The organism is Rossellomorea aquimaris (assembly GCF_008180865.1).
Taxonomy (GTDB): domain Bacteria; phylum Bacillota; class Bacilli; order Bacillales; family Bacillaceae_B; genus Rossellomorea; species Rossellomorea yichunensis.
Map to the genome: position 1 here is coordinate 1 of NZ_VTEX01000005.1, position 57,671 is coordinate 57,671.

Here is a 57,671-nt window from a genome sequence, read left to right on the forward strand (position 1 = left end):
CTGGACTCCCAAGTTTCTTCATCAACTTCTTTACAGCTTCCTGGGTGTGAGAAATCATCCCCCAGTATCTTGGTTCTAATCGTCCTTCTTCCGCAATAGCGACAGCAATTTTTTCTTTTGATACGTCTAAACCAACGTATTTTATGGTATCCTTCATAGTAACTAGCTCCTTCCGTAATGTAGCTCTGATTTGGTTTTTGTTTTTACTTCAGAAACAGTCTAACCAAATTAACCTACGATGTTACGAGTAAGGAGCTAGTTTTCGTTCATGATAACTCGGGCTTTGCCCTGTGGGGTCACGACCTTTCCTCTATTTCCCGCAGGAGTCAAGTGCCTTCCGCTACAATCCACTCTGTGCTTCTATTCCAACTGCCTAATGACAGAGATAAACAAAGAAACTCTTTTTTGTAGATAGGTTGAGGGGTTATTCCAATACCATCTACAAAGGAGCAGCAAACAACCTCATTATGATAGCTCTCCTGCTTCTATATTAAATTTCAATGCAAGGACAGAGGGTCTCCTGTACAGCTGTTCACGAATTAAAAAAGCCAAGAATGAATAATCATTCTTGGCTTTACTTTAAGTTGTTAAGCTGATGTTTTTTCTTCGTTCGGGTCGATCATGGTTCCATCTTCGAGCATTAGATGTGGAGCCGCATCTTCAAGGATCGTTTCTTTCGTAATGATACATTTTTTAATATCATCACGGGAAGGAAGATCGAACATTACATCCAGCATCATGGTTTCGATGATTGAACGTAGTCCGCGGGCACCCGTTTTACGTTCGATTGCTTTTTTAGAGATTTCAAGCAGAGCATCTTCAGTGAACTCAAGCTCTACATCATCTAATTCAAGCATTTTTTGATATTGTTTTACTAACGCATTTTTTGGTTTTGTCAGGATTTCAACAAGCGCTTCTTCATCTAGAGGCTCAAGGCTTGAAATCACAGGTAAACGACCGATGAATTCTGGAATTAATCCAAACTTCAATAAATCTTCAGGAACAACTTTAGAAAGAAGGGATTTGTCTTCTTTTACTTCAGCGTTTTTAGGATCAGAACCGAAGCCAATCACCTTTTGACCTAAACGGCGTTTAATGATTTGTTCGATTCCATCAAATGCTCCACCACAAATGAATAGTACATTGGACGTATCGATTTGGATGAATTCCTGATGAGGGTGCTTACGACCACCTTGTGGAGGAACGCTTGCTACCGTACCTTCAAGAATTTTCAGAAGTGCCTGCTGAACACCTTCACCTGAAACGTCTCTAGTGATTGATGGATTTTCAGATTTACGTGCTACTTTATCGATTTCATCGATGTAGATGATTCCTTTTTCAGCTTTTTCAACATCGTAATCAGCTGCCTGAATTAATTTCAATAGAATATTCTCTACGTCTTCCCCTACGTAACCAGCTTCAGTCAGTGAAGTGGCGTCAGCAATGGCGAAAGGAACGTTAAGAATACGGGCAAGTGTTTGAGCCAGTAATGTTTTACCGCTACCTGTCGGCCCGATCATCGCAATATTACTCTTGGACAATTCAACGTCATCGACTTTACTGCTTGAGTTGATACGCTTGTAGTGGTTGTATACGGCTACAGCCAGAGATTTCTTTGCCTGATCCTGACCAATTACGTATTCGTCCAGGATTTCCCGGATTTCACGAGGTTTCGGGACGTCTTTAAATTCTACTTCTTCTTCCGTTCCAAGCTCTTCTTCTACGATTTCTGTGCAAAGTTCGATACATTCATCACAGATATAAACACCTGGTCCAGCGACTAGTTTACGAACTTGGTCTTGTGTTTTTCCGCAAAAAGAACATTTCAGTTGTCCTTTTTCATCATTAAATTTAAACAATGATTTTCACCCCTTAGTTAAAACTTCATAAAATCGTGCTATTTTCAATAAACGAACGATTTCTTACATCCCATTACCTAAAGTTATGTACTGCATTTTATCATATTATATGTTCGTAAAGAAATTGATACGATTCTTAAGAATCATCTTATTATGTAACACGCATTTTAGCAAATATTTTACATTGCTAGTTAGTATCTTGTCCAATTGAAGTCAGGTAATGTAAGAAATCTAATTATGTATGTTCCTGGTGAAAAATAATGCAACCCCGTTAAATAAGCTTTTTCCAAAAATAGTGGTTCTTATTCTTGTTTGATGGATAAAGTTTCTTATTAGATAGAGTATAGTATTTTGGCTCATTTTGCCACAGAAACAAAAAACGCCTGGAGCAAACTCGTTTGCTCATACGTTTTTTGTTTCTGTGGCAACTTTTCAGCTCTGCTGAAAAGCGTGTGAAACGTTCGTTTCACACGAATGAGCCAAAATACGGTGTAATATGACCGTTCATTGTACAAAACAAGGCACGAAGAAATCGCGCCTTGTTTGCTATTTTTATTATGCTACAGTTTTGCTGTTTTCAACAAGGAATTCTACTGCTTTACGTACTTTAAGGTCAGCTTTAAGTGTGTCAAGGCCGCCTAGAGCTTGTTTGATGTTATCAGCAGACATGTTGTATTGTTCAGCCATTTTGTTAACTTCTTCTTCTGCTTCTTCGTCAGTTACTTCAAGGTTTTCAGCTGCAGCGATTGCTTCAAGTGTTAGGTTTGTGCGAACGCGTTTACCAGCATCTTCTGTCATTTGACCGCGAAGATCTTCTTCTGATTGACCAGAGAATTGGAAGTAAAGGTCAAGGTTCATACCTTGCATTTGTAGGCGTTGTTCGAACTCCTGCATCATGCGGTCTACTTCAGCCTTTACCATTACTTCTGGAATTTCAACTTCAGCGTTGTCAGAAGCTTTATTTACAAGAGTTTCACGAACGGCTGTTTCAGCTTCGTTCTTTTTAGACTCTTGAAGACGTTTTTCGATTTTTTCTTTAAGTTCAGCAAGCGTTTCAACTTCTTCGTCTGCGTCTTTAGCGAACTCGTCATCTAATGCCGGAAGTTCTTTCGCTTTGATTTCGTGGACTTTCACTTTGAATGTAGCAGGCTTACCGGCAAGTTCAGCTGCATGGTATTCTTCAGGGAAGTTAACTTCTACTTCTTTCTCTTCTCCAGATGCAACCCCGATTAATTGCTCTTCGAAACCTGGGATGAATTGACCTGAACCTAATTCAAGAGAATAGTTCTCAGCTTGGCCGCCTTCGAATGCTTCTCCGTCAACGAATCCTTCGAAATCCATTGTTACAGTGTCGCCTTCTTCAGCTTTGCCTTCTTCTTTTACAGCTAGCTCAGCTTGTTTTTCTTGAAGTGAAGTAAGTTCAGCTTCTACATCTTCAGCTGTTACTTCTGTTTCCATTTTTTCTACTTCAAGACCTTTGTATTCTCCAAGCTTCACTTCTGGTTTCACTTGTACTTTAGCAGTGAAGATAAGCTCTTTGCCTTTTTCCATTTGCTCAACATCGATTTCCGGACGGTCGATTGGATCGATTCCAGTTTCTTCGATTGCTTTCGCATACGCTTCAGGTAAGATGAAATCTAAAGCATCTTGGTAAAGTGATTCAACACCAAAACGTTTTTCGAACATTCCGCGAGGCATTTTCCCTTTACGGAATCCTGGTACGTTAACTTGTTTTACAACTTTTTTGAATGCTGCGTCCAAACCTTCGTTTACTTTTGCAGCTTCAACTTCAATTGTAAGTACTCCTTGGTTTCCTTCTTGCTTTTCCCATTTTGCAGACATACTGTTCCCTCCAACAATCTATAATTGATCTTGTATTTTTACGCATAGTAGTAGATAGTCCCGTATGAATCTAGCACTATCATCGTAAATATATGAAAAACTTTTACATTACAACCATTACATTATAACATACAGCCACTGTCTTTCAACAGAGAGCATTTAAATATTAGGAGAGGAAATTTCCTCTAGTTCCTTAAGTCTTGTTAGAATCCACTGAGACTGTGTGTTTTCAACCTGGTCTTTTAACTCTTCTTCAAGGATGGCATCGGCAAACATCCCTGCCGTGTAGTATGCATACACCGAAGCGATTGCTTTCGGTTCCTCCTCAATTGTAAAAGGATAGAGAAGAAAGGTATGCCTTTTCAGTAATTCTTGAGCGTGCTGAAATAGGGTAGGATTCGTTTGTGCCAGCAGATCGTCCAAAGCGTCTGTGACCAACCTAAAGAAATCAGACTCGAACACATCTTCCAATGCGGACGGAGACACCTGCTCCTTCACCCCAAACTTCGCTACATCTACTTCTTTATCCATTCCATGCTCCCTTAAAACATTTAAGATCATCGTTTGAAGAAATGGGTGGGCGGCTGGTTCCTTTAAAACTGATAACAACTCCCCAATGAACGGTTGAATGTTCCGATGAACCAGTTGTGCCACGATCAATGTCTGTTCCTCCAGGCTCTTCCCGGATAAGATAGACGATTGATCCTCTTCTGATGCTTCTTCAGGAATTTGCGCTTTTCCGTTCACTACTTTTTCACTGAATTGGAGTAGTTTCCTGAAATGTTCTTCCTTTTCAAAGGGCACTTCTTTTTCATCAAACAGTGCATTGATCGTGTCGACCACTTCCCTGTGCTGATGAAGCTGGATGAGAATCATCAAATACATATCTACGACTTCGAAATAGTCCCCGATCCCTTCAAGGAGCATCTCCTTACATATGTATCTGGCTTTGTCGTACTGCTTGCTTTCATAAAGAGAAAGCACGAGTGCAGTATTAATATCAGGATTATCAGGCTCTAATTCATAGGCTTGCGTGAGCAACTGAGAGGATTCATGAACCTCTCCTTTCTCAAGTGCCTGCACACCCTTTTCCAGCAGCCGATCCTTCAATCCTGGAAATTGGACGATTTTTCCTTTTCCTTCATGGTTTCCATTAGTCATAAAACGTACCTGCCTATACTTTATAGTTGCCTTTAGTTTAGCACGATATCTTTTGGATAACAAAAAAAGCCTACCCTTTTCAGGTAAGCTTTGTGTATGTAGGATTTATGGCGTCCCAGGAGAGATTCGAACTCCCGACCGACGGCTTAGAAGGCCGTTGCTCTATCCTGCTGAGCTACTGGGACGTGATTTGTTTTTCAAGGACAATATTTATTATATTCACATAGCATCAATAAGTCAACAGATTTTCAAAAAAAGTTTTATTTATTGTTTTATTTATTTTTCCGGAACCGTTTTTTCTAACTGAACTATTGGAAGAGAACCCGCCGTGGCAGGTTCCCACAATGATTTTACAATTGAAAGGATTGAGTCAAATCGTCCAGAACTACATGATCATTCGTTAAGAATGTTACCTTTATTTCCTGATCGTTTGCTTCTACCAATGCGTAGGTGTGTTCTCTCCTGCCTCTTGGCAAAAGAATGCTTCCCGGATTCAAGAACAAAGTGCCACTATTCAATTCTGCACCGAGTGTGTGTGAATGGCCAAAGAAAACAAATTGCGCTCCCACTTCTTCTGCTCTATAACGCAGCTTCATCAGTGACATTTTAATTCCATACACATGACCGTGTGTCACCATGATTGAACTGCCCTCTACCTTTTCAATAAGGTCGTCGGGTAGCCTGGCATCCATATCACAGTTCCCCCTCACTACAAGGTAGGGGGATAATGCGGGATCATCTGCACTTAATTCAGAATCTCCGCAGTGTACCATGGCATCTACGGTAGAATGATATTTCTCCGATAGCTCCAATAGCTCTTCTCTTGAACCGTGACTATCACTTACAACCAATAGTTTCATTCCGCTCACCCTTTAAATAAAGTCTGAGATTATGTTCTTAAGTTTTTTTAATGCGTTTCCACGATGGCTGATTTGACTCTTCTCTTCTTGAGTTAGTTCAGCCATGGATTTTCCAAGAGCAGGAACGTAGAAAATCGGATCGTACCCAAACCCATTCGTTCCTCTCTTTTCTTGTAAAATCGTGCCTTCGCATGTTCCTGTAACGGTTCTGGTTTCCCTATTTGGTCCGGCAATCGCTAAAACACAGTGAAAACGTGCGGTGCGGTCGGATTCTCCAACAGATTCCAGCTCTCCTAATACCTTCTCCATGTTCGCCTCATCACTCTTTTCTTCACCGGCATAGCGTGCAGAATACACTCCCGGACGGCCTTCCAAGGCATCGATGGCCAAACCGGAATCATCTGCGATCACCAGTTCACCTAATATTTCCGCAACCGTTTCAGCTTTCAGAATGGCATTTTCCTCAAACGTTTCACCGGTTTCTTCAACATCCTCAATATGAGGAAGGTCTAGTAATGTTTGTACCTCATATCCGTATGGAGCAAACATATGTTGAAATTCTTTTGCTTTTCCCCTGTTTTTAGTGGCTATGATCACTCGTTTTGTCATCTACAATCTCATCCCTTTATTGAAATCTCTTTACTATTTCACCTAATGATTGCTGCTGAATTTGGAATAGCTCGTGGATTCCTTCTTGTCCGAGTTTTAACAGTTGATGCAATTGATCCATCGTAAAGGTTGCTTCTTCCCCTGTTCCCTGCAGCTCTACAAATTCGCCTTCACCCGTCATGATGATGTTCATATCCACTAATGCGCTGCTGTCTTCAATATAATTCAAATCTAGAACCGCCCCGTGCTCTTCAACAATACCCACACTTGTGGCTGCCAAGAAACTTTTCAGTGGAAAAGATGAGATTTTTTTGCTGTCTTGAAGCTTAGCCACTGCGATTGCCGTAGCAACGAAAGCTCCCGTGATCGAAGCCGTTCTCGTCCCGCCATCTGCTTGAATGACATCACAATCAATCCAGATTGTACGTTCTCCTAAAGCATCTAAATCGACTACAGACCTTAATGCCCTTCCAATAAGACGTTGAATTTCCATTGTTCTTCCTGAAACCTTCCCTTTAGAAGATTCACGAATGTTTCTCGTTTCCGTTGCTCTTGGCAACATGGAATATTCAGCCGTGATCCACCCTTTTCCACTGTTTCTCATAAAAGGAGGCACTCGTTCTTCGATGCTGGCATTACAAATGACCTTCGTTTCTCCAACCGTTATAAGGACGGAACCTTCCGGATGTTTCACATAATCTGTCTCGATCTCAATATTCCGCAATTGATTCTTTTCTCTACCATCTGTTCTCATATCATTACCTCCTGTATTTTCTTACGTTATGTAAAAACGGTCTAATCAAAAATAGAAGAGGCGGCAATATGCCAACCTCTTTTCGGATGCTTCTATAATAGTATATCAAAAAATTGTTATTTAAAAACTAATTGCATTCACATTTTCTGGTCTTGTCACTGGTTCTGTGATGGTTTCGCCGTCTTTAGACACTACCGTTGCTTCACCATTCACTAAAACAGAGACTCCTTTAATTCCTTTTTGCTCCGTTAAAGAGAGAACGAGAGAATTCAACATATGTTCCGAAACCATTTTTTCTTCAAGGCTTCCATAAACTGCTTCGTTAAAATTCAATGTAACGGTCCCATCCTCAAGTTTCGGTTCGTCTAATAGTTTCGCACCTGTAAAATCACTTGCAAGCGAAGAGGAATACCCCGGACCGTCAATCAATTCATTCACAACTGCCGTTACTTCATCCACTGAATTTGAGCTCACGCGCTTGGTAACAGGTACGTAATACGATTTATCATCGGTTTGTGACACATAATACACCGTTAACGGTTTTGTACTGGTAGGATCCACTACACCTGAAGTATCCACGTTAATACCGACTTTTCTCGTCAATCCTTTTTCATCAATCGGCGTTCCGTTAACAGGCATTTCAGTCAGTGGATATCCGTTCACTCTAAGCTCTACTTTTTCAACAGATTCAAATTGAGTAAGCGTCCACGTGACGGATTGAAGAATTTTCTGCTCATCTTCCGGCTGGTAGTTATTGAATTCCGGAGAGAAATCGGCAATGGCCGTTCCGTCTTTAATATCGACTGTCACTTGCGTATCTGCCGGAAGAACGGCTCTAAAACCATTCGGCAGTACATTTTGAACCGGGCCATTTACGACCAGATACTCAAGAGCTTGTTTAGCCACACTATCTTCACCTGGGAGCGGCAGTGATTGTGAGACAACATATCCATTTTTATCGATCAAATAAAGCTCTGTCATGACCGTTTCTGCTTTCGCTTCTTCCTTGCTCACCTCTTTTTCTGCGTCTTCTCCTTTAGCCGTATCCACTTTCTCCCCTTCTTTTAAGTAGGATAGGTCTTGAGGAGGATCGATTTTCTCTTTATCATCACCGAAACTAAGTAATCCACAACCTGAAAGATATACAGAAGAAGCTAAAACCGTTACAGCAATTGACACCTTTGCTTTTTTTGCCATTGGGAAACCTCCTAAAAGACAGTTTGTACTAACATATATACGAGCCCGCTCTATAAAATAGACCGAAACTTTAATAAAAATAGTACAACCTAATGCGGAGGTGCCTTGGCCCTGAACTTAAACGGCGGTGTGTCTAATTTTGTAGAACGGTTGATATGTTGGAAAAACGGTTGATATATTGAAATGACGGTCGATAAATCAGAATAACGGTTGATAAATTAAAATGACGGTCGATACCCCTGCCACCGCACTCGCTTCATTCCCCCGAAGTAGTTAAATCCCTCCACCATAGCGGATTTCACCAACTTTCAGCCCATTCATACCCCGATTGCCCATAAAAAATAAAAGAACCATCCGATCACAAGATACTAATCCTGTAATCGAATGGTTTCTGCTTTCACTTCTCCAACTGTCAGCCAATCCGAGGCAATGCGTGAAAAGATGGCCGAGGACCCTGTGTTGAAAAAGCGGTGTTCAGGCTTTTGTACTCCCCTGTATAGGAGATTGTAATAATCAAGAATCGTACTTACTTCCCGTGCCGTTTCATCTCCAGAGCTTATCACACTGATCCCCTGACCCATGTAGGCTTTGATCTTAGGCTGTAATAGAGGGTAGTGGGTGCACCCCAGAATCAACGTATCAATATCCGTATCTTTAATAGGGCGGAGAGTCTCTTCTACGATTTCGTCCGCCATGGAGCTATTGTATTCTCCACTCTCTACTAAAGGGACAAATTTTGGACAGGCCAGTGACGTAACATCCAAGCTGCCATGCAGGGAGTGGAGCGCTTCTACATAGGCACCGCTATTAATCGTCCCCACTGTTCCAAGGACACCGATTCTCTTATTATGAGTATGCTTGATTGCCGCCCTGGCCCCAGGGTGAATGACGCCTATAACCGGGATGTCCAAATGGGTCTGAATTTCATCCAGCACAACCGCAGTGGCGGTATTACATGCGATGATCAGCATTTTCATGTCATATTGCATTAGATAATGGGTCATTTCCCATGTGAATGTTTTCACTTCTTGAGCTGTTCTGGGTCCGTAGGGACAACGGGCTGTGTCACCAAGATAGTAGATGGTCTCTTTCGGTAACTGACGCATCACTTCTCTGGCAACGGTAAGCCCCCCAACCCCAGAATCAATGATGCCAATTGGTTGAATCACGTTATTCCCTCATTCTGGTTTCATTTCTTGATGAAGCTTTGCTAAATTATCTTTTAATAGTAACACTTCTTGTTCGGAGAAATCCGTCAGGACACTCTGTAAATAATTTTGCCTTTTATTGATGACTTCTTCAATAATCCTTTCGCCCTCTTTTAGCATATGAATCCGGACGACCCTGCGATCATTTTCATCCTTCACACGTTCCACCAACTGATTTTTCTCCATTCTATCAACGAGATCGGTTGTGGTACTGCAGGCAAGGTACATTTTATTTGAAAGATCACCAATGGTCATGTCACCATACTCAAATAACCACTGCAACGCGATGAACTGCGGCGGAGTGATGGTGTACTGACTTAATATTTCCCTTCCTTTTTGTTTAATGATCGATGATATGTATCGCAGGTCTTTTTCTATATCTGCAACAACTTGTAGTTCTCCAATGATTTCTTTAGAATTCGTCATGATTACTCTCCTTTTAAAATCAGAAACTGGACATGTACTCCTTATTGAAAACGGGAATCGATCACATAAGACCTTCCTGCTTTAGCTTCTATTATATTATGGGACAAAAGCGGCCTTTCTTTCAGCCTAGACTTCCCCTATTAGCATTTTCGCCTTTTTCGGGTAAAAATTCAAGACAAGTTCGCAAATGGGACAGAACTAAAAGAGACTGACTCTCATTCAAACATTAATAGGCATCCGCGGAAGACCCGTTAATTGTTTGCCATTAGAATCAGTCCCTTACATTTAAAGCTTGAGTTCCCCCATGCGAAGAAGCTCTACAACAGCTTGAGATCGCCCCTTCACTCCAAGCTTTTGCATGGCGTTGGAAATATGATTTCGAACTGTTTTCTCGCTAATAAATAGATCACTAGCAATTTCTTTAGTTGTTTTGTCTTGAACTAACAGTTCGAATACTTCTTTTTCTCTTTTGGTGAGCAACGGTTTGTGTGTAAAATCATTGTCCTTCAATTATGGTAACCCTCCTTGCCTTCGCCAGCTTTAAACCGCGGGGATGGGTATTGTTGGTCGTCAGAATATCATATGTGAAGGGAGGGTTTAGAGTGACATAGAGGAGGAAGTTAAATGAAAAATAGGCAACGGTTTTTCACATACTACACTGGGCTAAGAAACCGCCATTTTGCAGTCAAGCTTTGCCTTCATTTCTTCCGTCCAAGGGACACCTTTTCCAGTCTGTTTTGATATTTGGACCATGGTTCCTCTACCTGTAAAGCAAACCTCTTCTTTCTCATTCAGACCCATATAGTGTAAATCCACTGAAGATTTCCCCACACTATTCGCCTTTACACACACCTTGAGCTGTTCGTCGAAGAATACTTGTTTGACAAAATCACATTGTAGATCCGCAACGACAGGAATCGTATCGTGTTCAGGTTTTACCCAGTCTTGCATAAACCCTTTGTGTTTAAGAAATTCGATTCTAGCTTCTTCGAAATAAGTGAATGGAATTGTATTGTTCATATGTCCAAACATATCAGTCTCGGAAAACCGAACCTTTATATGGATTGAAAACGAAAATTCTTTTTGCCATGTTACTATATCTTCAATGTATGTAAAATGTTTCAAATTGGCTCCTCCTTTTGGGAAATGAATATAGAATAAGAAAATGAATGGTCATTCATTATTATAAGCTTTTTCTGAAAAATAAGAAACCTTAAAAGCAAAAAAAAAGCACTCCCCCAAAGGAAAGTGCTTTTTGTTTAACTGTTAATCAACCATATGGTCGCTTCCGAAGAAGTTTTTAAACATTTGGAAAGTCGTCTCTCTGTTCAGTGCTGCAATCGAAGTCGTTAGAGGAATCCCCTTTGGACATGATTGAACACAGTTCTGAGAGTTCCCGCAGTTTGCAAGGCCTCCGTCACCCATGATCGACTCAAGACGCTCATCCTGATTCATCGCACCCGTTGGATGGGCATTGAACAAACGGACCTGTGATAATGGAGCAGGACCGATGAAGTCCGATTTACTGTTTACGTTCGGACATGCTTCCAAACAAACTCCACATGTCATACACTTCGACAATTCATATGCCCACTGACGTTTCTTCTCAGGCATACGAGGTCCGGGACCAAGATCGTATGTTCCATCAATCGGAATCCATGCTTTTACTTTCTTTAAGCTGTCGAACATGCGGCTGCGGTCTACCTGCAGGTCACGAACAACCGGGAAAGTGCGCATAGGCTCCAAGCGGATCGGTTGTTCCAATTGATCAACTAAAGCGGTACAAGACTGTCTTGGCTTCCCGTTGATCACCATTGAACAAGCTCCACATACTTCTTCCAAACAGTTCATATCCCAGTTAATCGGAGTAGTATGTTCCCCTTTTGCATTGACCGGATTACGACGGATTTCCATCAGTGCAGAAATAACGTTCATATTCGGACGGTAATCAAGCTCGAACTCTTCTTGGAAAGGGGCTGTTTCCGGGCCATCTTGACGAGTAATGATAAAACGGACTCTTTTGTTTTCACTCATCATTTATTTCCCCCTTTTTTCTTAGAATAGTCACGCTTCCGTGGTGCAATCAGTGAAGTATCTACTTCCTCGTAATGGAATTCAGGTGAATTCGTTGCAGCATTGTATTTAGCCATCGTCGTTTTCAGGAATTCTTCATCATTACGTTCAGGGAAGTCAGGTTTATAGTGAGCTCCGCGGCTCTCGTTACGATTTAAAGCACCGATTGTAATAACACGGGCAAGTTGCAGCATGTTCCACAATTGACGTGTGAATGTTGCCCCCTGGTTGCTCCATTTAGCAGTGTCATTGATATTGATGTTTTGGTAACGTTCCATTAATTCCTGGATCTTTTCATCTGTCTGTTTCAGCTTATCGTTATGACGAACAACAGTCACGTTATCCGTCATCCACTCACCAAGTTCTTTATGAATGACATAGGCATTCTCAGTACCATTCATGGACATGATGTTGTTCCATTTTTCTTCTTCCTGTTTTACATAGCGGTCAAATAAAGAAGAAGGTACGGATTCAACAGTTTTCTCAAGTCCTGCAATATATTTAATAGCATTAGGACCCGCAACCATACCACCATATATAGCGGATAGTAATGAGTTCGCTCCTAAGCGGTTACCTCCGTGCTGAGAATAATCACACTCACCAGCAGCGAATAAACCAGGGATATTGGTCATTTGATCATAATCCACCCATAGTCCACCCATTGAATAGTGAACCGCAGGGAAAATTTTCATTGGTACTTTACGTGGGTCATCACCCATGAACTTCTCATAGATTTCGATGATTCCTCCAAGCTTAATATCAAGCTCTTTCGAATCTTTATGAGAAAGATCCAGGTAGACCATATTTTCACCGTTAATACCAAGCTTTTGGTTTACGCACACATCAAAGATTTCACGTGTTGCGATATCACGTGGTACAAGGTTTCCATATGCAGGATACTTCTCTTCAAGGAAGTACCAAGGCTTACCGTCTTTATACGTCCAGACTCGTCCCCCTTCACCACGGGCCGATTCACTCATGAGGCGAAGCTTATCGTCCCCAGGGATGGCTGTCGGGTGAATTTGAATGAACTCACCATTTGCATAATATGCACCTTGTTGATATACGATCGATGCGGCTGAACCTGTATTAATGACAGAGTTCGTGGATTTACCGAAGATAATTCCAGGGCCACCGGTTGCCATGATCACGGCATCAGCTGCAAACGATTTAATTTCCATCGTTTGCAGGTTTTGAGCAACGATTCCTCTTGCCACTCCTTCGTCATCCACAACGACTCCAAGGAATTCCCAACCTTCGAACTTATTCACTAGCCCGGCTACTTCATGACGTCGAACCTGCTCGTCCAAGGCATACAATAATTGTTGCCCGGTCGTAGCACCCGCGAAAGCTGTTCTATGATGCTGCGTTCCACCGAAACGACGGAAATCCAGTAATCCTTCCGGTGTACGATTAAACATTACTCCCATACGATCGAGTAAATGAATAATTCCCGGTGCCGCTTCAGTCATTGCTTTAACGGGCGGTTGATTCGCTAAGAAATCCCCACCATACACTGTATCATCAAAATGTTCCCAAGGAGAGTCTCCTTCTCCCTTGGTATTAACGGCTCCGTTAATACCACCTTGTGCACATACAGAGTGAGAACGCTTAACGGGTACCAGTGAGAATAAATCTACTTGCGTTCCTTTTTCTGCTGCTTTAATTGTGGCCATCAGGCCGGCTAAACCGCCACCGACAACGATGATTTTGCCTTTACTCATCGTGACTCACTCCTTTTCCTACCATACTTCGAGAGCACTTATTTAATCTATTAGACTCGTATCTATTTCTTCTTATACGAAGGCAAAAATTGCACGCATACCGACAACCGATAACGCTACAAAGATTCCGATCGTAACATATGTAGCAATTAATTGAGAACGAGGTGAAACTGTAATTCCCCAGCTCACGCAGAATGACCATAAACCATTCGCAAAGTGGAAGATCGTTGAAAGAACACCCAGCACATAAAATCCTAGCATAAATGGATTAGATAAGATGTTTTCCATCATTTGAAAGTTCACTTCAGCCCCAAATGCTGCTGCTACCCTTGTTTCCCATACATGCCAAGTAACAAAAATAAATGTGATTACTCCAGACACACGTTGAAGTAAAAACATCCAGTTACGGAAATAACCAAACTTACTTGCATTGTTCTTAGACGTGAATGCAATGTAAATTCCGTAGATTGCATGGAAATACAATGGAAGGAAGATGATAAAAATTTCAAGGATATAACGGAAAGGTAAACTTTCCATGAAGTGTGCCGCCTGGTTAAATGATTCTTCCCCGCCAGTGGCAAAATGGTTCACGACTAAATGTTGTGTTAAAAATAATCCAACTGGAATAACACCTAGCAATGAATGAAGCCTGCGATAATTAAATTCTCGATTTCCAGCCATGATTTACCCCCCTTAATGATAAAATATGAATTCGTTTTCTAATGAATTTTCAAGAATGATTAGACGACGATACATATTTTATATTGTAACAATAATGTGACATGTCCATTTTACTCCCAAGGAGTGGAAGCGTCAAGAAAACGTATACATAATTTCGACAATACCGCAAAAATATTTTCAATTTATTGATAACAGAAAAGATGAGGTATTGCCACGTTAAATGTTCGAAAATTCAAATAAATATCAAATAAAAATTATATCACCAAAATATCCCAAGGTCATTTTTCAAGGTATGGGATGATAAATCCACTTTTCATGTATATAATAGTTTTATAGAAAGAGGGGATTTACTTGGAACAGAAAAAAGAAGAAGTACATCAACCGTCCGTTCCAATCTTCGGATATGAAATGTTACGTGACATATTGATTCCAGAAATTTTAGGAAAGCATACACCCGATATATTATACTGGGGTGGAAAACAGCTCTCTCGGAAATTCCCCCTTCAGTCATCAGAGGAACTGATATCGTTTTTCGCTGAAGCCGGCTGGGGAACTCTTACACTGCTGGAACAAAAAAAGAATGAGATGACCTTTGAAATAAGCGGACCGGTGTTAGAACGACGCCTTGCCTTAAAGTCGGATGTAACATTCAAACTGGAAACGGGCTTTCTAGCCGAACAAGTACAGTTACAAAAGAAATGTGTGGCAGAGGCTGCCGACGAACTACATAAACGGAGTCATTCAGTGAAAGTGATTGTAAGATGGGACGAGAAAGATAAAGTAGAGTAGTCCTTACCGACATCCTTTTCCTACTCTAATAAAGGGTTGCCCATGACAGGCAACCCTTTTTCACTTGTTCCGCTTTCTGCTCCTTTAGTATTATAACGTGATTTCTTCCATCTTCACCGCATCCAGGTTAAATGCAGTATGTAGGACACCTGCTGCTTTTTGCATATTTTCCTCGTCTACGACAGCAGATACTTTGATTTCAGACGTGCTGACCATTTTCACCACAATGTCGTTTTGAGCTAACACTTCGAACATTTCCGCTGCCACACCTGGATTTGAGATCATACCGGAGCCAACGATCGATACTTTTGCAAGCTCACTTTCATGCTCAACATGGGTAAAGCCTAATTGCTCTTTGTTTCGTTCCAGAACAGCAAGGGTTTCCACCAGGTCCTGTTCTTTAATAGAGAATGATAAATTGGTCGTATTCTGATCGGTTTGGCTTTGAATGATAATATCTACATTCAAGTGATTTTTGGCTAAGGTGGTAAACACTGAAGATAGTCCCGTTAATGCGTTTCCTAGTCCAAATACAGTTACACGTGTGATTTCACCTTCAAATGCTACGCCTCTCACGATCAGGTTTTGTTCCATGCTTGCTTCCTCCTCAATATACGTTCCTTCAATTTTCTCAATACTGGATCTGACTTCTAATGGAATTTGATAATTCTTGGCAAATTCCACTGCCCGTGGATGCAGGACTCCAGCCCCTAAATTAGCGAGTTCCAACATTTCATCATATGAAATGGACGGTAATTTCCTTGCTCCTTTAATATAACGAGGGTCCGTTGTGTATACCCCGTCTACATCTGTATAAATATCACAGCGCTCTGCTTTCAGGGCAGCCGCGATCGCCACGGCGGTTGTATCCGATCCCCCACGACCGAGAGTTGTAATTTCCCCAGATTCAGTCATCCCTTGGAATCCCGCTACGATCACCACTCTTCCCGATTCAAGGTGACTCAACATCTTTTCAGTATGGATATTGGTGATCCTCGCATTACTGTGAACGGACTCCGTCTCGATCCCGGCCTGCCAGCCGGTGAATGAGATGGCATCGTGTCCGGATTGAATCAGGGCCATCGTCAGGAGCGAAATGGTGACTTGCTCCCCTGTAGAAAGAAGCATATCCATCTCTCTCTTACTAGGTTGCGATGTAATTTCCCTTGCCAATCCAACAAGTGTATCCGTCGTTTTCCCCATGGCGGATACCACGACCACAACATCATTTCCTCTTTCTTTTTCTTCTGCGATTCTTGACGCAACATTTTGAATTCTTTCCACAGAACCTACTGAAGTCCCACCGAATTTTTGAACAATAATACTCACTGCTTCTCCCTCTTTCTCACTCGAGTGCTTGGTTAAGACTCATTCTTTGATGGTGAAGAGTACAATCACAATCATCCTAAACGTTCATGGAACAGGTTCATCACCTGCGCTGGATAATAAAAAAAGCAATGAGAATAATATCTCATTGCTTTATGAACATACAGCAGAACATACTAAATAGGTTCATGGGCATTGTGAGATAGCTCTCCAAGATTGAATCATCTTGACAATCCTACATTTCTTAAACGTAGAACCAGCGGAATCAGCATGAGACCGAAACCACTTCGGCGACTCTCCCCTTTCCAGGCATCTCAACAGAGCTCATACTCCTCTTTACCTGTACTTTTGAAGTTCGCACCTCTATCACCACTTTAAAAAGTGATAATGTTATAAATTTTCGTTAATTATAGCATACAAAAAATTATGATTCAATGCACAATTCAAAATAAAATTCATTTTTTGTTTCACGTCGTAAACCTTTTTGATAGTTAATAGGAGCGAGAGTGGTTGATTTCCGCTACAGGTGCTCGCTTTCCGCGGGGGGCGTGAGTTGAGCACCTTCCGCTCCAATCAACTATCATAGTCAACCAGTTACTTCGAAACAATACCATTATAAAAACAACACTCTTTTAAATATAAGCCCAATTAAAAGAAAACACATTCTTACTTGTTTTACTATTACCTACTTCAACTTCTCAGCCAATACAATAGCCACGGCTTCCGGAATCCCTATCTCAATAAACTCATCCACCGTTGCTTCTTTCATCTTCTTCATGGAGCCAAAATGTTTGAGGAGCTGCTTCTTCCGTTTCGGTCCTATGCCGTCAATGTCGTCGAGGGTAGACTGGAATGCGCTTTTTCCTCTGAGCTGTCTGTGGAAGGTGATGGCAAATCGGTGGACTTCATCCTGGATCCTCTGTAGTAAGTAGAATTCCTGGCTTCTCTTTTCAAGAGGAACGATTTGCAATGGATTCCCATACAGCAGTTCCGATGTCTGATGCTTATCGTCTTTTGCAAGGCCGCCAAGTGGGATATCCAACCCCAATTCATTCTCAATGACATCCCTCGCCGCTTCAATCTGCCCTTTCCCCCCATCGATGATAATGAGATCGGGTAAAGGAAGACCATCTTTTAAAACTCTTGAATACCGTCTGCGTACGACCTCCCGCATGGATTCATAATCATCAGGCCCCTTCACGGTTTTAATCTTATACTTTCGATACTCTTTCTTCGCAGGTTTCCCGTCGAGGAATACGATCATTGCAGACACAGGATCCGAACCCTGGATATTCGAGTTATCAAATGCTTCGATCCGGAAAGGAGTATAAATGCCCATATGCTCCCCGAGACGTTCGATCGCCTTAATCGTCCGTTCTTCATCTCTTTCAATCAAGGCGAACTTTTCTTCAAGTGCCTGTTTCGCATTCTTTTCGGCAAGCTTGACCAACTCTTTCTTCTTTCCCCGTTTAGGCTTGGTGATTTTCACCTCGATCAGCTTAGCCGCCAATTCTTCATCAATCTCCTCAGGCAAGAAAAGTTCCTTTGGCTTAAAATGATTGGACTTCGAATAAAACTGACCTAAGAAAGTCAGAAATTCGTCCTCGGGTTCATTATAGAGTGGGAAGAGTGACACATCCCGCTCAATGAGCTTACCTTGACGCACAAAGAATACCTGAACACACATCCAGCCTTTATCAACGGAATATCCGAACACATCCCGATCAGTGAAATCGGTCATGGTCATCTTTTGCTTCTCCATTGTCGCTTCAATGTGAAGGATTTGATCGCGGAATTCCTTCGCTCTCTCAAATTCCAGATTCTCTGCTGCTTCATTCATTTTCACCGTTAATTGATTCTTGATATCTTTATATCCGCCATTCAGGAACCTGGAAATTTCGTCAGTCATTTCTCTATAAGTGTCTTTACTTACTTCTTTGATACAAGGAGCAAGACATTGACCCATATGATAGTAAAGACATGCCCGATCAGGAAGGGTCGTGCATTTTCGTAACGGATACAGACGATCCAGAAGCTTTTTCGTTTCATTAGCGGCTCCTGCGTTGGGATACGGTCCAAAGTAACGCCCTTTCCCCCTTTGGACTTTGCGGGTCGTAATAAGTCTTGGGTGTCTCTCGTTCGTTAACTTGATAAACGGATAGCTTTTATCATCCTTTAACATGACATTGTATTTAGGATCATATTTTTTGATCAGGTTCATTTCAAGCACCAGGGCTTCAAGATCAGATGAAGTCATGATGTATTCGAAGTCCTCGATTTCACCTACCAGCCGTTGAGTCTTGGCATCATGAGAACCGGTGAAATAAGAGCGCACACGATTCTTCAATACTTTCGCTTTCCCCACATAAATAATCGTACCTTGTCTGTCTTTCATCAAATAACAACCGGGTTGATCCGGTAATAGAGCTAATTTATTCGTAATGGTAGGGTTCATCGACTCTCTCCCTTCTTGTCTGCCCTGTTATAGACGGTGTTTGTTGAATAAACAGGATCGAGTTGTTCCTGTGAATATTTTTTCACTTTGGTATCCCGGAGAATAGAGTGAAGTAAAAGGAAGTTCATTTTTATTGTTTGTCACTTTTTATTTTTTTCGTTTCTCTTCATATAAAAACCAACTCAGTCTGGAATTCCTTCTTAGCCTATTGTAAGGCTTTCAATGAATGGATTCCAATTTAAAGTTGGTTTAAGGTTTAACATTTATCTGATTTTTTTGATTCCCTTAAAACGAGGCGGCTTGGTCAAAGGCAACAAGTATCAGGGCTGCATGCTCAGGATCCAACTGTCTGATAGATAGTTTAATACAATAAAACACCGGGGCTCACAAATCGAGGCCCGGTGTATCAAAGATTATCTTATACGTGTTTGTTTAATAGTTCAGCAAGTGCTTCCTTAGGTTGGAAACCGATTACTTTGTCTACAACTTCGCCATCTTTAAGGACAACTAAAGTCGGGATACTCATAACCCCGTATTTACCTGCTGTTTCCTGATTTTCATCAACGTCAACTTTGACGATTTTCACTTTGTCGCCCATTTCTCCATCTAACTCTTCCAGTACTGGAGCGATCATTTTACAAGGTCCACACCAAGGTGCCCAGAAATCCGCTAATACCAGTCCGGAATTTGTTTCAGTTGAGAATGATTGATCAGTAGCATGTGTAATTGCCATTTATATGCGCCTCCTAAATCTTTGAATGTAACGTTAGTATATCACCGTTTTTTTTGTGATGCTATTAATCTGCTCGTAGGTAATATTCCCTTCAGATAACGGAATATACAGGGAAGAAAAATAAGGAGCAGCCATCCGGCTGCATCCTTATTTTCACTACATAATATGCTTATACCCTTTAGTCGCTACTTGAAACGTGAATTGAATTAAGAAGAAGATACTTTAAGCTTTTTAAACTCTTCAGTCAGCATCGGTACCACTTCGAACAGGTCACCCACGATTCCATAATCCGCTACGTTAAAGATGTTCGCTTCAGGATCTTTATTGATCGCAACGATGACTTTAGAATTCGACATACCCGCTAAATGCTGGATTGCTCCAGAAATACCACATGCAATATATAGGTCAGGCGTTACGACCTTACCTGTTTGACCAATTTGCAGGGAATAGTCACAATAGTCGGCATCACATGCTCCACGTGATGCTCCTACAGCTCCACCAAGAACATCCGCCAGTTCTTTAAGAGGGTTGAATCCGTCTTCACTTTTCACTCCGCGTCCTCCGGCGATGATGACTTTCGCTTCAGATAAGTCTACACCTTCGCTCGCTTTACGAACGACTTCTTTAATAATTGTACGTAAGTCCTTGATGTCGACGGAAAGGGAAGTGACTTCTCCTGTGCGTGACTCATCTTTCGCTAATGGCTCGATGTTATTAGGGCGGATCGTCGCAAAAATCAATCCGTCAGTCACGATTTTCTTTTCAAATGCTTTTCCTGAATAAATCGGTCTTGTGAAAACAAGGTTTCCGCCAGCTTCCTCAAGATCTGTCGCATCCGAGATCAATCCTGAACTTAATTTGCTTGCCACTTTAGGAGATAAGTCTTTCCCAAGGGCAGTATGTCCAAAGATGATCCCTTCTGGTTTCTCTTCCTCAATCACAGAAAGAATCGCTTGTGAATAACCGTCCGAAGTATATTGTTCCAGCTTATCGTTTTCGACAACCACTACTTTGTCTGCTCCATACTGAATCATTTCTTCCCCTAAAGCGCTTACACTTTTACCAATCAAAACGGCTACCACTTCTCCGCCTTCAGCTACTATTTTACCTGCCGCAATTGCTTCAAAGGAAACATTACGTAATGATCCGTCCCGAACTTCTCCAAGTACCAATACTTTTCTCGCCATGTTAAATACCCCCTGAATGTTAGTTATTCCTGTGACCTTGCCTTATATAACTTTCGCTTCATTACGAAGAAGTGAAACAAGCTCTGATACTTGAGCATCCAATTCGCCTTCTAACACTTTACCTGCTTCCTTCTTCGGTGGAAGGTAGATTTCAATTGTTTTTGTTTTCGCTTCTACTTCATCTTCATCTAAATCCAAATCATCCAATTCCACTTCATCAAGAGGCTTTTTCTTTGCCTTCATGATTCCTGGCAGTGATGGATAACGAGGCTCGTTCAAACCTTGTTGTGCCGTTACCAGTAAAGGCAGGGATGTTTCAATTACTTCTGAATCCCCTTCTACGTCACGTGTGACCGTTACCGTTCCGCCATCAATTTCTAATTTCGTAATCGTAGTTACATAAGGAATATCAAGCTGTTCTGCCACACGTGGTCCAACTTGTCCAGATCCACCGTCAATGGCGACATTACCTGGCAGGATTAAATCTACTTCCTGTTCTTTCAAATAGTGGGCAAGGATTTTGGCTGTAGTGAATTGATCACCATGATCAAGGTCATCCTCTGTGTTGATCAGGACTGCTTTATCTGCACCCATTGCCAGTGCTGTTCTCAGTTGCTTTTCACTTTCTTCTCCGCCAACTGTCACAACCGTCACTTCTCCACCATGTGCATCGCGAACTTGAATAGCTTCTTCCACTGCATATTCATCGTAAGGATTTATGATAAATTCAGCTCCATCTTCAGCAATTTGACCGTTTTGGATCGAAATTTTCTCCTCGGTATCAAACGTTCTTTTCAAAAGTACATAGATGTTCATGCGTAAGTCCCTCCTAATAATGTAAACATTCTTTCCCTTAAAAAGATTTTGACAATTTAACCCCTTTGAATGGGCAGCTTGAACATTCAAGACTGCCCCTCAATAAGAGTTTACTATATTACAAGAATGTATTCTAGCCTTTAAAGTGTGGTTCTCTCTTTTCAACAAAAGCTGAAATACCCTCTTTGGCATCAGCGGATACAAAAATTTCACCGAAAAGATCCGATTCTCTCATTACACCTTCATAGAAACGATCATCTTTAGTATAACTTAACAACTCAATGGCTGCTTTCATCGCCCCTGGGCTTTTCTTCGCTATCTTATCGGCCATTTCCTTCGCTTTATCGAAGAGCTGATCCTCAGGATATGCTTTATTGGCAAGTCCCCACTGTACAGCTTCTGTTCCACTGATTGGCTCACTCGTTAATAGCATTTCTGCCGCTTTTGCTCTTCCAACCAATTTCGGCAAGCGCTGAGAGCCTGCAAATCCGGGTACAAGTCCTAATTGAAGCTCCGGTAGACCGAGCTTTGCATTCTCGCTTACCAATCGGATGTGACATCCCATTGCAAGCTCCAAACCACCGCCTAGAGCTGCGCCATGGATTGCTGCAATGATCGGCTTTGAAAAGTTCTCCATCCGTTCAAAAACGTCCTGGCCTTTTTTCGCCAATTTAGAGAATTCTTCACCCGTTTCAATCGTTGTGAATTCTTTAATGTCAGCTCCTGCAGAGAAGAATCGACCCTCACCCTTCAGTAAGATCACCCGGACTTCAGCGTTTTCTTCAAGCTCATCCAGAACTGAATCGATTTCTTTAATAAGTCCACTGGCTAAAGCATTAGCAGGAGGTCTTTGAATCAGAACCGTTGCTACCTTTCCCTCTAATGACCATGATAAACTTTCCATCTCTCATCCCCCTAAACTAATTTAGTTCCTGCCGCCACACCCATGAAGTAATAGTTTGTGAATAGCAGGGACTTGAGCTACTAAGTCATATTTCTGTTCGTTCATCACCCACGTTGTCACCATTTCATCCAGAGTACCGAAGATCATTTGACGAGCCAGCCTGACATCCAGATCACTTGAAAATTCACCGGATTCTATTCCGCTAATCAGAATTTTATCGACTAATTGCAGATATCCTTTTAATACATCGTTGATCTTTAAGCGGATATCTTTATTGGACTGCCTGAGCTCCAGTTGTGTCACAATCGCCAGATGGTGATCATCCGACAGAATTTTACAATGATTTTCAATCATCACTAATAATTTCTCTGAAACTGTCTGTTTTCCTGCTATAACTTCCTCAATTTTTTCCACAAAGAGTACCATTTTTTCTTTAAACAACGAAATCAGGATATCTTCTTTATTTTTAAAATAGAGATAAATCGTTCCATCAGCGACTCCAGCCTGCTTCGCAATCTTGGATACTTGTGCCTGATGATAACCATTTTCTGCTATAACTATAACAGCAGCATCGATAATTTGCTTGTATTTAGGTTTATTTCGTTTCATGAGTTCTTGACCTGCCTTAAGAAAATATGAATGACTGTTCATTCATATTTTTATAATAAAAGGTTTCTCTTTACTTGTCAAGAAGAGATGCCTTGTCCCATTTTACAACAAAAAGAAAAAGCCCAATGGTATTCATTTAACTTGTTTTCTGTTCTTCCTCTATTTTTTGGCGTTCTTCTTCTACAAGTGCTCTGCGTAATATTTTTCCAACAGCCGTTTTGGGAAGCTCTTTTCTAAATTCATAGATCCGGGGCACCTTGTAGGCAGCCAGGTATTTACGGGCAAATTCATTGAGTTCTTCCTCTGTCAGGACTTCCCCTTCTTTCAGGACCACATACGCCTTTACGGTTTCTCCTCTGTATTCATCCGGAACACCTGCAGCTACAACCTCTTGAATCGCAGGATGTTCATAAAGGACCTCTTCGATTTCACGAGGGTAAATATTAAATCCTCCCGCAATGATCATATCCTTTTTGCGATCCACAACATAGAAGTAACCTCTCTCATCCATATACCCCAAATCTCCGGTCAATAGCCAGCCATCCCTTAAAGTTTGTTCGGTTTCCTCTGGACGATTCCAGTAACCCTTCATCACTTGAGGACCTTTCACGACAATTTCACCCATTTCATTCGGTGGAAGCGGTTCTCCTGTTTCCAGTGAGAAGATGGCTGCATCCGTACTTGGCCAAGGAACTCCGACGCTTCCCTTTATTCTTTCTTTATCCCAAAGGAAATTGGAATGTGTGACAGGTGAAGATTCAGTCAATCCATACCCTTCAACCAGTTTCCCGCCGGTGACGTCTTCGAATTGCTGCTGCACTTCAACAGGCAATGGGGCACTACCACTAAGGCATGAATCGATGGAGGATAAGTCATAATTCTTCAGTTCAGGATGATTCAGCAGGCCGATATAGATGGTAGGTGCACCAGGAAACAGGGTCGGTTTCTGCTTTTGAATGGTTTTCAAAGTTGTTTCCGGATCAAATTTAGGGAGTAAGATCATTTTATATCCCTGCATGACGGATAATATCATAACGGCTGTCATACCGTACACATGAAAGAATGGAAGAATTCCAAGGACACGCTCTTCTCCTTTTTTACATTTATAAAGCCACGCATCACACATGGAGGCATTGGCGACAAGGTTCTTATGGGTAAGCATAACCCCTTTTGGGAAACCTGTCGTTCCGCCTGTGTACTGAAGAAGAGCCACATCGTTTTCAAAGTCAAATTCATGATCGGTACTTTCCGGTTTGGCTGTTTTCATGATCTCCGTAAATAAATGATTCTGTCCTGAATGGTCGATTTTCACAACAATGCCGTATTGTTTCTTCTGGATGAATGGGTAGATGAGATTTTTAGGAAATGGAAGGTAGTCTTTGATAGCGGTTACAATAATGTGCTCAAGTCCGGTATTCTTCATTACTTTTGACACTCTTGGATATAAAATATCCAATGTCAGCATCACTTTGGCACCTGAGTCCTTCATTTGGTATTCAATTTCCCTTTCCATATATAAAGGATTGGTCTGTACGACAATTCCACCTGCATAGAGAATGCCATAGTACGCGATTACGGATTGAGGAGTATTCGGCAGCATGATCGCAACCCGATCGTCTTTCTTAATTCCAAGGGTCTTAAGGTAATGAGCGAACTTGAGTGCGGATTCATGTAATTCTGTGTAGGTCATTTCCTTGCCCATAAATTGAATGGCAACCTTACTGCTATAAAGGGTCGCTGCTTCAGTTAAATAGGACTGCAGTGGTTTTTCGATTAAATTTAACTCCGTGGGAATCTCTGCTGGATATTCAGCAAACCATGGTTTATTCATTGTAATCCCTCCTTGTGAATTTTTAGAAAATTTCTTCTATTCACTATTATAATATAAGGGGACTTCAGTTACAATTTGAAATCAATCCACTCGATACTTTTTTCCTATTTCTCAGGCTTGACCTTCCTTACAGATGATTTTAATAAAGAAAAAAGACTGCCTATTCAACCATATGACAGTCTGCTCGTACATTATTATTATTTTAGCATTGTTTCAATCTCCAAGCTCTCTTCACAGAGTGCATCGATTGTTTTGTATCTCGTTATTCAAACGTTACGTAAAGAACAGCATATAAATGATCCCAACGAGTAAAAAGCCCCCACATAAAGTGAGCAATACCTTTGCCAATGTTTCCATATTCCCTCTCCTTACGATATACCGGCTCCTATGACATAGGATAAACCAACTGAAATAACTAATGAAATGAAGCCAACCGCCCTGTTATCATTAGCGATTTCTTCATCGATTTTAAATTTGGGTGTGAGGAATTCATAAATGAAATAGCCGATCAGTAATAGAAAAAAGCCAAACACACCCCATCCGATTGTTGTCAGGATGGTATCATTGTGGCTGATGGAGTGGCGGAAAATATTCGCAATCCCAAATATTTTCCCACCAGTTGCCATCGCCACGGCCAAGTTGCCTTTTTTTATTTCTTCCCAATTCTTATACTTTGTGACCAGTTCGAAGATAGCTAAGAACAGGACCAAACATAGTATGACCACGCTATAATTCCCAGCCGTTTGAACAAATTCATTTTCCCAAAAGTTCTTCATCGTAAAGCTCCCTTTACCGCTTTATTTAAACCACTCTATTATTTTCACTATGAAAATTAGGACATATGAGCAGTCTAAAGGCTATTATTTGAATTGAACGACTGTTACGCCGGTTCCACCTTCACCTGCATCCCCGAAACGAATGTTTTTGACAGATCGGTGATTTTTTAAGTATTCCTGCACACCTTGCCTTAAAGCCCCCGTACCTTTCCCATGAATGATGGAAACGCGGGGATAACCGGCAAGAAGCGCATCGTCGATGTATTTCTCCACTCTGGATAATGCATTTTCGAAACGCTCACCACGTAGATCAAGCTCAAGGCTGACGTGAAAATCTTTCCCTTTCACTGTGGCCAGTGGTTTCGTCTCTACCTTCTGTTGAGATTGGATGAATTCAAGATCTGATTCCTTCACCTTCATTTTCATGATGCCCATCTGAACTTGCCATTCTTTCGCAGACACTCGTTCGACCAAGTGACCTTTTTGATCAAAGCTTAAGACTTTGACTTCGTCCCCTGGTTTTAACTCATGCTTCGCCTGATTGACTTTCTTCTTTTGACCGGATGTTTTCAATTTCGGTGTAGCATCTTCCAATTGTTTCTTCGCCTGGATCAGTTCATGCTCCTTGATTTGAGCTGATTTTTCATGCTGCATTTTTCGTAAATCTTTGATCACTTGTTCAGCTTCTGCTTTCGCCTTTTCAACGACTTCAGTGGCTTTTTGTTGAGCTTTTTCATACAGTGTATCCTTTTTCTCATAATACTCCATCATTTGCTTCTGCATATCTTTATGCATTTTCTCGGCTTGTCTTAAAAGTTCATGGGCTTCCTCAAGCTCCCGTTCACCCTGACGTCTGCTGTCTTCGAGGGAAGCAATCATATTTTCTACTTCTTTACTATCCGTTCCGATATGGGACTTCGCTCTCTGAATGACTGAATCTGAAAGCCCTAAACGCTTCGAAATCTCAAATGCATTACTTCTTCCCGGGACCCCGAGCAAAAGCTTATAGGTAGGACTTAATGTTTCTACATTAAATTCCACACTTGCATTCACGACTCCTTCACGATTGTACCCATATGCTTTTAATTCAGGATAGTGAGTGGTAGCAACGACCCTTGCACCCGTTCCATGTACTTCATCCAAAATGGAGATGGCAAGTGCGGCACCTTCTTGAGGATCTGTACCGGCACCCAGTTCATCAAACAGCACTAAACTCTCATGATCTACCTTTTTAAGGATCTCCACGATATTGACCATATGAGAAGAAAAGGTACTTAAACTTTGTTCAATCGATTGCTCATCCCCGATATCCGCATAGATGGTACGGAAGACGCCCACTTCTGATCCATCGAGAGCCGGGATCGGGAGACCGGCCTGTGCCATTAAGCTCGTTAATCCTAATGTTTTCAGGGTAACGGTTTTCCCCCCGGTATTTGGCCCTGTGATGACAATGGAAGAAAAGTCAGTCCCCAACTCGATGTCATTCGCCACCGCTTCATCTATCGGCAGAAGAGGATGCCGGGCTTTGTTCAGCCTCACCCGGCGTTCATTATTGATCGTCGGTTTAGACCCTTTAATGGAACGTCCGAACTTCGCTTTGGTGAACATGAAATCAATGTCTGAAAGGACGCTGACAATTAAGAGCAGCTCTTCTCCTGATTCTTGCACACTTTCAGACAGCTCCAGGAGAATCTTTTCAATTTCAGATTGCTCTTTTAATCGAAGCTCGCGAAGTTGATTATTCAATTGAACGATGGCTTCCGGTTCAATAAATAACGTTTGACCCGATGATGACTGGTCATGAATGATCCCGCCATATTGACCCCTGTACTCTTGTTTAACCGGAATCACATATCGATCGTTACGAATGGTAATGATCGCATCGGATAACATTTTTTGAGCATTGGAAGAGCGGATCATTCGTTCAAGCTTCTCCCGGATCCGTCCTTCATTGGCCCGTAGCTGAGTACGGATCGTGCGGAGTGCTTCACTTGCTGTATCAAGGATTTCCCCGTTATCATCCACGACTTTCCTTATATCCTGTTCTAAATAGGGAAGAGGAATGACCGTTCCCATTTTCTCCTGCAGAAGGGGAATGTCCACCTCTTCTTCCAATAACTCCTCTACAAAAAGCGTCAGCTTCCTGCTGGTCCTGATCGTACTCGCTACCTGAACGAATTCAGAAGGGGACAGCATTCCGCCTATTTGAGCACGCTTGACGTGTGGACGAATATCGAAAATCCCGCCTAATGGTGCATGACCCTTCAACCTGAGGATGGTCATGGCTTCATCTGTTTCTTCGTGAAGAGCTGTAATTTCTTCGTACTCAACGGAAGGCATGAGAGAAGATACCTTAGCATGACCGAGTGCAGATGCAGCATATTGCTTTAATAGTTCTTTGATTTTATCAAACTCTAACGTTTTTAATACTTTAGAATTCACGGAATGTATTCCACCTTTTATCAGTTTCGCTTAATAAATTTGATTAACTCTTTTTTATCCCATGTATTGATGACAGTATCTTTCTTGATCCAGCCTTTTCGAGCTGTCCCGATTCCAACCTTCATGAATTCCAGGTGATCGATACTGTGTGCATCTGTGTTGATGACGAGCTTTACATTCTGTTCCTCGGCTTTTCGGATATTTTCTGCAGACAGATCCAGCCGATTCGGATTTGCATTAAGCTCCAATGCCGTATCCGTTTCTTTCGCCAACTGGATAAGAAGATCCATATCTACGTCATAACCTTCTCTTCTGCCAATGATTCTCCCTGTTGGATGAGCGATGATATCCACATGGGCACTCTTCAGGGCAGTGGTCAGCCTCTCCATGATCTTTTCTTGGGATTGTGAAAAGCTCGAATGAATCGAGGCAATCACAAGGTCTACTTTTTCAAGAATGTCATCCTCATAATCCAATGTACCATCAGGAAGAATATCCATCTCGATTCCTGAAAGGACTTCTATATCATCATACTTCTTGTTGATTTCTTTAATTTCATCGATTTGCTTAAGTAATCGTTCTGTAGTCAGCCCGTTTGCCACACGTAAGTACTGGGAGTGATCTGTGATGGCCATGTATTGATAACCTTTGGCACGGCAAGCCTCTACCATTTCTTCAATCGAAAATGCACCATCCGACCAGGTGGAGTGCATATGAAGATCCCCTTTTATATCTTCTAATGTGATGAGGGAATAATCCTTATGGAACTCTTCCACTTCTTTCCCGTCTTCCCGCAGTTCTGGTGGGATCAAGGGCAAATCAAAATGGTGATAAAATTCTTCCTCGGTTTTAAATGTCTTTATCTCACCGGTTTCACTATTCTCTACGCCATATTCACTGATCTTTTCCCCGCGTTCTTTGGCAAGCTGGCGCATGCGGACATTATGATCCTTTGAACCGGTAAAATGGTGAAGGGCAGTAGCATATTCTTCAGTCTTTACGATTCGAAAATCGATGCTGACATCCCAATGATAGGAAAGAGTCAGAGAAACTTTTGTTTCCCCTGCTGCTATGGTTTCTACGATATTGGGCAGCTTCAACAGACCTTCTTTTACTTCTTGGGGATGCTCAGTTGCCAGAATGAAATCAAGGTCCTTGATGGTTTCTCTCATTCTCCTTAAGCTTCCCGCTCTTGAAAAGGTTTGGATGCTGTCCATACCGAGAAGAAAACCTTCAATCTCCTCAGCGATCCCGTTCATAAAAGCGATCGGCAGACGGTCAGGTCTCTTGCCAACCTGTTCGATGGATGCCAGGATCTTCTCTTCCGTCTTCTTACCGAAGCCTGCTAAACCTTGTACTTTATTTGCTTTACACGCTTGCTCCAGATCTTCTATATTTTCTACCCCAAGTTCACTATAAAGCTTGGCAATTTTCTTTCCACCTAATCCAGGTAATTGAAGGAGGGGGATCAATCCCTTTGGAACTTCTTCCTTTAACTCTTCAAGGACAGAAGATGTGCCTTCGTTTATGTATTCCTCGATTACTCCAGCCGTTCCTTTGCCGATTCCGTTCAGCTTCGTAAAGTCACTGATTTCCTGTAAGCTACGGTCATCATTCTCAAGTGCCGCCGCCGCTTTTCGGTAGGCAGAGATTTTAAATGAATTCTCGCCTTTCAATTCCATATATATCGCGATTTGCTCTAATAATTTTATAATATCTTTTTTATTCAAGAGATTCACCTACTAACTTAGAATTAACGATTAGGGTCCTTTATGACTCCCCGTCAGTTGCAAAAGCAAAACGATCCCATCTATATAGTAGCAAAATTGATAAAAAAAGAAAAAAGACTGACTTATAAGATGAATAAATCCGCCAAGGCATCCCTAACGAATTTGAATTGCATACTTATAGTCAGCCCCTTCTTCAGGCTACATATTCAATCCACCAAGATTTCACCAAATCAGAGAAAACAGGAGTATGTTTAACCATCGCTTGCGCAATAAATGAGTTATTAATGAATGTTTGAACCGACTCGATCGGCAATAATACGGCAATGAATAATAGTATGAAGATCATTAAATATGCTTCAATAAAGCCTAATACCCCTCCGCCAAGAACATTCAACTGCTTTAATAAAGGAAGATGTGCGACAAAATCGAGCATCGATCCAATGATTTGAAGAATGATCCGGGCTGCGAAGAAAATCATTGCAAATGCGATCACACGATAATAAGCCTGATCTAAATTGGTAGACTCAAAAATCATATTCAATGTGGATTGCTCGTCCAATACAGGATAAGGAATCCATAATGTTAACTTCGGTGCAAGCTGATCATAATATATGTATGCTACAATAAAAGAAACAATAAATCCGAATATGTGGACCACCTGCAAAATGAATCCACGTTTTAAACCTATTAAAAATCCTATCACCAGGATGATTAACAAAGCTAAATCCAGCATCTTTTTTTCAATCCTTTAAACGTTTGATTTCTCGTTCCAGCTCTTCAAACTTTTCTTGTAGTTTGAGATAATCATTTACGGCATTCACCGCTGTCAGAACGGCAAGCCTGCTTGTGTCGAGAGATGGATTCATGGAGTTTATTTCTCTCATCTTGTCATCCACTTTAGAACAAACAAATCGGATTTGACTAGTTGATTCAGTCCCAACAATCGTATATTGTTGACCATATATGTCTACAGTGGTGCGATTTTTTTGTTGTTCAGACAACCTGAAAGCCCCCCATTCATAAGAATCCTAAACATAATCATACCACGAAATCTTTTGATTTTGGAAGGAATTTGTCATATTAGCTCACATTTTTTATTATATACAAGAATTTTGTCACAAGGAGAGAGGAACTTGGCTAATACCGTCATTCAAGCAAACAAAGAAACAATCGAGAAAATGAAAGGCCACTACAAAAACGTATTAACGAACAAACTGCCACCGGGTGCCGTTTTTGTAGCAAAGCCATCCGGATGCACGATCACTGCCTATAAATCGGGGAAAGTGTTGTTTCAGGGATCTAACGGAGAAGGAGAGTCAAGTCAGTGGGGCAAAGTTGAGGCTCCAAAGGTAAAATCGCCTTCCAAGGGTACGACGACACTGCCTGAAAACTTCGCCGACTGGTCTGTCATCGGATCAGATGAAGTGGGCACAGGCGACTTCTTCGGGCCGATCACGGTGGTAAGTGCTTACGTGAAGAGAGAGCACCTTCCCCTTATGAAGGAACTTGGAGTAAAGGATTCCAAAAATTTATCCGACCCTCAAATCATCAAAATAGCCAGGGATTTAATAGCCGCCATACCATATTCACTACTAATTCTGCATAACCCTAAATACAATGCGATGCAAGCCAAAGGAATGACACAGGGGAAGATGAAGGCTCTCTTGCACAATCAGGCGATCCTGAATCTTTTGGAAAAAATGGCCCCTGAACTACCTGAAGGAATATTGATTGATCAGTTTGTCGAAAAGAATACATACTACAAACATATTTCTGCACAAAAGAAAATCCAACGGGACCGCGTGTATTTCAGCACAAAAGGTGAAAGCATCCATCTTGCTGTAGCCGCTGCCTCAATCATCGCACGTTTCGCCTTCTTAAAGGAAATGGACAAATTGAGTGAAAAAGCTGGTGTCGAAATACCTAAAGGTGCCGGTAAGCATGTAGACGTTGCAGCTGCGAAAATCATTAAACGAAAAGGGATTGAAGAATTAAAATCTATGACGAAATGGCATTTTGCCAATAGTGAAAAGGCGATAAAGTTAGCCGGGAAATAAATAATATCCCCATCGGTTATGCCGGTGGGGATTTCTCTTTGGATGGCAGTGTTATCTTGGATTCACCAGTTGAATTATGGATGATATTTTCCTGATGAAATTTCCGGAATGTTCTCCTGTTGAAATCACTTCAATATTCGCCTGTTAAAATTCGTTCATTTTTTAACAGGCAAAACCAACTCCAAACAGCAAAAAGGTGCCAGACCATTGTCTGACACCTTCCACTTTGAGCTGTATTACCCTCTCAACTCTGCTCCGGCTTTTTCCTTCACTGTTTGCAGTACTTTATCATGTACTTTAACCACTTCTTCGTCCGTTAATGTCTTAGCCGGATCGAAGTATTTTAACGAGAACGCAAGGGATTTCTTGCCTGCTTCCATATGTTCCCCTTCATAAAGATCGAAGACGGATACTTCTTTCAGCAGCTTGCCTCCAGCGTCTTTAATGATGGATTCCAATTCTCCCGCTTTCACCTCTGTATCGACTACCAGGGCGATATCTCTTGTAATCGATGGATGGCGCGGGATTGGCGTGTAGCTTAATGCCGGCTTTTCGTAATGGAAGATTGGTGATGCCTTCAGTTCGAACACATAGGTTTCGTTCAGGTCCAAGGCTTTTTCCGCTTCAGGATGAATCGCTCCAACAAAACCGATGACTTCATCGTCCAATAGTATTTCAGCCGTTCTTCCCGGATGCATGCCGTCTATCGCTGCCTGTCGGTAAGAAATTGCTTCAGAAACGCCGATTTCTTCGAACAGTCCTTCAAGGATACCTTTCGCCACATAGAAGTCAGCAGGCTTCTTTTCTCCTTGCCAAGGATGCAGATGCCAAAGGCCCGTCATAGCCCCTGCAATATGCTCCTCTTCTTTAGGCAGCTCTTCTCCTGATTCTTGTAAGAAAACGGATCCCACTTCATAAAAGGCAAGTGAGTCATTTTGACGTGCTTTATTGTACGAAAGCACTTCAAGAAGCTGTGGAATGATGCTTAAGCGGAGATTGCTTCGCTCTTCACTCATCGGCATCAATAAACGGACAGGCTCTCTTACGTCTAATGCATATTGTGTTGCTTTCTTATCGTTTGTAAGTGAATAGGTAATCCCTTGCAGGAGTCCTGCTCCCTCTAAATAACGGCGGACCGTACGGCGTTTCAACTGATGGTTCGATAGTCCGCCAGGTGTTGATTCTCCCTTGGGAAGAGTCAGCGGAAGGTTGTCATAACCGAATAGACGTGCCACCTCTTCAAGTAAATCTTCAGGGATTGTAATATCCCCTCTTCTTGTAGGAGCCGTTACAACAAACTTTTCTCCATTTACTTCTACATCAAATTGAAGTCGGCGGAAGATATCTACAACTGTGTCAGCCGAGATGGACGTTCCTAGTGAAGAATTGATTTTTTCTAACGTAATCTCAACTCTAACAGGCTCAACTTCAAGTTCGTTAAATAATACCGTTCCTTCAAGCACTTTCCCTTGTGCATATTCTGCCATCAGTTGCGCAGCTCTCTCCCCTGCTTTCAGGACACGATCGGGATCGACTCCCTTTTCATATCGTGTGCTTGCTTCACTACGCAGTCCGTGATCTTTGGAGGCTCCTCTGACAATCGCCCCGGTGAAATAAGCTGCCTCAAGAAGGACAGTCGTTGTATCGTTTTGGACCTCAGAATTCGCTCCACCCATCACGCCTGCAAGAGCGACAGGCTCCGTACCATTCGTAATGACAAGCTGGCTGCTGGATAAGGTTCTTTCTGCATCATCAAGTGTGACGAATGTCTCCCCTTCAGTCGCACGGCGGACAAGGATCTCCTTCGAACCAAGGCGGTCGTAATCAAATGCGTGAAGAGGCTGACCATATTCCAATAACACATAGTTCGTAATATCGACTACGTTATTATGTGGTCGGATCCCGGCTGAGATCAACGCATTTTGCATCCATAATGGCGATGGACCGATTTTCACATCTTTAATGATTTTAGCACCGTATAGAGGGTTATCTTTTTTCGCCTCCACTTTTACGGATACATAATCCGACGCCTTTTCACTGCCTTCGGATAACTCCGTTTGGGGAAGCTTCACTTCACGATCCAAAATGGCCGCTACTTCATACGCCACTCCCAGCATGCTTAAGCAATCAGAACGATTAGGCGTCAAGCCCAATTCAAGAATCGCATCATCAAGATTCAATAATTCAACTGCATCTCTGCCAACTTCAGCTTCATCCGAGAACACATAAATTCCCTCTGCATGTTCTTTCGGTACAAGCTTTCCTTCTACTCCAAGCTCTTGAAGGGAACAAATCATCCCGTGAGATGCTTCACCGCGAAGCTTCGCTTTCTTGATTTTGAAGTTACCCGGCAGGACCGCTCCAACCTTTGCGACAGCCACTTTTTGACCTTTTGCCACGTTTGGTGCTCCGCAAATGATTTGGACAGGTTCTTCTTCTCCTACATCCACTAAGCATTTATTTAATTTATCCGCATCCGGATGTGGCTCACATTGTAATACATGGCCGACGACCACATTTTTGATATCTTCCCCGATTCGTTCTACACCTTCAACTTCAATCCCGCTTCTTGTAATCTTCTCTGCTAACTCTTCAGGTGTGACACCCGATAAGTCTACATAATTTTCTAACCATTTATATGAAACAAACATGTATTAGTACCTCCTACCGATTTTCTTTTACTCTTCTGTTCCGAACTGAGTGACAAAACGCGTGTCGTTAGTGTAGAAATGACGGATATCATCGATTCCGTATTTCAGCATAGCAATACGTTCAGGTCCCATTCCGAATGCGAAGCCTGTGTATTTCTTTGAATCAAACCCTGCCATTTCGAGTACGTTCGGGTGAACCATTCCTGCTCCAAGAATTTCGATCCATCCAGTTCCTTTACATACACGACAGCCTTTACCACCACAGATTTTACATGAGATATCCATCTCGACTGATGGCTCAGTGAATGGGAAGAAGCTTGGGCGTAAGCGGATTTCACGATCTTCGCCGAACATTTTCTTGGCAAACACATTAAGCGTTCCTTTCAGGTCACTCATGCGGATGTCTTCATCAATGACGAGTCCCTCGATTTGAGTGAATTGATGAGAGTGTGTTGCGTCATCTGTATCACGACGATACACTTTCCCTGGACAAATAATTTTAATTGGTCCTTTTCCTTTGGCCAGTTCCATCGTTCTTGCCTGAACCGGAGAAGTATGAGTACGCAGAAGGGTTTCTTCAGTGATATAGAAAGAATCCTGCATATCTCGGGCCGGGTGTCCCTTGGGAAGGTTCAGTGCTTCAAAATTATAATAATCCTTTTCCACTTCCGGTCCTTCAGCAACGGTATAGCCCATTCCGATAAATAAATCTTCAATTTCTTCCACAATCATCGTAAGCGGATGATGATTTCCCTTTTTAACAGGGCGCCCTGGTAACGTAACATCGATCGTTTCAGATTGAAGCTTCTTTTCAACCGCTTCTTTTTCAAGAACCGCCTGCTTTGCTTCAATGGTTTCTGTAATGGCTCCACGAACTTCATTCGCAAGGGCCCCCATTTTTGGACGCTCTTCCGCTGAAAGTTTACCCATTCCTTTTAAGGCTTCGGTTACAGGTCCTTTTTTACCCAGATAAGCTACACGGATATTGTTCAGTTCTTTTAAGTCCTGTGCTTCGTTCACTTTTTCGATTGCTTCTTGTTGAAGGGATCGTAATTTGTCCTCCATTTATACTTCCTCCTTTAATGTATATCGTCCGAATGATCGTACTGGATTGGTTTAAAAACAAATAAAAAAACCCCATCCCAAAAAGGGACGAGGTTTATATCGCGGTACCACCCTTATAAGCATATCCCATGGTTATTTTGCTTTCGCAAAAAACTTATAGGCAGACATGCTCACTTCATTCGGATAACGGCTTTGCCGGAGCATCTTTACATTCATCAAATGAATGGTCCCGATGCCAACTCGAGAGGTGAAATCTTCACATCATGCGTTCCTAAGAATGCTTTCAGTCCAGGGCATTCTCTCCCTTAAAGAAGGTCATGTGCTACTTTCCTCTTTCAACGTTTTTTAAGTTATATGTGCATTATTATAGTTAATTTCCAGGCAAATTTCAAACCTTTTCAAGAAATTCACTGCCCATTTTTAAAATAGTATAATAAAACCCCCGCAGCGATCGCTACATTTAACGATTCGCTTTTCCCATAAATGGGTATATAGAGATTCTGATCGGTTTCAGTCAAGAGTTCTTTCGACATGCCATTTCCTTCGTTACCCACTATCAGTGCATAAGAAGATTGGGGCTTGATCGTTGTGTACTCTACACCATTTTCCAGGGCTGTTCCATACACCGGGATGTTCCGTTCTTTCAACTCAGGAATGGTTTCAGTAAGATCCCTTCTGATAATCGGTATGTGGAAGTGAGCTCCTTGTGCAGAGCGCAAAACCTTAGGGTTATATGGATCCACCGTCCCCTTTCCTAACACGACCATATCAATCCCCGCTGCATCGGCCGTCCGAATGATGGTTCCAATATTCCCGGGATCTTGAAGGCCATCCAGAAGCATGAATGTTTCTGCTTTTTCGCGATCATGCTCATCTTCTTTTTGCTTACAAACAGCAAAAATCCCTTGTGATGTTTCCGTATCTGAAAGGACTTTTCCAACTTCATCCGACACCATGGTCATGGAAACCGAGTCCACCGTCCATTTCTGAGGAAGATCGATTCCTTCCACTTGGATCAGTTCAAGGACCGTATCCTCCTGCTTCAATGCTTCTTCCACAAGGTGAAAGCCTTCAATTATGTATGTACGGGTGAGATCCCGTTCTTTTTTGGTCAATAACTTCTTCCACTGCTTCACAACAGGATTTTTCGAGGATTGAATATACTTCAATCGTATCCGCTCCTTTTAATTACTATTCAGGGTCTCATTATACCTTAACTTTCCTACATAATAAATTCAATTTGAGACAAGATAACAATGAATTCCTCATCCTAGCAAAAAGGAGAAATGTGTGATGAATCTTAACTTACGAAAAGCAATCATACACAACGTATCTGGCAACAACCAGGACGAACTGAGAGACACCATCGTCGATGCAATCCAAGGAGGAGAAGAAAAAACCCTTCCTGGACTGGGTGTACTCCTCGAAGTCTTCTGGCAAAACGCAGATCCACAGGAACAAAAAATGGTCCTCGAAACATTAGAGGAATCATTGCAACAGCGACAAACACAGTAAGAACATGGGCGACCCTTTCCAGGGGTTGCCCTTGTTTTTTCCTTCCCCATTTTAAATTTTCTCCAGTTTTGTTTTAGTATTACTCTTTCAGTGGTAATGAAAACATACAAAGCTAAATGGAAGGGGAAACGAATGTATGAGTCAAAAGAAAAGCGCATTATTGATCATCGATATGATTAATACTTTTGATTTCCAAGGTGGAGAGAACTTATATGAAAACACTTTAAAAATTGTAGATAATATCCGCGGACTCAAGAGGAAAGCGAAGGATTCCGGCATTCCGGTCATATATGTGAACGATAACTACGGTCTATGGCAGGACAATATGAATGACATCATCGAGCATTGCAAAAAGAAAAAAGGAGAAACCGTAATCGAAAAACTTCACCCGGATACAGATGACTATTTTATCATCAAACCGAAGCATTCCTGTTTTTTCGGGACGCAACTTGATATCCTGCTTCACCAGCTGGAAGTTAAACACCTGATACTAACAGGAATAGCTGGAGACATCTGTGTACTATATACCGCCAATGATGCCTATATGAGAGAGTATGAAATCTCGATACCGAGGGATTGCATGGCTTCAGAGTCGGACGGGGACAATGAGAGTGCCATTCGCATTATTAAAAAAACGATCGGTGCCGACATGAGCTTATCTGATCAAATGACTTTTTAATGCCAGCTCCACTATCTCATGAAAAAGAGACCCTAAATCCAATAGGGTCTCTTTCCTTACAATCAATCAAATGTAATCTTCGCCACTGTATCTTTATCTAACTTCTTGATCACTTCTGTAATCAGTTTAACCGCATTCTCGTAATCATCACGATGCAACATTGCCGCATGGGAATGGATATAGCGGGTTGCAATGGTAATGGATAACGCAGGGACTCCATTTGCCGTTAGATGAATCGCACCGGAATCCGTTCCTCCACCGGCAATCGAATCGAATTGATAAGGGATGTTATGCTCATCCGCTGTATCTGTTACAAAGTCACGAAGCCCTTTGTGAGAAATCATGGATGCATCATACAGGATGATTTGCGGGCCTTCACCCATCTTACTTGATGCTTCCTTGTCGGAAACGCCAGGTGTATCCCCGGCAATACCAACATCTACACCAAAGGCAATATCAGGCTGGATCTTGGCTGCTGACGTTCTCGCTCCACGCAGGCCGACTTCTTCCTGCACTGTACCTACACCATATACCACGTTTGGATGCTCTTGACCTTTCAGGTTTTTCAATACATCAATGGCAATCGCACAGCCGATGCGGTTATCCCATGCTTTCGCAAGCAGCATCTTCTCATTGTTCATCACCGTGAATTCGAAATGAGGGACAACCATATCCCCTGGCTTTACTCCCCACTCCTGTACTTCCTCACGGCTTGAAGCTCCGATATCGATAAACATATCTTTAATATCAACCGGCTTTTTACGGGCTTCCGGAGGCAGGATATGCGGTGGCTTGGAACCGATCACTCCCGTTACTTCCCCTTTACTCGTCACGATCGTCACTCGCTGGGCAAGCATCACTTGTGACCACCAGCCCCCCACTGTTTGAAAACGCAGGAACCCTTTGCTGTCGATTTGAGTGATCATGAAGCCGACTTCATCAAGATGTCCGGCCACCATAATCTTAGGTCCGTTTTCATCGCCGACTTTTTTAGCAATTAAGCTTCCGAGGTTATCCGTTGTGATTTCATCTGCAAATGGTTCTATGTATCGCTTCATTACGTTTCGTACTTCTCTTTCATTCCCCGGTACACCTTTTGCATCGGTTAAATCCTTGAGCATTGTCAATGTTTCATCTAATTTCGTCACTGTTTCGACCCCCTAAATGTTTATACACTCTCATTATACTAAAACCTGTCCGATTCATCAAAATTTCCTGAATCTTCTTAAACTATCGCTGATGAACCGGATTAATATCCTTCTTTTTGACGATTATAATTCACTTCATTCTTCTTTACATAAGCGTCAAACACCTCTTCATGGGAGAATCCTAACAGCTCTCCCAAATAGACATAATGCCTGAACAACTGTTGAAAATGCTCAACTGAACGCTCTTCCGAAAAGTGATTCGCCGATTTGAATACTTCCAGGAATTGTTTCGTGACATCTTCATTTGCGTAATTGGTTTTCCCTAAATCGAATTGCTGGATGCCGATTTCAAGTCCCAGTGACAGGATGAAATGGATTCCATCTACAAATTCTTCAAGGATCACTTCCTTCGATGAAGATGATTTCTTACTCCAAAATTTAAAGCTTCTTGTTTCATTGGCCAGTTCCCCCACTTCAACAAGCAAGGCAAGGATTTTTTTTTCAATTAAATCTGCGTTTTCTAATCCGTGTTCTTGTTCGATATGTTGATCGAGCTTCTCTTGCATGTCCAATAACTTTTCAATATTCATGACGTTTTCTCCCCTCATGATGCCTATTTTTCTGATGTTCTCTCTTAGTATGACAAATTTTCAAAGAAATTTTAAATAAAATGAAACCTTTTTCTGTTTTTATCGTAAATAATAGGAGAAGACTTATGCCTAGGGAGGTAATAGTAATGCTTTGGCTTATTCGGTTAGTGATTTTTTTCCTTATTCTTTATCTTTTATACCGCAGTGTAAAATACATTATAGACCCAAAGCGAAAGCTGGAACTTGCCCAGGAACAGAAACGTTTTTACTTTCTCGATGATCAGGAAAATGTACGTAAGAATTTTCACGTAACGTATAAAGGAGTTCTTTTCGAAGGAGAAAAATATTTAGGAGCAACAGAAAAATCCTTTGAGGTGGTTTCCATCTTTGTTTGGTCAAAAAACATCTCTTCTTTAAAGGGACTGACTCAAGAAGATTTTCAATACCTTCAGAATGAAATTAAAGAAAGATACCCGAATGCAAAGCTGGATTGGAAAAGCCCGATCCATGAATTCCTTCAAAAAAAGCAATAAAAAAATGGCTAGAAGTACCAGCCATTTTTTATTTACCCGGAAAGAACTCTCTCCATTCAATCACTTTTACCTTTTCTCTTAGAAGATAAAATAGGACGATGAGTGCCAGAAAAATCATGACGAGAATAGGAGGGGAGAATTGTTTGATGTATTGACCGAAAACCGTGTAAAAAAACGCCAGGGGAATATTAGAAATAACAGAGGCCCGGATGAAAGGTTTAAGCTTTTTCTTACGTTCAAGTAAACAAAGGTTCAAAAGCTGATAATGGACAAAAGGAATTAGCCTCAGAATAGCAATTTGACCGGTTGTGAGTGTAGCATTGCTTCCAAACCATTTTTCCTTCAATCTCAGGAGCTTTTCATAGAATGATGTAAAGCTCTTTATGACAAAATAAAAAGTAACAGATAAGAGCGTTAATCCGATTAATGAATACAGAGTGCCGAATATACTTCCGAACAGCACTCCTCCCGCCATACATACAAGGGCTACAGGGATGAACAGAAATTGCCTTAGAATATGAAATAAAACAAACAGAACAGGAGCCAAGTACCCACTAGCTTCCATGAGGGCGAATGCAGCAACTAACCGTTCGTCCATGGCTAAGGTGACCTCCTTCTGCTTTTCTAAGCTGTTATAGACACTCTCTATATAGTATGTAATGGAGACGGGTTAAAGAATGAAAACTTCAATTTCTACAACTTAGTGTTCAGCCAGATAAAAAGAAGACTATGAAGCATGACAAGCAGCGGAAAGCCGAAAGCGAATACTTTATGTTTCGTTTTATGCCTGTATACCTTCATTCCCATATATGCGCCGATGCTGCCTCCGAGAATCGCCACCTGCCACAAAGTACTTTCCTTGATGCGATATTCATTTCGCTGCGCCTTTCTCTTATCCTTGCCCATGATGATAAAGCCGATGATATTGATGACAACGGCATATAGATATAAGATACCTGCTAATGTACCCATGATTTCTACCTGCTTTCCAATGAGTTTTATATAAGAAAGGACCGGCCATTAGGCCAGTCCTTTTTGTCTGCTAACTTAGTCAGCAGTTAATTATTTGTTAAGTTGAGCTTTAGCAGCATCTGCTAATTGGTTGAATGCTTTTTCGTCAGCAATCGCAAGCTCAGCAAGCATTTTACGGTTAACTTCGATACCAGCAAGCTTTAAACCGTGCATTAAACGGCTGTAAGAAAGACCGTTCATACGAGCAGCCGCATTGATACGTGTGATCCATAATTTACGGAAATCACGTTTCTTTTGGCGACGGTCACGATAAGCATACATGTATGATTTCATGACTTGTTGGTTTGCTACTTTATATAAAGTATGTTTTGAACCGAAATAACCTTTGGCTAATTTAAGAACTTTTTTACGACGTCTGCGTGTTACTGTTCCGCCTTTTACGCGTGGCATAATAATTCCCTCCTGTTTCTATTACTTCTTATTTTAGGTTGTCAAGCATATGACGAATGCGTTTGAAATCTCCTTTAGAGACAACAGCCGCTTTACGTAGCTTACGCTTTGCTTTAGTAGATTTGTTTGCGAATAAGTGGCTTGTGTAAGCGTGTGAACGTTTAAGTTTACCAGAACCTGTTTTCTTGAAACGCTTAGCTGAGCCGCGGTGAGTTTTCATTTTTGGCATGTGCTTTTCCTCCTCGGGTCCTTTATTTTTCGTTAACTGGTGCAAGCACCAAGAACATACTGCGACCATCCATTTTCGGTTTTGATTCAACGGTTGCTACATCTTTACACTCATCAGAGAAGCGATCCAGAACACGTTGACCAATTTCTTTGTGCGTAATTGCACGACCTTTAAATCGGATTGACGCTTTAACTTTGTCTCCTTTTTCAAGGAACTTACGAGCGTTACGAAGCTTGGTGTTGAAATCATGCTCATCAATCGTCGGGCTTAAACGAACCTCTTTAAGATTGATGATCTTCTGATTCTTACGCGCTTCTTTTTCTTTCTTCTGTTGTTCAAACTTAAACTTACCGTAGTCCATGATACGAGCAACGGGTGGTTTAGCATTTGGAGCAACAAGAACAAGATCAAGATTTACACGTTCAGCAATTTCAAGAGCTTCATTCTTGGATTTAATCCCAAGTTGCTCACCGTTTTGATCGATAAGACGTACTTCACGGGCACGAATCGTTTCGTTTAAGATCATGTCTTTGCTAATAATTAGCCACCTCCAAGGTTTATTAAAAGAATACACGGCTTTGGCCGGCGCACTCGCTTCCTTTTTTGTGTGCAACACACAAAAAAAGATGCGAGTGTCGAAACACCCGCACCTGATTATTAAGCATATATAAATGGCTTTAATAGTCAATCACATACCTGTAAACAGCACGAACGCGTTATTCAGGTGAGAAGCGGGTAGCTTCTTCTTGTACCAAACTGTATTCAATTCACCTTAGATAATATATCACATGACAATACCGCTGTCAAATAATCATTTAATATCACAACGTATTTCATAATATCAGACATCTTAGGAGAGTGCAATAGTTTTTTAGAAATTTATGCAGGAGGGACGGACCTTGAAGCAAGGTCCGTCCCTCTATCTCGTTTTAGCGTTTCGCTTCTTTTGTGATATGGCCGATGAACTCATCAAGGGAAATCGTTTCTGATTTTTGCTCTCCGTATTTACGGACGTTTACAGCCGTTTCCTTGATTTCGTTGTCTCCCACTACAAGCATGTAAGGGACCTTACTCATCTGTGCTTCACGGATCTTATAACCGATCTTTTCATTACGGTCATCGATGTCTACACGAAGCCCTTCAGCCTGAAGCTTTTCTTTCACTTCTTTCGCATAGTCGAAGTGAACATCCGGGGAAACCGGGATCACCTGAACCTGCGTTGGAGCGAGCCATGTCGGGAATGCTCCTTTGTATTCTTCGATCAGGAATGCCACGAAGCGTTCCATTGTGGATACGACACCACGGTGAATGACAACCGGACGATGCTGCTTCCCGTCTTCCCCTACATATGTTAAGTCAAAGCGCTCCGGTAGTAGGAAATCCAGTTGAACCGTTGATAGAGTTTCTTCCTTACCAAGGGCCGTTTTCACTTGAACGTCCAGTTTAGGGCCGTAGAATGCCGCTTCCCCTTCTGCTTCAAAGTACTCAACGTCCAGTTCATCCATCGCTTCCTTGATCATACCTTGTGCACGGTTCCACATCTCATCATCATCGAAGTATTTCTCTGTATCCTCAGGATCACGATAAGATAGACGGAAAGAATAGTCCTTCAGATCAAAATCTTTGTACACTTCCTGAACCAGGCGCACGACACGCTTGAATTCTTCCTTGATTTGATCGGGACGGACAAAGATATGAGCATCGTTCAGAGTCATTCCACGTACACGTTGAAGTCCTGATAGTGCTCCTGATAATTCGTAACGGTGCATCAGACCAAGTTCGGCGATACGGATCGGAAGCTCACGATAGCTGTGAATGCCGTTTTTGTAAATCATCATATGATGAGGGCAGTTCATCGGGCGAAGGACAAGATCTTCATTATCCATCTCCATGACCGGGAACATATTCTCCTGGTAATGATCCCAGTGACCACTTGTTTTGTATAACTCAACGCTTCCCATGACAGGTGTATAAACGTGATCATAGCCTAAGCGCTCTTCTTTATCGACAATGTAACGCTCGATGATACGACGGATCGTGGCACCTTTAGGCAGCCACATCGGCAGGCCTTGTCCCACTTTTTGCGAATTCATGAATAGATTCAATTCTTTACCGATTTTACGGTGATCACGCTCTTTTGCTTCTTCTAAAAGACGCAGATGCTCTTCCAGGTCTTCTTTCTTGAAGAAGGCTGTTCCGTAGATTCGTTGAAGCATTTTATTATCACTGTTCCCGCGCCAGTATGCCCCGGCGATGCTTAACAGCTTGAATTCTTTAATTTTATTAGTGGAAGGGATGTGGATTCCACGACATAAATCGAAGAATTCACCTTGCTCGTAAATGGAAACTTGTTCTCCTTCAGGAATCGCCTCAAGTAATTCAAGCTTATACTCGTCTCCGACTTCTTCATACATTTTCTGAGCTTCGTCGCGGCTCACTTCTTTACGGACAACTTCTAAGTTTTCTCCAGTGATTTTCTTCATTTCTTTCTCGATCAGTGGAAGATCTTCCGGAGTGAACGTGTGCTCGGAATCAATATCATAATAGAATCCGCCTTCAATGACCGGTCCGATCCCAAGTTTTGTTTCAGGATATAGGCGTTTAATGGCCTGTGCCATTAAATGAGCTGTGCTGTGACGAAGAATTTCCAGTGCATCTTCTCCTGGAGGTGTAACGATTTCAATCGCCCCATCCTCTTGAATCCCTGTTCGCAAGTCAATTAATACATTATTTATTTTACCAGCAAGCGCCTTTTTCTTCAGTCCGGGACTGATGGACGCAGCAATTTCTTCTGTTGTCGTCCCTTTAGGAAACTCCTTGACATTTCCATCAGGGAACTGCATTTTCACTACTTCTGACATGTGATTTCACTCCTTAAGTAATCTCTATAAAACATAAAAAACCCCGCCCCTTCACGTTTGAAGGGACGAGGTTAATAAATAAACTCGTGGTTCCACCCAACTTCTCATTGTGCGAAAAATACAGACAATGACTTCATTGAAAACGAATAACGACATTTAGCCGTCAATCATTACTGTGAATCCGTGAAGATTCAGTTCATAATTGAAGTTCAGAGGTGGTAAATATCACTAACGAATTAGGAAGCTTGCAGCCAAAAGACTTCCCTCTCTGTGAATGGAATAGGAATATTGTTGTCCTCATCATAACCTTTATTTATTGACTTATTATGTAGGTATTATAATCGGTTATGTTTTGAAAAGCAAGAGCATTCCATAAAATAAGCAGCCTATTCATTCGCGATATCCCAGGAAGGATAGAGTAGTGTATCAGGGAAATAACTCATCGGTAAAAGATCGATCCGTTCTTCAAAAATATTCTGAAGCGTCCTGATCAATTGATGGTCCCCATTTCCGTAAACGAGTATCTTCTCCGGTGCAAGGGATAATAACGGAGCGATGGTGTACGAATCAACGTATAACGGGTGATTCGTCAGAAGGCGTTTATCAATCGCCTTCGTCAATTCCTGCCTTGTCACCTCTTTCATGTCTTCATCAAAGAAACGAAAACCGTAACCAGTCGAATACAGATGGATCGTGCGCATTTTCTGCTCCCTTGATGCCAGATACTCCCGCAGCATATGGACAAACATTTGATACTCCTGCTCCATCTTATATTCATCGATAGCAAGATCCAGCATGAGGAGCAGTCTCTCCTGAAGCTTCTTCAGCCTGAATTTGCTGAAAGAGTCGAATGATATGGGGGCCGTCCCTTCCAACAAAAGCTCCAGGCTGTCGTGGACGTATTCGGCCTCGTCCCATTCACCGATCAGCTCCATCAATTCAGGTCGTTCACCCATCCTCATCTCTGATACGATCTCTAATATTTGATTGATTTCATCAATATCTTCATAGAAGTAATTTTCTTTCAGGGCTGATTCGGACCAGTCCATGCATTTATCATTTAAGACAAAGTGGGAAACCCCGTTGAACAGCTTTTCTTTTTCCTTGAAGAAGGGGGAAACCTCTATCGTCAGATTATAGTGAGTTGAATGTTGAAAGAGTGTTTCATGGAACCATGATTGGATGAACTCTTTATTGAGGTGTTCTTGAAGCTTTAACGCATCATTTTTTTGCTTGAAAATAAATTCAATCAAACTTTCTCGCCTCCTTAAACCCAAATCCCTGATTTATATATATGGGAGGCTTGTATCTTTTAGAAGTTGATGAGGGAATTTAATTGTTTCTTTTTGAATCTATTAATAATAAATAAAGCGAGTAGTGGGATTTCCGCTCCAGGGGGCTCGCTTTCCGCGGGGCGTGAGTCGAGCCCCCTTCCGCTCCAATCAACATTGTTATTTTTAAACATCTCAGGATTCGTTATCATTCATTCAATAGAATAAACCCTTATTGGAACAATGCTTAGGAAATAAATAAATAAATAAATAAATGACCCTATTTCACCGAAAATTCATTAATGAAAAAGAGAAGGTCAAACGCTAAGCGAATGACCTTCTCCTTTTTCACTTAATTCTATTCTCTTCTATTTCTTCCATCGATCAACACAGGCTGGGACAGGTATTTAATCCGCTCCATGATCCGTGCAGCCTTCAGCTTTTCTTCTTCTCCTCTTTGACTGTATGTCAAATGATGGGTGAGTTCGTTGAAGTTGAAGTTGGAGGTGAAGAATGTCGGGAGGTTTTCAAGCATTCTGTACTGCAGGATCGTCCCGAGGATTTCATCTCTCCCCCAGCTTGACATGGTTTCTGCGCCGATGTCATCGAGCATGAGGATCGGTGCAGCTTTAACCATTTCCAGTTTCTCATTTACCGAGTTGTCTCCCAGCGATTGCTTGATTTCTCTAAAGAACTCAGGGACGTAGACAATAAGGGACGCGATTTTTTTCTCGGCGAGTTCATTGGCCATAGCCCCTAACAAATAGGACTTACCCACTCCGAACTTGCCGTAAAAATAGAGTCCTTTCATTTTTGTACCTTCTGTATAGTTCTCCACGAAATTCTTTGCTAATCGGACAGCCTCCAATCGGCTTTTCGAATCAAGATCCAGGGTTGAGAAAGATGCTTGTAAAATATCCTTCGGCACATACAGGCTTTTGATTAAACGCTGTGCGCTCGTTCTTTCATCGTGAATGACTTTTCGAGGGCAGCGATGGTAATCGATGTCGATGGTGTTTCCTCTTATCACCAAATGAGGGTCATACCCTTCCATCATATTCTTACACTCCTGTAAAGAAGGACAGTATCGACATTCTTTACTTTGAGAGATGTATTCATATAACTTCATCAGACTCTCATTTACCATTTCCCCTGTTACACGGCCTTCATTCCTGCGAATAAAATCCTTCACATCATTGTTTTCAAGTATCTCTTTTTTCATTTGCTCATATCTTTGTTGAAACGAACCAGAAGCCGCCAACCTTTTCAGGGTGTTATTTATTTTCTCCACCGCTACGTTCACCTACTTCCGAAAATTTTTAAGCTCTTCTTCGAGTTTCTTCTTTTCTGCTTCGAAATCATATCCATCAAGGGAAGAATCATTTTCTTTCTCGGTTTCACCCTCTTGGAACCAATCCGGGAGTTTCTCCGTACGAATCGGCTTTCTTCGTCTACTCGTTTTATTTTCCTTTTTCCCTTCAGCCCACTCAAGATACTGCTTGTGTTCTTTTTTCGCTAATTCCATGGCTTCACTTGCAGTCGTCACCTTTTTTCTCGACCAATGGGACGCTATTTTTTCCATATATCCTTTTGTGAGCTTCATGTCCGTTTTCAGCAAAACGTATTGGACCAGGACATTCATGACACCAACCGGCAACTTCTGTGACATGAGCACCTCTTCTACCGCCTGAAGGTCTGACTTAGAAGGAGCACCTCCATTTGATATGTCAGATAGAACATCCTTTGGTGACGTTGTTTCCAGATATTCAATGAGCTCTTCTTCTTTCGTTAGGGGTTTATCCGATTTCACAGGGGCCTTGGTCTCTATTCTCGTAGTCAAGTCTGGCAGTTGATCACCTGTCTGAACCCCATACCAATCACGTGCGGTTTTGCGCAGCAGCTCTATATCGATGGTATCATCTGCATCCAGGGAGCTTAGGACGATATTTTTCATTTGAAGAGGATCAATCCCGTACAGATAACTCAGCTTCAGAACCGTTTCCTTTACATTAGTTGTAAAGGCTTTTCGTGGAACCATTGATTCAGATAACCCTGCAAGTAGTAACTGAAAATCAAAATCGATATCATCCAGTGGAAGACCACCATTCTTCCCATATTTCATATATTGTTCACCAGACTTTGTCTCGGAATCCATATTTGCATCGTGGTGGAGAAAATTAATTTGTTCCGATGTGAAAACATCTTGAAAGGATCGTGTAATGTTTACGTGTTGCTGTTTATCTACCGTTTCGTCGGTGAAGAATTTCTTTAAACGCAAATAGTGAGTTCTGCCGATTTTACGGTAAAGATACACATTTAACATACCATCATGAAAGAATTCCTGCGGGGTAAGAGGGGGCTGCAGTTCATATAGAAAGCTCCGATCCTCGTTATCCCTTTTTTCGTATGCCTTTAACAACCCTATCCCTTCAAGCTTCATTCTCGCTTCATATACTTCCTGAAGATTGACAGACAGAATGTTCATCAGGTGATAATGGGTAGAATGTGTGGACCATAACCTGTTTTCTTCTACTTCTCCCCATAAACTCATATAAAGACTGTAACAAACCGAACCAATTAAAGGCTGGTACAGAAACGTGATGATTTTCCGATCGTATTCCTGAAGAATCCCATTTGTCCCTACCGTGTAGTGATCGATTGGTTGTATTTCATTCCAATGCTTCTTCATCATAGTTGGATTCTACCTTTCAAAAAAATAAAGAGAAAAGAGCTAAAGAATTACATCTTCAGCTCATTCTTCTACTCTTTTTTTATTAATTCTTTCAGTTCATCTATAAATACATTGATATCCTTGAATTGTCTATACACAGATGCAAAGCGTACGTATGCAACTTCATCTACCTTAGCCAGTTGATCCATGACCATCTCACCAATCTTCACCGATTCTACTTCAGAAGCACCTTGATTACGGAGTTCCTTTTCAATATCCGTTGAGATCTTTTCTAATCTCTCAAGAGGGACCGGGCGTTTCTCACAAGCCTTGATCAACCCTCTCAAAATCTTCTCTCGACTAAACTCTTCTCTTACCCCTTCTTTTTTCACCACAATTAAAGGAAGCTCCTCAACCTTCTCGAAGGTCGTGAAGCGGAAATTACATTCTTCACATTCTCTTCTTCTTCTGATTGAACGTCCTTCATCAGCAGGACGGGAGTCCACTACTCGTGTACCATTATGCTGGCAAGACGGGCACTTCATAATATCAGCTCCGTTATTACATACTATTACTTTCATCATATTAAAAAGCTGCGACTTACACAAGCTTATAAAGGTTTTACCGTTATTTCACTTTGGTCAATTCTCTATCAAGCTTTTGATAATAATGGTTAATCTGTGCTTTTAAAACCGTATATGTACCAAAGATTTTCCCTTTATCCGCACTGATCTTGAAATCGACTGCCGTCTCAAATGGCCTTACCGTTATGATCGTTGCGACAATAAACAATTGGGGAGTACCATTTTTACGGACCGTAATTTCACCTCTGTCCTTAGACTGGGAGATCACCTCATACTCAGAGGATGAGAATAACTCTAATACTGCATTAAATGCACCTTGATGCATGGATTTATAATAGCGTGATTTCAGGTCTTTATCTTCGTGCTGATCAGATGTCTCACATTCTGATTGAAACCGTTTAAAAAAAGTACGTATTCCGCTCATTTAAAGTTCCTCCCTTTATTTACCCTTATTTTACACGAAAACCACAGGAATGAAAATTCAAAATCAATTCCTGTACAAATGCATAAAAAAAGAGATGCATCTAGTACGCATCTCTTCTGAGTTATCTTCGATTAAAGGGCTTGAGCCTGAGACTTCTTCACTTGTACCGGACCCATACCACGTGGCAATTCAATTGTTTCACGTGTGTCAGCACCAAGAGCATCTGCAATATATTCAGCAGCGATGTTAGGATCTAAATCACCGCAAGTATATACATCAATACTGGCATAACCATGTTCAGGAAAACTGTGAATAGTCAGATGTGATTCTGAAATGATCACAACTCCACTAACACCTTGAGGAGCAAATTTATGGAAAGCTACCTCACGTACCTCTGCACCTGATTTAAGCGCAGCATCTACGAATGTTTTTTCAATTCCTACTACATCGTTTAATTTTTCAAAATCGCAACCCCATAATTCTGAGATTACATGACGACCCATTGTTTCCATTTTCGTGTTTCCCCCTTTGACATAATTTTTTTCGTCAAAATGAACGTGTCCTTTGGCAAAATCTTAACTACCACGGGGGAAAGTTAGTCCGAAGAGGTCCTAACCCTTTAAGTAGCTAAATCAGTATTCATTTGCTAATAAGAAGTTCACGAAAAATAGTATACTTTGTTTAAAACTCTTTTGCAATAAATTTTTTTAAACTTTTTTATATGGGTAGAAGATCGTTTGATTTGGCTATAGTCTAAACCTTGACCGTTCCTTTCCGCTCCAGCCACTTGCTTTCCGCGGGGCGGGCGGTGAGCCTCCTCGCCTGCGCCTGCGGGGTCACACCTGTCCCGCTATTCCCGCAGGAGTCAAGTGCCTTCCGCTACAATCCACTCTGTGATACTTCACTTTTACTAACTATACATTTTAATAGATAAGCACTAAAAAAAGTTCTTTGGTATAAAGTTGTTCCTAAAACAAACTTTCTGCCAAAGGATCCTAAATACATCAACTACCTAATAGATCTGTCCGATGCCTTCTATTTATAAAAAGTTTAATAAAAGAAAAGAACGCACCGTGAAAGGTACGTTCTAAGGATGCAGCTTATTTTTTATTTGGGTTCTTTCAAACGTTGACTTCTTGTTTTGCGTTCATTTTTGATGCCACGAATTTAGCCAGGTCGACGACGCGGCATGAGTAGCCCCACTCATTATCGTACCAGGCCAGTACCTTCACTTTTCGATTTCCCATTACCATCGTGGATAATCCGTCTATGATCGCTGAATGAGGATTTGTATTAAAGTCGATTGAAACTAAAGGTTCTGTTGTAAATTGCAGCACCCCGTGTAAAGAACTAACTGAAGCCGTAATGAAAGCTTCGTTGATTTCTTCTACAGTTACGTCTCTTTTCACATCCACAACCAGGTCCACTAGAGATACATTGGGTGTAGGGACACGCAATGCCATTCCGTGAAGCTTGCCGTTTAATTGAGGCAGAACCAATGACAATGCTTTTGCTGCTCCAGTCGTGGTCGGGATGATCGATTGACCGCACGCTCTCGCTCTTCTCAAATCTTTATGTGGATTATCAATATTTTTTTGGTCATTTGTGTAAGCATGGACAGTCGTCATAAGTCCGTTTTCAATACCAAATTGCTCATCTAATACTTTCGCAACCGGCGCTAAGCAGTTCGTAGTACAAGATGCATTCGAAATGACGCTGTGTTCTTCAATATTTAATGCGCTTTCATTTACCCCCATCACAATGGTTACGTCTTCATTTTTACCAGGGGCAGTCAGGATGACCTTTTTCGCTCCCGCTTCTAAATGAAGGCTCGCTTGATCTTTCGAATTGAATTTTCCGGTAGCTTCAATCACAATGTCGATATTTAATTCGCCCCAAGGCAATGCTTTAGGATCACGATTGCTTAATAGTAGGACACGTTTTCCATTGACGATGAGTGCATCATCTTCCGTCACCACATCTGCCTGAAATGTCCCATGATTTGTGTCATACTTAATTAAATGTGCTAATGTTTCAGCCGGGTAGCTTGCGTTAATGGCTACAACCTCTAAGTTTTCCTCTAATATTGCTTTCCTGAAAACCATTCTCCCAATACGTCCAAAACCATTGATTGCAATTTTCGCCTTCATAAATCCGGCTCCCCTCTATATTAATGTTATACTTATATGTTTATTTGCTAAAAATAGTATAACATATTTAGAGAATATGTTAATAAGTATTTTGCGGATTTTTAATGTTTTATTATTCTGACAAATAGGCTTATTGAATGTATATTTTTGCGGTTTGAATTCATACATTTTTTCAATTAAATTGATTTATACGTTGACCGTTCCTTTCCGCTCTGTGCTGATATATGTTTAGTGCCTATACATTTGACAGACAAACACCATCAAGCCTCAATAGTTACGATTAGAATTTTTCCTATATACAAACGCAAACCAAAAAATCAATATTTATCGTCATAACTACTAATTATCTAGTGGACCAAATAAAAAGCCGACAAGAGTTTTCCTTGTCGGCTCATAAGTCATTCTATGGTTTTAGATCCCACTCCACTAATAGTGCATCAAGCTGTTGTTGGGTCTCTTGTAGAGATCCGTTGTTGTCGATGATTGCGTCGGCAAGGCTTGCTTTATCCTTTAAGGGGAATTGGGAAGCGATGCGGGATGATGCGTCTTCATGGTTAAAGTTGTTCCGATCCATTAGGCGGGATAGCTGGGTTTCTTCGTTCACGTATACCACGACTGTGCGATCTACCATCCACGTCAAGTTGCTTTCGAATAGAAGGGGAATATCCATGAAAATCGTGTTTTTACCAGCAAGAATGGCTTCATCTTTATGTGCGAGCATCATGCTTCTGACGGCAGGATGAACGATTCCATTCAGCTTTTTTCGTTTTTCTTCAGAGTTAAAGATGATCTGGCCGAGTTTTTCCCGATTGATGGTTGAATCTTGATCGTGCAGTATGTGTTCACCGAATTCTTCCACAATCGCAAGGTATGCCGGCTGATCAACTTCAACCACCATACGGGCTGCAAGATCAGCATCAATGATTGTATAGCCTTTTTCATTTAACATTTTGGAAACTGTACTTTTTCCACTTGCAATACCACCTGTTAATCCTATAATGATAGCCATTATCCTATTCCTTTCTAGCTCAGCCATTAAAACCTCAGAATCCCTATAAGGATCAATAGAACTCCAGGGAGAAATGACACTCGGTGAATCCACCGTAAATGAGAGAAGAATTCCCCCATCTTCAATCCTGAGAATAAGAACGTAAAGCTCATCACCAGGATGGCTAAAGTAAGTATGAATGGCGAGAAATTTAATAACGCAGCGCCAATTCCGGCACCGAATGCATCCAATGACAGTGCGATTCCAAGCATAAATGCTTCAATACCAGTAATCGTACCTGATCTATCAAAGTCTGCCGTTAACGGCCTTCTTAAAATTTGAACCACTAATCCTATAGATTTAATCTCAAAGTTAATTAACGTTTTTTCTTGGGATAATACCGTTTCTTTTTCCGGTCTAAAGAACTGGTACAGTACCGCCGCCCCGATCACAACCAGAATCAGCCCGCCGATCCTTCCAGCCCAAAGCGGAGAGATAATGGATCCGATGGTCTGACCAAGCAACATGGCCAACAGCAAGGAGCTCGCCGAACAAATGGATATGATGCTGATTGATTTTGTAGGGATTTTCACTTTTCGTAATCCGTAAGTTAAACCTGTGCTAAAACTATCAAGACTTACAGCAAACGCCAGCAGTAATAAGGAGATTGTTTCACTCATCTAATAGCCCTCCCAAAAATCATTACAATACTATATGGTAAGGGCTTATCAGATGTTAATTGTTCTTTCTAACGTTGGCAATCGGGACAATAGTGCGTCCCTCTTCCCGCTGAAAACTTCTTTTCAATGGGAGTACCACACTTTCGACAAGGTTCTTCTTTCCGGCTATACACGAAGAGGTTCTGTTGGAACATACCCATTTGTCCCTGAGAATTCACATAGGAGCGAATCGTACTTCCTCCCATTTCAACGGCTTCGGTCAGGGTATGAATGATTTCTTTGTGCAAACGTTCAATTTCTTCCTGTGAAAGAGATTTCGATTTTCGGTCAGGATGTATGCCTGCACGGAATAACGCTTCATCCACATAGATATTCCCCAGGCCTACAAGCACCGTCTGATCTAATAATGTGGCTTTCACGATTCTTTCTGTCTTGCCCAGTTTTTCAGCCAAGTAGCCGGCTGTAAATTCGGATTGGAATGGCTCCGGTCCCAACTGCAGGAGGGGAAGATGAAGCAATTCCTCCCCTTTCCTGAATAGGTGCATCGTCCCGAACTTCCGGACATCACGGTACCTGAGTTCTGTGTCATCCGTAAAATGAAATATGACGTGGGTATGCTTCTCAATGGGGTCCCGGCTGTCGGACAAGTTGTACTTTCCTTCCATTCTCAAGTGAGAAACCAGGGCCACGTCGTTTAAATAAAAGATCAGGAATTTCCCTCGTCTTCTCATTTCAAGTATTTCCTGCCCCTTCAAGCTATGAACAAACTCATCGGATTCGTCGGGGCTTTTAATCATCTTAGGCCAAAAAACCGAGACGTCTTTGATTTTCTTCCCAATTACAAGAAGCTCTAACGTCCTTCTGACCGTTTCTACTTCAGGCAGCTCCGGCACTCTGCCACCTCCTTATCAATCTCTACTTCGCGTCGTACCATGTTTGACCGTATGAGTAATCGACCTTTAATGGGACTTCTAGCTCCATCGCATTCTCCATTACTTCAGGAACAATCTTCTTTAACACTTCGATTTCTTCTTCAGGCGCTTCAAAGATCAATTCATCATGCACCTGCAGCAATAATCGTGATTGAAGATTTTCTTCTTTTAATCTTTCTGCCATATCAATCATGGCCTTCTTGATGATGTCGGCTGCACTTCCTTGAATCGGCGTGTTCATTGCTGTACGTTCAGCGAAACTTCTTAAGTTGAAATTACGGCTGGTGATTTCCGGCAGATAACGTCGGCGATTAAGCAGAGTAGTCACATAGCCCTTCTGTTTTGCATCCTGTACGATATCATCCATATATTCTTTTACACCAGGGAAGCTCTCAAGGTACTTCTTAATGAATTCCCCTGCTTCTTTTCGTGTAATATCAAGGCTTTGAGAAAGACCGTAGTCACTGATTCCGTATACGATTCCGAAGTTGACGGCTTTCGCATGCCTTCTCATATTGGATGTGACCTCTTCCTTCGCAACCCCAAAGACGTCCATCGCTGTTTTCGTATGAATGTCCATATCATTTCTGAAAGCTTCAACCAATTTCTCATCCTTGGCGATATGAGCCAGTACACGCAGCTCAATTTGAGAGTAGTCGGCAGCGAACATGACCCAGCCCTTTTCAGATGGAATGAAGGCCTGACGGATCTTCCTGCCTTCTTCAAGTCGGATCGGAATATTTTGCAGGTTAGGGTCCGTCGAGCTTAATCGGCCTGTTTGAGTCAGTGCCTGGTTGAATCGTGTATGAATTTTACTCGAATCTTTATGGACGACCTTCAATAATCCCTCTAAATACGTGGATTGCAGCTTCCCTAGCTGACGGTAATGAAGGATATGGTCAATGATTTCATGCTTGGATTGCAGTTTTTCCAGTACGTCAGCAGAAGTGGAATAACCGGTTTTAGTTTTCTTCACGACCGGTAAACCAAGCTTTTCAAAAAGGATGACGCCAAGCTGCTTCGGAGAATTAATATTAAAGCTCTCTCCTGCTTGTTCATGTATGTTCTTTTCCAGTTCTTCCAGGCGGTGTGAAAGCTCTTCTTTCATGGTGAGCAAACGCTCTTGATCCACTTTCACGCCGGTGAATTCCATTTCGGCTAAAATAAGGGCAAGGGGTAATTCTAGCTCTGCATATAATTCATATAAATCATTTTCTTTTAACTCTTTCATACATGTGTTCTTCAATTCATGAAGTATGAATGCTTTTCGAGCAAGATGCTCTGATAGAATCTCAGTGGAGGGGACCTTCTGCTTGGCACCTTTTCCATATACCGATTCATCCGATTCAATGGAAGGCTGGCCGTGTCCTTTTGAAATAGTAGCGAAGTCTTCGCTCGATTCAGAAGGATTGATAATGTAGGATGCTAACAGCAGATCGAATTCGATCCCTTTTATGTCAACTCCCTGTCTCTTTAGCGCAACTACCGTTTCCTTTGAGTTATACACATACTTTGCTGCGCTTTCGTTTTCAGCCCATTCCTTAAATGCTTCTGATTTCAATGCGGTCTCGAGCGTAAAGAAAAACGTGCCTTTCTCATTGTGCAGACTCATCCCGATTACTTCTCCGAGGTGGTAATTCTCCTCCAGCATTTCAATGTATAATGAACTTTCGTTTGAAAGGTGTTCTTCTTTGATGGTTTCAACTACCTCAAAGGAGATATCATCCAGCTCCCGGGGCTCCTCTTGGGTGGACTCACCCATCTTCTCGAGTAATGAGTTGAATCCGAGATCCCGGTATACTTCCTTTAGTTTCCCTTCATCCATTCCGTCATAATTCAGCTCTTCCACACCAATCTCGATTGGAGCTTCTCTTAGGATGGTGGCTAGTTCCTTACTCATGATCGCTTGTTCTTTATTTTCTTCGAGTTTTTCTTTTAATTTCTTACCACTGACCTGGTCAATGGAGTCTAGCAGCTTTTCAAGGGAATCAAATTCTTTTAGAAGCTTGATCGCCGTTTTCTCACCTACACCCGGCACGCCTGGAATATTATCAGAGCTATCTCCCATCAGGCCTTTCATATCGATGATGCGATCAGGAGTGATTTCCCACTTTTCTTTTATATGCTCCGGAGTGTACACTTCGATATCCGTTATGCCCTTTCTCGTAATACAAACCGTAGTAGTCTTCGAGCTTAACTGTGTCAAATCCTTATCCCCTGAATATACTTTTACCTCGTACCCGTCAGATTCCGCCTGCAGGGAGAGCGTTCCGATAATATCATCCGCTTCATAGTTTTCTTTTTCATAGCGTTTAATTCCGTATGCATCCAAAAGCTCGCGGATATATGGAAATTGCTCGGATAATTCCGGTGGAGTCTTTTGTCTGCCGCCTTTGTATTCTTTGAATGTCTTATGTCTGAAAGTCGTTTTCCCTGCATCAAAGGCGACTAAAATATGAGATGGTTTTTCGTCTTCGAGTATTTTTTGCAGCATGGTGGTAAAACCGTATACTGCGTTTGTATGTACACCTTTGTCGTTGTTTAATAAAGGCAGTGCGAAGAATGCACGGTAAGCAATACTATTGCCGTCGATCAATACTAATTTTTTGGACATGTAAGTACCTCCTGTAAAGGCTTCTGAATCTATATGTTTATTCTATCATGTTGGGGAATGAAAGGAAAAATGGGGGCCTTATTAAGTCCTCTAAGGTGACTTTCATTTCATTTTTAATTCGAGTCATCTCTATGGAAATTATGATTTTTCGACAAACGGATCATCAAATGGAAACGAGGATCATATATCGGAATTTTGGATCATAAATCGCCGAGAGTGGTTCATATATCAAAATTCCGGATCATATATCCGAAAAGCGGATCATAAGTAACGCAAACTGGATCATAAAGTGAACGAGAGCATAATTTTTCAAAGAATTAACCGCCTGAAAAAGATAATTGAAACATATTTTCATTAAAAACTCGTCAAATATACTTTAATCAAGCGAACCATTAGCCTAAATGAACAAAAAAACTGTTGAAGAATGAGATCACTCAAACTTCAACAGTTTCTCCTTTTATTCTGTATACCCCATCAACAGCCTTGCATACGGGGAGTCAGAAGGTAAGATGATAACCGTTTTATCATCCACTGTTTTCTTATATGTTTCCAGCGTTTTATACAAGTCATAGAAATCGGGATCCTTGGAGAACGATTTATTGTAGATTTGTGCAG

General features: G+C 41.7%; 55 protein-coding genes, 1 tRNA gene, 1 riboswitch and 2 other annotated features (1 of these 59 running past the window's edge). Of the genes, 5 read left to right on the forward strand and 51 right to left on the reverse strand.

Features of this window, described 5'->3' with window-relative positions; translation table 11 throughout:
• Nucleotides 1–587 precede the first annotated feature (587 nt).
• The 15 genes from clpX to FZC88_RS17945 form a co-directional block, all read right to left on the reverse strand.
• Nucleotides 588–1,859, reverse strand: coding sequence for an ATP-dependent protease ATP-binding subunit ClpX (gene clpX / locus FZC88_RS17875; RefSeq protein WP_113969530.1), 1,272 nt, complete (start codon nt 1,857–1,859; stop codon nt 588–590).
• A gap of 555 nt (nt 1,860–2,414) precedes the next feature.
• The gene (tig, locus tag FZC88_RS17880) at nt 2,415–3,701 is read right to left on the reverse strand and encodes a trigger factor (protein ID WP_148995887.1); all 1,287 of its coding nucleotides are present in this window, start codon (nt 3,699–3,701) and stop codon (nt 2,415–2,417) included.
• Between the two features lie 159 nt (nt 3,702–3,860).
• Nucleotides 3,861–4,862 (reverse strand): tetratricopeptide repeat protein, encoded by a 1,002-nt coding sequence (locus FZC88_RS17885; protein WP_148995888.1) that lies wholly within the window; start codon nt 4,860–4,862, stop codon nt 3,861–3,863.
• Nucleotides 4,863–4,970: 108 nt separating this feature from the next.
• Nucleotides 4,971–5,047, reverse strand: a tRNA-Arg gene (locus tag FZC88_RS17890).
• A 165-nt stretch (nt 5,048–5,212) separates the two neighbouring features.
• Nucleotides 5,213–5,722 (reverse strand): metallophosphoesterase, encoded by a 510-nt coding sequence (locus tag FZC88_RS17895; protein ID WP_148995889.1) that lies wholly within the window; start codon nt 5,720–5,722, stop codon nt 5,213–5,215.
• A gap of 12 nt (nt 5,723–5,734) precedes the next feature.
• Complete coding sequence (locus FZC88_RS17900; RefSeq protein ID WP_148995890.1) at nt 5,735–6,331, reverse strand: XTP/dITP diphosphatase; 597 nt, start codon at nt 6,329–6,331, stop codon at nt 5,735–5,737.
• Between the two features lie 16 nt (nt 6,332–6,347).
• On the reverse strand, nt 6,348–7,085 hold the full coding sequence (gene rph, locus FZC88_RS17905; protein ID WP_148995891.1) for a ribonuclease PH: 738 nt from the start codon (nt 7,083–7,085) through the stop codon (nt 6,348–6,350).
• A 120-nt stretch (nt 7,086–7,205) separates the two neighbouring features.
• Nucleotides 7,206–8,282 carry a GerMN domain-containing protein gene (locus tag FZC88_RS17910; protein WP_148969858.1) on the reverse strand — a complete coding sequence of 359 codons (1,077 nt, stop codon included), beginning with the start codon at nt 8,280–8,282 and terminating at the stop codon, nt 7,206–7,208.
• Nucleotides 8,283–8,650: 368 nt separating this feature from the next.
• Entirely contained in the window at nt 8,651–9,451 is an 801-nt protein-coding gene (racE, locus tag FZC88_RS17915; protein ID WP_148995892.1) for a glutamate racemase, read from the reverse strand.
• Nucleotides 9,452–9,460: 9 nt separating this feature from the next.
• Entirely contained in the window at nt 9,461–9,916 is a 456-nt protein-coding gene (locus FZC88_RS17920; protein WP_148995893.1) for a MarR family winged helix-turn-helix transcriptional regulator, read from the reverse strand.
• A gap of 285 nt (nt 9,917–10,201) precedes the next feature.
• Complete coding sequence (locus tag FZC88_RS17925; RefSeq protein WP_032087424.1) at nt 10,202–10,426, reverse strand: helix-turn-helix domain-containing protein; 225 nt, start codon at nt 10,424–10,426, stop codon at nt 10,202–10,204.
• A 153-nt stretch (nt 10,427–10,579) separates the two neighbouring features.
• On the reverse strand, nt 10,580–11,041 hold the full coding sequence (locus FZC88_RS17930; protein WP_148969861.1) for an acyl-CoA thioesterase: 462 nt from the start codon (nt 11,039–11,041) through the stop codon (nt 10,580–10,582).
• Between the two features lie 141 nt (nt 11,042–11,182).
• A complete protein-coding gene (gene sdhB, locus FZC88_RS17935; RefSeq protein WP_148970048.1) occupies nt 11,183–11,950 on the reverse strand; it encodes a succinate dehydrogenase iron-sulfur subunit in 768 nt (255 codons plus the stop codon).
• Nucleotides 11,950–13,713, reverse strand: coding sequence for a succinate dehydrogenase flavoprotein subunit (gene sdhA / locus FZC88_RS17940; protein WP_148969862.1), 1,764 nt, complete (start codon nt 13,711–13,713; stop codon nt 11,950–11,952). Before sdhA ends, sdhB begins: the two co-directional genes overlap by 1 nt.
• 72 nt (nt 13,714–13,785) lie before the next feature.
• Nucleotides 13,786–14,394 (reverse strand): succinate dehydrogenase cytochrome b558 subunit, encoded by a 609-nt coding sequence (locus tag FZC88_RS17945; RefSeq protein ID WP_148969863.1) that lies wholly within the window; start codon nt 14,392–14,394, stop codon nt 13,786–13,788.
• Between the two features lie 351 nt (nt 14,395–14,745).
• Here FZC88_RS17945 and FZC88_RS17950 point away from each other — a divergent pair, with 351 nt between their 5' ends.
• A complete protein-coding gene (locus tag FZC88_RS17950; protein WP_262371960.1) occupies nt 14,746–15,183 on the forward strand; it encodes a YslB family protein in 438 nt (145 codons plus the stop codon).
• 90 nt (nt 15,184–15,273) lie between these two features.
• On the opposite strand, the gene FZC88_RS17955 is transcribed toward FZC88_RS17950, so the two are convergent.
• From FZC88_RS17955 to zapA, 13 genes are all read right to left on the reverse strand, one after another.
• On the reverse strand, nt 15,274–16,512 hold the full coding sequence (locus FZC88_RS17955) for an aspartate kinase (RefSeq protein WP_148995894.1): 1,239 nt from the start codon (nt 16,510–16,512) through the stop codon (nt 15,274–15,276).
• 192 nt (nt 16,513–16,704) lie between these two features.
• Nucleotides 16,705–16,883: riboswitch (Lysine riboswitch) on the reverse strand.
• A 311-nt stretch (nt 16,884–17,194) separates the two neighbouring features.
• A complete protein-coding gene (gene uvrC, locus FZC88_RS17960) occupies nt 17,195–18,964 on the reverse strand; it encodes an excinuclease ABC subunit UvrC (RefSeq protein ID WP_148995895.1) in 1,770 nt (589 codons plus the stop codon).
• A 418-nt stretch (nt 18,965–19,382) separates the two neighbouring features.
• Nucleotides 19,383–19,697, reverse strand: coding sequence for a thioredoxin (gene trxA / locus FZC88_RS17965; protein WP_148969866.1), 315 nt, complete (start codon nt 19,695–19,697; stop codon nt 19,383–19,385).
• 206 nt (nt 19,698–19,903) lie between these two features.
• The gene (locus FZC88_RS17970; RefSeq protein ID WP_148995896.1) at nt 19,904–20,884 is read right to left on the reverse strand and encodes an electron transfer flavoprotein subunit alpha/FixB family protein; all 981 of its coding nucleotides are present in this window, start codon (nt 20,882–20,884) and stop codon (nt 19,904–19,906) included.
• A 42-nt stretch (nt 20,885–20,926) separates the two neighbouring features.
• Nucleotides 20,927–21,700, reverse strand: a complete 774-nt coding sequence (locus FZC88_RS17975; RefSeq protein ID WP_148995897.1) for an electron transfer flavoprotein subunit beta/FixA family protein — start codon at nt 21,698–21,700, stop codon at nt 20,927–20,929.
• 133 nt (nt 21,701–21,833) lie between these two features.
• On the reverse strand, nt 21,834–22,604 hold the full coding sequence (locus tag FZC88_RS17980) for an enoyl-CoA hydratase (protein ID WP_148969869.1): 771 nt from the start codon (nt 22,602–22,604) through the stop codon (nt 21,834–21,836).
• A gap of 21 nt (nt 22,605–22,625) precedes the next feature.
• Nucleotides 22,626–23,213 (reverse strand): TetR/AcrR family transcriptional regulator, encoded by a 588-nt coding sequence (locus FZC88_RS17985; RefSeq protein WP_113969555.1) that lies wholly within the window; start codon nt 23,211–23,213, stop codon nt 22,626–22,628.
• Between the two features lie 136 nt (nt 23,214–23,349).
• Nucleotides 23,350–25,044, reverse strand: a complete 1,695-nt coding sequence (locus tag FZC88_RS17990) for a long-chain-fatty-acid--CoA ligase (protein ID WP_397541203.1) — start codon at nt 25,042–25,044, stop codon at nt 23,350–23,352.
• A gap of 368 nt (nt 25,045–25,412) precedes the next feature.
• On the reverse strand, nt 25,413–25,820 hold the full coding sequence (locus FZC88_RS17995) for a DUF350 domain-containing protein (RefSeq protein WP_148969871.1): 408 nt from the start codon (nt 25,818–25,820) through the stop codon (nt 25,413–25,415).
• Nucleotides 25,821–25,904: 84 nt separating this feature from the next.
• Nucleotides 25,905–28,262: an endonuclease MutS2 gene (locus FZC88_RS18000; RefSeq protein WP_148995899.1), complete on the reverse strand. Its 2,358-nt coding sequence runs from the start codon at nt 28,260–28,262 to the stop codon at nt 25,905–25,907.
• Between the two features lie 20 nt (nt 28,263–28,282).
• The gene (gene polX, locus FZC88_RS18005) at nt 28,283–29,992 is read right to left on the reverse strand and encodes a DNA polymerase/3'-5' exonuclease PolX (protein WP_148995900.1); all 1,710 of its coding nucleotides are present in this window, start codon (nt 29,990–29,992) and stop codon (nt 28,283–28,285) included.
• Nucleotides 29,993–30,185: 193 nt separating this feature from the next.
• Complete coding sequence (locus FZC88_RS18010) at nt 30,186–30,725, reverse strand: CvpA family protein (protein WP_148995901.1); 540 nt, start codon at nt 30,723–30,725, stop codon at nt 30,186–30,188.
• A gap of 7 nt (nt 30,726–30,732) precedes the next feature.
• Entirely contained in the window at nt 30,733–30,993 is a 261-nt protein-coding gene (gene zapA / locus FZC88_RS18015; RefSeq protein ID WP_148969875.1) for a cell division protein ZapA, read from the reverse strand.
• 132 nt (nt 30,994–31,125) lie between these two features.
• Between zapA and rnhC the strand changes: the two genes are divergently transcribed.
• Nucleotides 31,126–32,049 carry a ribonuclease HIII gene (rnhC, locus tag FZC88_RS18020; RefSeq protein ID WP_148995902.1) on the forward strand — a complete coding sequence of 308 codons (924 nt, stop codon included), beginning with the start codon at nt 31,126–31,128 and terminating at the stop codon, nt 32,047–32,049.
• Nucleotides 32,050–32,285: 236 nt separating this feature from the next.
• Here rnhC and pheT read toward each other — a convergent pair whose 3' ends face one another.
• The 3 genes from pheT to FZC88_RS18035 form a co-directional block, all read right to left on the reverse strand.
• Nucleotides 32,286–34,700, reverse strand: a complete 2,415-nt coding sequence (pheT, locus tag FZC88_RS18025) for a phenylalanine--tRNA ligase subunit beta (protein WP_148995903.1) — start codon at nt 34,698–34,700, stop codon at nt 32,286–32,288.
• A gap of 27 nt (nt 34,701–34,727) precedes the next feature.
• On the reverse strand, nt 34,728–35,765 hold the full coding sequence (gene pheS / locus FZC88_RS18030) for a phenylalanine--tRNA ligase subunit alpha (RefSeq protein ID WP_148969878.1): 1,038 nt from the start codon (nt 35,763–35,765) through the stop codon (nt 34,728–34,730).
• Nucleotides 35,766–36,172: 407 nt separating this feature from the next.
• Entirely contained in the window at nt 36,173–36,934 is a 762-nt protein-coding gene (locus tag FZC88_RS18035) for a TrmH family RNA methyltransferase (protein WP_148995904.1), read from the reverse strand.
• Nucleotides 36,935–37,058: 124 nt separating this feature from the next.
• Here FZC88_RS18035 and sspI point away from each other — a divergent pair, with 124 nt between their 5' ends.
• Both sspI and FZC88_RS18045 read left to right on the forward strand, forming a co-directional pair.
• Nucleotides 37,059–37,280, forward strand: coding sequence for a small acid-soluble spore protein SspI (sspI, locus tag FZC88_RS18040; protein WP_148995905.1), 222 nt, complete (start codon nt 37,059–37,061; stop codon nt 37,278–37,280).
• A 136-nt stretch (nt 37,281–37,416) separates the two neighbouring features.
• The gene (locus tag FZC88_RS18045; protein WP_148995906.1) at nt 37,417–37,959 is read left to right on the forward strand and encodes a cysteine hydrolase family protein; all 543 of its coding nucleotides are present in this window, start codon (nt 37,417–37,419) and stop codon (nt 37,957–37,959) included.
• A gap of 62 nt (nt 37,960–38,021) precedes the next feature.
• Here the strand turns inward: FZC88_RS18045 and FZC88_RS18050 are convergent, their stop codons facing one another.
• The gene (locus FZC88_RS18050) at nt 38,022–39,107 is read right to left on the reverse strand and encodes a M42 family metallopeptidase (protein ID WP_148969881.1); all 1,086 of its coding nucleotides are present in this window, start codon (nt 39,105–39,107) and stop codon (nt 38,022–38,024) included.
• Nucleotides 39,108–39,208: 101 nt separating this feature from the next.
• On the reverse strand, nt 39,209–39,697 hold the full coding sequence (locus tag FZC88_RS18055; protein ID WP_148995907.1) for a dUTP diphosphatase: 489 nt from the start codon (nt 39,695–39,697) through the stop codon (nt 39,209–39,211).
• 146 nt (nt 39,698–39,843) lie between these two features.
• Between FZC88_RS18055 and FZC88_RS18060 the strand changes: the two genes are divergently transcribed.
• Complete coding sequence (locus FZC88_RS18060; protein ID WP_148969883.1) at nt 39,844–40,230, forward strand: sigma-w pathway protein ysdB; 387 nt, start codon at nt 39,844–39,846, stop codon at nt 40,228–40,230.
• A gap of 28 nt (nt 40,231–40,258) precedes the next feature.
• On the opposite strand, the gene FZC88_RS18065 is transcribed toward FZC88_RS18060, so the two are convergent.
• From FZC88_RS18065 to hflC, 18 genes are all read right to left on the reverse strand, one after another.
• The gene (locus tag FZC88_RS18065) at nt 40,259–40,828 is read right to left on the reverse strand and encodes a TVP38/TMEM64 family protein (RefSeq protein ID WP_148995908.1); all 570 of its coding nucleotides are present in this window, start codon (nt 40,826–40,828) and stop codon (nt 40,259–40,261) included.
• 95 nt (nt 40,829–40,923) lie between these two features.
• The gene (locus tag FZC88_RS18070) at nt 40,924–41,202 is read right to left on the reverse strand and encodes a DUF1294 domain-containing protein (RefSeq protein WP_148995909.1); all 279 of its coding nucleotides are present in this window, start codon (nt 41,200–41,202) and stop codon (nt 40,924–40,926) included.
• A gap of 90 nt (nt 41,203–41,292) precedes the next feature.
• Nucleotides 41,293–41,652, reverse strand: coding sequence for a 50S ribosomal protein L20 (gene rplT / locus FZC88_RS18075; protein ID WP_113969573.1), 360 nt, complete (start codon nt 41,650–41,652; stop codon nt 41,293–41,295).
• Nucleotides 41,653–41,680: 28 nt separating this feature from the next.
• Nucleotides 41,681–41,881, reverse strand: a complete 201-nt coding sequence (gene rpmI / locus FZC88_RS18080) for a 50S ribosomal protein L35 (protein ID WP_032087387.1) — start codon at nt 41,879–41,881, stop codon at nt 41,681–41,683.
• A gap of 22 nt (nt 41,882–41,903) precedes the next feature.
• A complete protein-coding gene (infC, locus tag FZC88_RS18085; protein WP_034757009.1) occupies nt 41,904–42,407 on the reverse strand; it encodes a translation initiation factor IF-3 in 504 nt (167 codons plus the stop codon).
• Between the two features lie 88 nt (nt 42,408–42,495).
• Nucleotides 42,496–42,635, reverse strand: a sequence feature (ribosomal protein L20 leader region).
• Between the two features lie 175 nt (nt 42,636–42,810).
• The gene (gene thrS / locus FZC88_RS18090) at nt 42,811–44,742 is read right to left on the reverse strand and encodes a threonine--tRNA ligase (protein ID WP_148995910.1); all 1,932 of its coding nucleotides are present in this window, start codon (nt 44,740–44,742) and stop codon (nt 42,811–42,813) included.
• A 58-nt stretch (nt 44,743–44,800) separates the two neighbouring features.
• Nucleotides 44,801–45,055, reverse strand: a binding site (T-box leader).
• 73 nt (nt 45,056–45,128) lie between these two features.
• Nucleotides 45,129–45,995, reverse strand: coding sequence for a putative sporulation protein YtxC (locus FZC88_RS18095; protein ID WP_148969887.1), 867 nt, complete (start codon nt 45,993–45,995; stop codon nt 45,129–45,131).
• A 376-nt stretch (nt 45,996–46,371) separates the two neighbouring features.
• Nucleotides 46,372–47,304: a primosomal protein DnaI gene (gene dnaI, locus FZC88_RS18100; protein WP_148995911.1), complete on the reverse strand. Its 933-nt coding sequence runs from the start codon at nt 47,302–47,304 to the stop codon at nt 46,372–46,374.
• Nucleotides 47,305–47,316: 12 nt separating this feature from the next.
• Nucleotides 47,317–48,702 carry a replication initiation and membrane attachment family protein gene (locus FZC88_RS18105; protein WP_148996187.1) on the reverse strand — a complete coding sequence of 462 codons (1,386 nt, stop codon included), beginning with the start codon at nt 48,700–48,702 and terminating at the stop codon, nt 47,317–47,319.
• A 71-nt stretch (nt 48,703–48,773) separates the two neighbouring features.
• Nucleotides 48,774–49,229, reverse strand: coding sequence for a transcriptional regulator NrdR (gene nrdR / locus FZC88_RS18110; protein ID WP_148969889.1), 456 nt, complete (start codon nt 49,227–49,229; stop codon nt 48,774–48,776).
• An 82-nt stretch (nt 49,230–49,311) separates the two neighbouring features.
• Nucleotides 49,312–49,692 (reverse strand): cytosolic protein, encoded by a 381-nt coding sequence (locus FZC88_RS18115; RefSeq protein ID WP_148995912.1) that lies wholly within the window; start codon nt 49,690–49,692, stop codon nt 49,312–49,314.
• A gap of 131 nt (nt 49,693–49,823) precedes the next feature.
• Nucleotides 49,824–50,204, reverse strand: a complete 381-nt coding sequence (speD, locus tag FZC88_RS18120; RefSeq protein ID WP_034756998.1) for an adenosylmethionine decarboxylase — start codon at nt 50,202–50,204, stop codon at nt 49,824–49,826.
• Nucleotides 50,205–50,813: 609 nt separating this feature from the next.
• Complete coding sequence (locus FZC88_RS18125; RefSeq protein ID WP_148969891.1) at nt 50,814–51,842, reverse strand: glyceraldehyde-3-phosphate dehydrogenase; 1,029 nt, start codon at nt 51,840–51,842, stop codon at nt 50,814–50,816.
• Nucleotides 51,843–52,245: 403 nt separating this feature from the next.
• Entirely contained in the window at nt 52,246–52,851 is a 606-nt protein-coding gene (coaE, locus tag FZC88_RS18130; protein WP_148995913.1) for a dephospho-CoA kinase, read from the reverse strand.
• A gap of 26 nt (nt 52,852–52,877) precedes the next feature.
• A complete protein-coding gene (gene ytaF / locus FZC88_RS18135; protein ID WP_148969893.1) occupies nt 52,878–53,510 on the reverse strand; it encodes a sporulation membrane protein YtaF in 633 nt (210 codons plus the stop codon).
• A 68-nt stretch (nt 53,511–53,578) separates the two neighbouring features.
• Nucleotides 53,579–54,403, reverse strand: a complete 825-nt coding sequence (gene mutM, locus FZC88_RS18140; protein ID WP_148995914.1) for a DNA-formamidopyrimidine glycosylase — start codon at nt 54,401–54,403, stop codon at nt 53,579–53,581.
• A 22-nt stretch (nt 54,404–54,425) separates the two neighbouring features.
• On the reverse strand, nt 54,426–57,056 hold the full coding sequence (gene polA, locus FZC88_RS18145; protein ID WP_148995915.1) for a DNA polymerase I: 2,631 nt from the start codon (nt 57,054–57,056) through the stop codon (nt 54,426–54,428).
• A gap of 457 nt (nt 57,057–57,513) precedes the next feature.
• On the reverse strand, nt 57,514–57,671 hold the 3' end of the coding sequence (gene hflC / locus FZC88_RS18150) for a protease modulator HflC (protein WP_148995916.1). Its footprint extends 778 nt past the window's final position; 158 of the gene's 936 nt are visible here — the last part of the coding sequence; its start codon lies beyond the right edge, outside the window; the stop codon is at nt 57,514–57,516.

Coding starts and splice junctions, on each gene's coding strand:
- tig (WP_148995887.1), bottom strand. CDS start 3,701: ATGTCTGCAAAATGGGAAAAGCAAGAAGGAAACCAAGGAGTACTTACA.
- FZC88_RS17885 (WP_148995888.1), bottom strand. CDS start 4,862: ATGACTAATGGAAACCATGAAGGAAAAGGAAAAATCGTCCAATTTCCA.
- FZC88_RS17895 (WP_148995889.1), bottom strand. CDS start 5,722: ATGAAACTATTGGTTGTAAGTGATAGTCACGGTTCAAGAGAAGAGCTA.
- FZC88_RS17900 (WP_148995890.1), bottom strand. CDS start 6,331: ATGACAAAACGAGTGATCATAGCCACTAAAAACAGGGGAAAAGCAAAA.
- rph (WP_148995891.1), bottom strand. CDS start 7,085: ATGAGAACAGATGGTAGAGAAAAGAATCAATTGCGGAATATTGAGATC.
- FZC88_RS17910 (WP_148969858.1), bottom strand. CDS start 8,282: ATGGCAAAAAAAGCAAAGGTGTCAATTGCTGTAACGGTTTTAGCTTCT.
- FZC88_RS17920 (WP_148995893.1), bottom strand. CDS start 9,916: ATGACGAATTCTAAAGAAATCATTGGAGAACTACAAGTTGTTGCAGAT.
- sdhB (WP_148970048.1), bottom strand. CDS start 11,950: ATGAGTGAAAACAAAAGAGTCCGTTTTATCATTACTCGTCAAGATGGC.
- sdhA (WP_148969862.1), bottom strand. CDS start 13,713: ATGAGTAAAGGCAAAATCATCGTTGTCGGTGGCGGTTTAGCCGGCCTG.
- FZC88_RS17945 (WP_148969863.1), bottom strand. CDS start 14,394: ATGGCTGGAAATCGAGAATTTAATTATCGCAGGCTTCATTCATTGCTA.
- uvrC (WP_148995895.1), bottom strand. CDS start 18,964: ATGAACCCTACCATTACGAATAAATTAGCTCTATTACCGGATCAACCC.
- trxA (WP_148969866.1), bottom strand. CDS start 19,697: ATGGCAATTACACATGCTACTGATCAATCATTCTCAACTGAAACAAAT.
- FZC88_RS17970 (WP_148995896.1), bottom strand. CDS start 20,884: ATGGCGAGAAAAGTATTGGTACTTGGAGAAGTTCGGGACGGATCATTA.
- FZC88_RS17975 (WP_148995897.1), bottom strand. CDS start 21,700: ATGAACATCTATGTACTTTTGAAAAGAACGTTTGATACCGAGGAGAAA.
- FZC88_RS17980 (WP_148969869.1), bottom strand. CDS start 22,604: ATGGAAAGTTTATCATGGTCATTAGAGGGAAAGGTAGCAACGGTTCTG.
- FZC88_RS17985 (WP_113969555.1), bottom strand. CDS start 23,213: ATGAAACGAAATAAACCTAAATACAAGCAAATTATCGATGCTGCTGTT.
- FZC88_RS17990 (WP_397541203.1), bottom strand. CDS start 25,044: ATGAATAAACCATGGTTTGCTGAATATCCAGCAGAGATTCCCACGGAG.
- FZC88_RS17995 (WP_148969871.1), bottom strand. CDS start 25,820: ATGAAGAACTTTTGGGAAAATGAATTTGTTCAAACGGCTGGGAATTAT.
- FZC88_RS18010 (WP_148995901.1), bottom strand. CDS start 30,725: ATGCTGGATTTAGCTTTGTTAATCATCCTGGTGATAGGATTTTTAATA.
- pheT (WP_148995903.1), bottom strand. CDS start 34,700: ATGTTTGTTTCATATAAATGGTTAGAAAATTATGTAGACTTATCGGGT.
- pheS (WP_148969878.1), bottom strand. CDS start 35,765: ATGGAGGACAAATTACGATCCCTTCAACAAGAAGCAATCGAAAAAGTG.
- sspI (WP_148995905.1), top strand. CDS start 37,059: ATGAATCTTAACTTACGAAAAGCAATCATACACAACGTATCTGGCAAC.
- FZC88_RS18045 (WP_148995906.1), top strand. CDS start 37,417: ATGAGTCAAAAGAAAAGCGCATTATTGATCATCGATATGATTAATACT.
- FZC88_RS18055 (WP_148995907.1), bottom strand. CDS start 39,697: ATGAATATTGAAAAGTTATTGGACATGCAAGAGAAGCTCGATCAACAT.
- FZC88_RS18060 (WP_148969883.1), top strand. CDS start 39,844: ATGCTTTGGCTTATTCGGTTAGTGATTTTTTTCCTTATTCTTTATCTT.
- FZC88_RS18065 (WP_148995908.1), bottom strand. CDS start 40,828: ATGGACGAACGGTTAGTTGCTGCATTCGCCCTCATGGAAGCTAGTGGG.
- FZC88_RS18070 (WP_148995909.1), bottom strand. CDS start 41,202: ATGGGTACATTAGCAGGTATCTTATATCTATATGCCGTTGTCATCAAT.
- rplT (WP_113969573.1), bottom strand. CDS start 41,652: ATGCCACGCGTAAAAGGCGGAACAGTAACACGCAGACGTCGTAAAAAA.
- rpmI (WP_032087387.1), bottom strand. CDS start 41,881: ATGCCAAAAATGAAAACTCACCGCGGCTCAGCTAAGCGTTTCAAGAAA.
- infC (WP_034757009.1), bottom strand. CDS start 42,407: ATGATCTTAAACGAAACGATTCGTGCCCGTGAAGTACGTCTTATCGAT.
- thrS (WP_148995910.1), bottom strand. CDS start 44,742: ATGTCAGAAGTAGTGAAAATGCAGTTCCCTGATGGAAATGTCAAGGAG.
- FZC88_RS18105 (WP_148996187.1), bottom strand. CDS start 48,702: ATGAAGAAGCATTGGAATGAAATACAACCAATCGATCACTACACGGTA.
- nrdR (WP_148969889.1), bottom strand. CDS start 49,229: ATGAAGTGCCCGTCTTGCCAGCATAATGGTACACGAGTAGTGGACTCC.
- FZC88_RS18115 (WP_148995912.1), bottom strand. CDS start 49,692: ATGAGCGGAATACGTACTTTTTTTAAACGGTTTCAATCAGAATGTGAG.
- speD (WP_034756998.1), bottom strand. CDS start 50,204: ATGGAAACAATGGGTCGTCATGTAATCTCAGAATTATGGGGTTGCGAT.
- FZC88_RS18125 (WP_148969891.1), bottom strand. CDS start 51,842: ATGAAGGCGAAAATTGCAATCAATGGTTTTGGACGTATTGGGAGAATG.
- coaE (WP_148995913.1), bottom strand. CDS start 52,851: ATGGCTATCATTATAGGATTAACAGGTGGTATTGCAAGTGGAAAAAGT.
- ytaF (WP_148969893.1), bottom strand. CDS start 53,510: ATGAGTGAAACAATCTCCTTATTACTGCTGGCGTTTGCTGTAAGTCTT.
- polA (WP_148995915.1), bottom strand. CDS start 57,056: ATGTCCAAAAAATTAGTATTGATCGACGGCAATAGTATTGCTTACCGT.